General features: G+C 64.6%; 56 protein-coding genes and 3 pseudogenes (2 of these 59 cut by a window edge). 27 read left to right on the top strand and 32 right to left on the bottom strand.

The features are described 5' to 3' along the window. Both AB0L58_RS29405 and AB0L58_RS29400 read right to left on the bottom strand, forming a co-directional pair. Positions 1-456, bottom strand: the 5' portion of a protein-coding gene (locus AB0L58_RS29405) for a flavin reductase family protein (protein WP_364391432.1). Its footprint begins 87 nt before the window's first position; only the first 456 of its 543 coding nucleotides appear in the window; it begins with the start codon at positions 454-456; its stop codon lies off the left edge, out of view. Beyond that, positions 437-1,894: an aldehyde dehydrogenase family protein gene (locus AB0L58_RS29400; RefSeq protein ID WP_364391430.1), complete on the bottom strand. Its 1,458-nt coding sequence runs from the start codon at positions 1,892-1,894 to the stop codon at positions 437-439. The genes AB0L58_RS29405 and AB0L58_RS29400 overlap by 20 nt, the downstream gene beginning before the upstream one ends. Before the next feature lie 110 nt (positions 1,895-2,004). Here AB0L58_RS29400 and hmgA (AB0L58_RS29395) point away from each other — a divergent pair, with 110 nt between their 5' ends. The 7 genes from hmgA (AB0L58_RS29395) to AB0L58_RS29365 all read left to right on the top strand — a co-directional run bounded on the left by hmgA (AB0L58_RS29395) (position 2,005) and on the right by AB0L58_RS29365 (position 6,722). Further along, positions 2,005-3,345, top strand: coding sequence for a homogentisate 1,2-dioxygenase (gene hmgA, locus AB0L58_RS29395; protein WP_364391428.1), 1,341 nt, complete (start codon positions 2,005-2,007; stop codon positions 3,343-3,345). A 90-nt stretch (positions 3,346-3,435) separates the two neighbouring features. After that, positions 3,436-3,906: a hypothetical protein gene (locus AB0L58_RS29390; protein ID WP_364391426.1), complete on the top strand. Its 471-nt coding sequence runs from the start codon at positions 3,436-3,438 to the stop codon at positions 3,904-3,906. 22 nt (positions 3,907-3,928) lie between these two features. Beyond that, a complete protein-coding gene (locus tag AB0L58_RS29385; protein WP_364391424.1) occupies positions 3,929-4,315 on the top strand; it encodes a putative quinol monooxygenase in 387 nt (128 codons plus the stop codon). Positions 4,316-4,318: 3 nt separating this feature from the next. Continuing rightward, positions 4,319-4,966, top strand: a complete 648-nt coding sequence (locus tag AB0L58_RS29380; protein WP_364391422.1) for an NAD(P)H-binding protein — start codon at positions 4,319-4,321, stop codon at positions 4,964-4,966. 28 nt (positions 4,967-4,994) lie between these two features. Beyond that, positions 4,995-5,273: a DUF2218 domain-containing protein gene (locus tag AB0L58_RS29375; protein ID WP_364391420.1), complete on the top strand. Its 279-nt coding sequence runs from the start codon at positions 4,995-4,997 to the stop codon at positions 5,271-5,273. A 10-nt stretch (positions 5,274-5,283) separates the two neighbouring features. Beyond that, positions 5,284-6,051: a CoA transferase subunit A gene (locus tag AB0L58_RS29370; RefSeq protein WP_364391417.1), complete on the top strand. Its 768-nt coding sequence runs from the start codon at positions 5,284-5,286 to the stop codon at positions 6,049-6,051. After that, positions 6,048-6,722 (top strand): 3-oxoacid CoA-transferase subunit B, encoded by a 675-nt coding sequence (locus AB0L58_RS29365; RefSeq protein ID WP_364391415.1) that lies wholly within the window; start codon positions 6,048-6,050, stop codon positions 6,720-6,722. The genes AB0L58_RS29370 and AB0L58_RS29365 overlap by 4 nt, the downstream gene beginning before the upstream one ends. A gap of 221 nt (positions 6,723-6,943) precedes the next feature. Here AB0L58_RS29365 and AB0L58_RS29360 read toward each other — a convergent pair whose 3' ends face one another. From AB0L58_RS29360 to AB0L58_RS29330, 7 genes are all read right to left on the bottom strand, one after another. After that, complete coding sequence (locus AB0L58_RS29360; protein WP_364391413.1) at positions 6,944-7,504, bottom strand: PEP/pyruvate-binding domain-containing protein; 561 nt, start codon at positions 7,502-7,504, stop codon at positions 6,944-6,946. 486 nt (positions 7,505-7,990) lie between these two features. Then, positions 7,991-9,208 (bottom strand): CoA transferase, encoded by a 1,218-nt coding sequence (locus AB0L58_RS29355; RefSeq protein ID WP_364391411.1) that lies wholly within the window; start codon positions 9,206-9,208, stop codon positions 7,991-7,993. Positions 9,209-9,289: 81 nt separating this feature from the next. After that, the gene (locus AB0L58_RS29350) at positions 9,290-10,765 is read right to left on the bottom strand and encodes an aldehyde dehydrogenase family protein (protein WP_364391409.1); all 1,476 of its coding nucleotides are present in this window, start codon (positions 10,763-10,765) and stop codon (positions 9,290-9,292) included. A gap of 49 nt (positions 10,766-10,814) precedes the next feature. After that, positions 10,815-12,164, bottom strand: a complete 1,350-nt coding sequence (gene hmgA, locus AB0L58_RS29345) for a homogentisate 1,2-dioxygenase (RefSeq protein WP_364391407.1) — start codon at positions 12,162-12,164, stop codon at positions 10,815-10,817. Between the two features lie 58 nt (positions 12,165-12,222). Beyond that, the gene (locus AB0L58_RS29340) at positions 12,223-13,287 is read right to left on the bottom strand and encodes a lipocalin-like domain-containing protein (protein ID WP_364391405.1); all 1,065 of its coding nucleotides are present in this window, start codon (positions 13,285-13,287) and stop codon (positions 12,223-12,225) included. A 112-nt stretch (positions 13,288-13,399) separates the two neighbouring features. Further along, positions 13,400-14,695, bottom strand: coding sequence for an oxygenase MpaB family protein (locus AB0L58_RS29335; RefSeq protein ID WP_364391403.1), 1,296 nt, complete (start codon positions 14,693-14,695; stop codon positions 13,400-13,402). A gap of 53 nt (positions 14,696-14,748) precedes the next feature. Further along, complete coding sequence (locus AB0L58_RS29330) at positions 14,749-15,900, bottom strand: alpha/beta hydrolase (RefSeq protein WP_364391400.1); 1,152 nt, start codon at positions 15,898-15,900, stop codon at positions 14,749-14,751. Between the two features lie 110 nt (positions 15,901-16,010). Here AB0L58_RS29330 and AB0L58_RS29325 point away from each other — a divergent pair, with 110 nt between their 5' ends. After that, on the top strand, positions 16,011-16,604 hold the full coding sequence (locus AB0L58_RS29325) for a hypothetical protein (protein ID WP_364391398.1): 594 nt from the start codon (positions 16,011-16,013) through the stop codon (positions 16,602-16,604). After that, complete coding sequence (locus AB0L58_RS29320; protein WP_364391395.1) at positions 16,601-17,239, top strand: hypothetical protein; 639 nt, start codon at positions 16,601-16,603, stop codon at positions 17,237-17,239. Before AB0L58_RS29325 ends, AB0L58_RS29320 begins: the two co-directional genes overlap by 4 nt. A gap of 57 nt (positions 17,240-17,296) precedes the next feature. Here AB0L58_RS29320 and AB0L58_RS29315 read toward each other — a convergent pair whose 3' ends face one another. The 10 genes and pseudogenes from AB0L58_RS29315 to AB0L58_RS29270 all read right to left on the bottom strand — a co-directional run bounded on the left by AB0L58_RS29315 (position 17,297) and on the right by AB0L58_RS29270 (position 28,774). Next, positions 17,297-18,703: an MlaD family protein gene (locus AB0L58_RS29315; RefSeq protein ID WP_364391393.1), complete on the bottom strand. Its 1,407-nt coding sequence runs from the start codon at positions 18,701-18,703 to the stop codon at positions 17,297-17,299. After that, positions 18,700-19,860 (bottom strand): MCE family protein, encoded by a 1,161-nt coding sequence (locus AB0L58_RS29310; protein ID WP_364391390.1) that lies wholly within the window; start codon positions 19,858-19,860, stop codon positions 18,700-18,702. Before AB0L58_RS29310 ends, AB0L58_RS29315 begins: the two co-directional genes overlap by 4 nt. Then, positions 19,857-21,128, bottom strand: a complete 1,272-nt coding sequence (locus tag AB0L58_RS29305) for an MCE family protein (RefSeq protein ID WP_364391388.1) — start codon at positions 21,126-21,128, stop codon at positions 19,857-19,859. The genes AB0L58_RS29310 and AB0L58_RS29305 overlap by 4 nt, the downstream gene beginning before the upstream one ends. After that, on the bottom strand, positions 21,125-22,153 hold the full coding sequence (locus AB0L58_RS29300) for an MCE family protein (protein WP_364391386.1): 1,029 nt from the start codon (positions 22,151-22,153) through the stop codon (positions 21,125-21,127). The genes AB0L58_RS29305 and AB0L58_RS29300 overlap by 4 nt, the downstream gene beginning before the upstream one ends. Beyond that, positions 22,150-23,172 carry an MlaD family protein gene (locus AB0L58_RS29295; protein WP_364391384.1) on the bottom strand — a complete coding sequence of 341 codons (1,023 nt, stop codon included), beginning with the start codon at positions 23,170-23,172 and terminating at the stop codon, positions 22,150-22,152. The genes AB0L58_RS29300 and AB0L58_RS29295 overlap by 4 nt, the downstream gene beginning before the upstream one ends. Next, positions 23,169-24,332, bottom strand: a complete 1,164-nt coding sequence (locus AB0L58_RS29290; protein WP_364391382.1) for an MCE family protein — start codon at positions 24,330-24,332, stop codon at positions 23,169-23,171. The genes AB0L58_RS29295 and AB0L58_RS29290 overlap by 4 nt, the downstream gene beginning before the upstream one ends. Positions 24,333-24,347: 15 nt before the next feature. Next, positions 24,348-25,196: an ABC transporter permease gene (locus AB0L58_RS29285; RefSeq protein ID WP_364391380.1), complete on the bottom strand. Its 849-nt coding sequence runs from the start codon at positions 25,194-25,196 to the stop codon at positions 24,348-24,350. Further along, positions 25,196-26,023, bottom strand: a complete 828-nt coding sequence (locus tag AB0L58_RS29280; protein WP_364391378.1) for an ABC transporter permease — start codon at positions 26,021-26,023, stop codon at positions 25,196-25,198. The genes AB0L58_RS29285 and AB0L58_RS29280 overlap by 1 nt, the downstream gene beginning before the upstream one ends. Next, positions 26,020-26,945: pseudogene (locus tag AB0L58_RS29275) on the bottom strand (hydroxymethylglutaryl-CoA lyase). The gene AB0L58_RS29280 and the pseudogene AB0L58_RS29275 overlap by 4 nt, the downstream one beginning before the upstream one ends. A 2-nt stretch (positions 26,946-26,947) precedes the next feature. Further along, complete coding sequence (locus AB0L58_RS29270; protein ID WP_364391530.1) at positions 26,948-28,774, bottom strand: multicopper oxidase domain-containing protein; 1,827 nt, start codon at positions 28,772-28,774, stop codon at positions 26,948-26,950. Positions 28,775-28,927: 153 nt separating this feature from the next. On the opposite strand from AB0L58_RS29270, the gene AB0L58_RS29265 reads away from it, so the two are divergent. Beyond that, positions 28,928-29,800, top strand: coding sequence for a lipase (locus AB0L58_RS29265; protein ID WP_364391376.1), 873 nt, complete (start codon positions 28,928-28,930; stop codon positions 29,798-29,800). Next, positions 29,797-30,453: a TetR/AcrR family transcriptional regulator gene (locus AB0L58_RS29260; RefSeq protein WP_364391374.1), complete on the top strand. Its 657-nt coding sequence runs from the start codon at positions 29,797-29,799 to the stop codon at positions 30,451-30,453. Before AB0L58_RS29265 ends, AB0L58_RS29260 begins: the two co-directional genes overlap by 4 nt. Positions 30,454-31,485: 1,032 nt before the next feature. On the opposite strand, the gene AB0L58_RS29255 is transcribed toward AB0L58_RS29260, so the two are convergent. The 3 genes from AB0L58_RS29255 to AB0L58_RS29245 form a co-directional block, all read right to left on the bottom strand. After that, positions 31,486-32,949: a wax ester/triacylglycerol synthase family O-acyltransferase gene (locus AB0L58_RS29255; protein WP_364391372.1), complete on the bottom strand. Its 1,464-nt coding sequence runs from the start codon at positions 32,947-32,949 to the stop codon at positions 31,486-31,488. Between the two features lie 24 nt (positions 32,950-32,973). Next, a complete protein-coding gene (locus AB0L58_RS29250; protein ID WP_364391370.1) occupies positions 32,974-33,348 on the bottom strand; it encodes a hypothetical protein in 375 nt (124 codons plus the stop codon). Between the two features lie 344 nt (positions 33,349-33,692). Continuing rightward, positions 33,693-33,974, bottom strand: a complete 282-nt coding sequence (locus tag AB0L58_RS29245) for a DUF4342 domain-containing protein (protein WP_364391368.1) — start codon at positions 33,972-33,974, stop codon at positions 33,693-33,695. A gap of 666 nt (positions 33,975-34,640) precedes the next feature. Between AB0L58_RS29245 and AB0L58_RS29240 the strand changes: the two genes are divergently transcribed. Both AB0L58_RS29240 and AB0L58_RS29235 read left to right on the top strand, forming a co-directional pair. Then, entirely contained in the window at positions 34,641-36,206 is a 1,566-nt protein-coding gene (locus tag AB0L58_RS29240) for a multicopper oxidase family protein (RefSeq protein WP_364391366.1), read from the top strand. Between the two features lie 123 nt (positions 36,207-36,329). Next, complete coding sequence (locus tag AB0L58_RS29235; protein WP_364391528.1) at positions 36,330-36,680, top strand: DoxX family protein; 351 nt, start codon at positions 36,330-36,332, stop codon at positions 36,678-36,680. A gap of 151 nt (positions 36,681-36,831) precedes the next feature. Here AB0L58_RS29235 and AB0L58_RS29230 read toward each other — a convergent pair whose 3' ends face one another. Further along, the gene (locus tag AB0L58_RS29230; protein ID WP_364391364.1) at positions 36,832-37,191 is read right to left on the bottom strand and encodes an Rv2640c family ArsR-like transcriptional regulator; all 360 of its coding nucleotides are present in this window, start codon (positions 37,189-37,191) and stop codon (positions 36,832-36,834) included. A 96-nt stretch (positions 37,192-37,287) separates the two neighbouring features. Between AB0L58_RS29230 and AB0L58_RS29225 the strand changes: the two genes are divergently transcribed. The 6 genes and pseudogenes from AB0L58_RS29225 (at position 37,288) to AB0L58_RS29200 (ending at position 40,232) form a co-directional block, all read left to right on the top strand. After that, positions 37,288-37,800: an ArsI/CadI family heavy metal resistance metalloenzyme gene (locus AB0L58_RS29225; RefSeq protein ID WP_364391362.1), complete on the top strand. Its 513-nt coding sequence runs from the start codon at positions 37,288-37,290 to the stop codon at positions 37,798-37,800. 75 nt (positions 37,801-37,875) lie between these two features. Continuing rightward, positions 37,876-38,256 carry a metalloregulator ArsR/SmtB family transcription factor gene (locus AB0L58_RS29220; protein ID WP_364391360.1) on the top strand — a complete coding sequence of 127 codons (381 nt, stop codon included), beginning with the start codon at positions 37,876-37,878 and terminating at the stop codon, positions 38,254-38,256. Further along, positions 38,253-38,960 (top strand): annotated as a pseudogene (locus tag AB0L58_RS29215) (aquaporin); the annotation flags it as partial. The gene AB0L58_RS29220 and the pseudogene AB0L58_RS29215, both read left to right, overlap by 4 nt. A 30-nt stretch (positions 38,961-38,990) precedes the next feature. Then, positions 38,991-39,413: an arsenate reductase ArsC gene (locus AB0L58_RS29210; RefSeq protein WP_364391526.1), complete on the top strand. Its 423-nt coding sequence runs from the start codon at positions 38,991-38,993 to the stop codon at positions 39,411-39,413. After that, complete coding sequence (locus AB0L58_RS29205; protein WP_364391358.1) at positions 39,410-39,913, top strand: N-acetyltransferase family protein; 504 nt, start codon at positions 39,410-39,412, stop codon at positions 39,911-39,913. Before AB0L58_RS29210 ends, AB0L58_RS29205 begins: the two co-directional genes overlap by 4 nt. A 13-nt stretch (positions 39,914-39,926) precedes the next feature. Then, entirely contained in the window at positions 39,927-40,232 is a 306-nt protein-coding gene (locus AB0L58_RS29200) for a hypothetical protein (RefSeq protein ID WP_364391355.1), read from the top strand. Here the strand turns inward: AB0L58_RS29200 and AB0L58_RS29195 are convergent. The 3 genes from AB0L58_RS29195 to AB0L58_RS29185 form a co-directional block, all read right to left on the bottom strand. Further along, positions 40,197-41,930 carry an aminotransferase class V-fold PLP-dependent enzyme gene (locus AB0L58_RS29195; protein ID WP_364391353.1) on the bottom strand — a complete coding sequence of 578 codons (1,734 nt, stop codon included), beginning with the start codon at positions 41,928-41,930 and terminating at the stop codon, positions 40,197-40,199. The genes AB0L58_RS29200 and AB0L58_RS29195 overlap by 36 nt on opposite strands. A gap of 324 nt (positions 41,931-42,254) precedes the next feature. Further along, positions 42,255-42,347 carry a hypothetical protein gene (locus AB0L58_RS29190; RefSeq protein WP_364391351.1) on the bottom strand — a complete coding sequence of 31 codons (93 nt, stop codon included), beginning with the start codon at positions 42,345-42,347 and terminating at the stop codon, positions 42,255-42,257. A gap of 390 nt (positions 42,348-42,737) precedes the next feature. Next, entirely contained in the window at positions 42,738-43,382 is a 645-nt protein-coding gene (locus AB0L58_RS29185; protein ID WP_364391349.1) for a DUF2231 domain-containing protein, read from the bottom strand. Positions 43,383-43,974: 592 nt separating this feature from the next. Between AB0L58_RS29185 and AB0L58_RS29180 the strand changes: the two genes are divergently transcribed. The 5 genes from AB0L58_RS29180 to AB0L58_RS29160 all read left to right on the top strand — a co-directional run bounded on the left by AB0L58_RS29180 (position 43,975) and on the right by AB0L58_RS29160 (position 46,812). After that, entirely contained in the window at positions 43,975-44,250 is a 276-nt protein-coding gene (locus tag AB0L58_RS29180; RefSeq protein ID WP_364391347.1) for a hypothetical protein, read from the top strand. A gap of 174 nt (positions 44,251-44,424) precedes the next feature. Continuing rightward, entirely contained in the window at positions 44,425-44,748 is a 324-nt protein-coding gene (locus AB0L58_RS29175; protein WP_364391344.1) for a hypothetical protein, read from the top strand. Positions 44,749-44,771: 23 nt separating this feature from the next. Then, on the top strand, positions 44,772-45,806 hold the full coding sequence (locus AB0L58_RS29170) for a hypothetical protein (protein WP_364391341.1): 1,035 nt from the start codon (positions 44,772-44,774) through the stop codon (positions 45,804-45,806). Beyond that, on the top strand, positions 45,807-46,151 hold the full coding sequence (locus AB0L58_RS29165) for a hypothetical protein (protein WP_364391339.1): 345 nt from the start codon (positions 45,807-45,809) through the stop codon (positions 46,149-46,151). Positions 46,152-46,242: 91 nt separating this feature from the next. Further along, positions 46,243-46,812 carry a hypothetical protein gene (locus AB0L58_RS29160; RefSeq protein ID WP_364391337.1) on the top strand — a complete coding sequence of 190 codons (570 nt, stop codon included), beginning with the start codon at positions 46,243-46,245 and terminating at the stop codon, positions 46,810-46,812. On the opposite strand, the gene AB0L58_RS29155 is transcribed toward AB0L58_RS29160, so the two are convergent. Next, positions 46,731-47,093 (bottom strand): NUDIX domain-containing protein, encoded by a 363-nt coding sequence (locus tag AB0L58_RS29155; protein WP_364391335.1) that lies wholly within the window; start codon positions 47,091-47,093, stop codon positions 46,731-46,733. The genes AB0L58_RS29160 and AB0L58_RS29155 overlap by 82 nt on opposite strands. A gap of 1,242 nt (positions 47,094-48,335) precedes the next feature. Here AB0L58_RS29155 and AB0L58_RS29150 point away from each other — a divergent pair. Together AB0L58_RS29150 and AB0L58_RS29145 are read left to right on the top strand one after the other, a co-directional pair. Further along, complete coding sequence (locus AB0L58_RS29150; RefSeq protein ID WP_364391333.1) at positions 48,336-49,586, top strand: cytochrome P450; 1,251 nt, start codon at positions 48,336-48,338, stop codon at positions 49,584-49,586. A 239-nt stretch (positions 49,587-49,825) separates the two neighbouring features. Further along, positions 49,826-50,144: pseudogene (locus AB0L58_RS29145) on the top strand (integrase core domain-containing protein); the annotation flags it as partial. Here AB0L58_RS29145 and AB0L58_RS29140 read toward each other — a convergent pair. After that, positions 50,115-50,492 (bottom strand): recombinase family protein, encoded by a 378-nt coding sequence (locus AB0L58_RS29140; protein WP_364391524.1) that lies wholly within the window; start codon positions 50,490-50,492, stop codon positions 50,115-50,117. The pseudogene AB0L58_RS29145 and the gene AB0L58_RS29140 overlap by 30 nt on opposite strands. 668 nt (positions 50,493-51,160) lie before the next feature. Between AB0L58_RS29140 and AB0L58_RS29135 the strand changes: the two genes are divergently transcribed. Next, positions 51,161-52,405, top strand: coding sequence for a cytochrome P450 (locus AB0L58_RS29135; RefSeq protein WP_364391331.1), 1,245 nt, complete (start codon positions 51,161-51,163; stop codon positions 52,403-52,405). A 137-nt stretch (positions 52,406-52,542) separates the two neighbouring features. Here the strand turns inward: AB0L58_RS29135 and AB0L58_RS29130 are convergent, their stop codons facing one another. From AB0L58_RS29130 to AB0L58_RS29115, 4 genes are all read right to left on the bottom strand, one after another. Next, the gene (locus AB0L58_RS29130) at positions 52,543-52,833 is read right to left on the bottom strand and encodes a wax ester/triacylglycerol synthase domain-containing protein (RefSeq protein ID WP_364391329.1); all 291 of its coding nucleotides are present in this window, start codon (positions 52,831-52,833) and stop codon (positions 52,543-52,545) included. Positions 52,834-52,974: 141 nt separating this feature from the next. Continuing rightward, positions 52,975-53,421, bottom strand: coding sequence for an ATP-binding cassette domain-containing protein (locus AB0L58_RS29125; protein ID WP_364391326.1), 447 nt, complete (start codon positions 53,419-53,421; stop codon positions 52,975-52,977). A gap of 209 nt (positions 53,422-53,630) precedes the next feature. After that, entirely contained in the window at positions 53,631-54,101 is a 471-nt protein-coding gene (locus tag AB0L58_RS29120) for a nitroreductase family deazaflavin-dependent oxidoreductase (RefSeq protein ID WP_364391324.1), read from the bottom strand. Between the two features lie 100 nt (positions 54,102-54,201). Next, positions 54,202-55,786 carry the 3' portion of a cation-transporting P-type ATPase gene (locus AB0L58_RS29115; RefSeq protein ID WP_364391321.1) on the bottom strand. 983 nt of this gene lie beyond the right edge of the window, so only the last 1,585 of its 2,568 coding nucleotides appear in the window; the start codon falls outside the window, past its right edge; the stop codon is at positions 54,202-54,204.

The following is a 55,786-nucleotide window of genomic DNA, read 5'->3' as shown; positions in this document are numbered from 1 at the left end:
CTTCTCACTCGTGTGCGCCTCGAGGATCCGTCCGACGAATATCGAGTGGGTGTGGGCGGGAATGCGGGATTCGATGCGCAATTCGAAGGACGCGGCGACACCCTCGAGCAGCGGCGCTCCATGCTCACCCAACTTCCATGCAACCGAAGTGAACTTGTCGGGGTTGGAGCGGCCGAAGGTCTGCGCGACTTCTGCCTGGTCGTGGGCGAGGATGTTGACCGCCATCCGGTCCTGTTGGAACAGGCCCGGGTACGAGGCCGCGGTGGCGGCCACACACACCAGGACCATGGGCGGATCCAACGAGAGGCTGGAAAAGGCGTTGACCGCCAGTCCGAAGGGGCGACCGTCGATCGCGGAGGTCACGATCGTGACCCCGGTCGGGTAGTAGCGGTGGACACTCCTGACGCGATCGGCGAGATCGGCCGAGGTGCGGGGATCAGTAGACGATGTTGACAACTCGTTCCTCCGTATTGGCGTGTAGACCCGATAGGCCCAGTTCGCGGCCGATGCCGCTGGTCTTCGTGCCGCCCCAAGGCAGGCGGGGATCGGGTGCGCCCCAGGCGTTCACCCACACCGCGCCGACTCGCAGGCGGCGAGTGAGCGACAGCACCGTGGGTATGTCGTGAGACCAGACGACCGCGGCGAGCCCGTATCGGGTGTCGTTCGCCAGGCGTATGGCGTCGTCGACATCGTCGAAGGGAATGATCGTGCCGACCGGCCCGAAGATTTCCTCCCGCGCGATCGTCAGATCGTTTGTGCCCACGAAAACGGTCGGCTCGACGAAGAAACCGGGGCCCTCACGATGTTTACCGCCGGTGACCAGGGTCGCCCCCTGCTCGATGCCCGCCGCGACGTAGTCCATGACGCGATCACGCTGGCGGGCGTTGATGAGACTTCCCATGGTGGTGCGGGCATCGAAGGGATCACCGAGCCGCTGTGCGGCGGCCTGCTCGCGCAGCGCCTCGGCGACTTCGGAGACCAGGCTCCGGTGCACGAGTACGCGGGTGCCGGCCGCGCAGGTCTGCCCGCTGTTGGCGAACAACGAGGCTGCGGCCACCGGGGCAAGCTCGGCGACGTCGGCCCCGGGAAGCACGATCTGCGGCGACTTCCCGCCCAACTCCAGCGTCACCTGCTTGAAGCTTTCCGACGCTGCGCGGGCGATGATCCGGCCGACATCGGGACTGCCGGTGAAGGAGATCTTGTCGATGCCGGGGTGTTCGGTCAGCGCCGCCCCGGCGACGGCACCGAGCCCGGGGATGACATTCAACACGCCAGGCGGAAAGCCGGCCTCCGCGACGAGTTCGGCGAGCAGCAGCGAGGTCAGCGGAGCGTCCTCCGCGGGCTTGAGCACGACCGTGCAGCCCGCCGCCAGCGCGGAGGCAAGCTTCCAGCTGGTAATCATGGTCGGCGCGTTCCATGGGGTAATCGCAGCGACCACACCGACAGGGACCCGCTCGGTGTAGGAGAACCGCAGCTTGCCCATGAAATCGGGAACAGGAACCGTCGCGCCGGTGATCTTGTCGGCCCAGCCCGCGAAGTACCGGAAGGTTTCGATCGCCAGCGGCACATCGACTGCAAGGGTGTCAGCGTAGGGCTTGCCCACCTCCCTGGCCTCGAGAGCGGCGAAGTGTTCGGCATTGGCCTCGACCAGCTCCGCCAGCCGGATCAGCAGCCGCGCCCGTTCCGCACCCGACATACGCGACCACTCACCGCCGTCGAACTGGTGCCGCGCCGCGGTGACGGCGCGATCGACGTCGGTCGGCGCCGCCGCTGCCACTTCACAGATTTGGGTCTCGGTACTCGGGTCGATGACCGAAAAGGTCTCGCCCCCTTGGGAATCAGCCCACTCCCCTGCAATGAACAGCTGGGTACGGGGCAGGTCGGGGTAGCCCATTCCAGACTCCAAACTCTTGACGCCATCGTTTAAATACGCTTGTATGAAAACACAGTGCGATCGAGCTGACAAGCACCGTCACGAAACGATGAGAACAGGAGGGCCGAGAAGTGACCGGAATCCGTGAGCGTCTCGACGTCGAGGCGATCTCGGCGCAGCCACAAGCGGCCAGGCACTATCTGCCGGGGTTCGGAAACCACCACGTCACCGAGGCGGTGGCCGGGGCGCTGCCCGAAGGTCGAAACAGCCCCCAGCGCGCTCCGTTGGGCCTGTATGCCGAACAACTCAGCGGGACCGCCTTCACTGCGCCGCGCCACGACAACCGACGCACGTGGGTGTACCGGATACGCCCTTCGGCCGCACATCCGCCTTTCCGCCGGATCGATTCGGGCATGATCCTGGCCAGCCCGATCACCTCCGCCGCGCCGGAACCGAATCGGTTGCGCTGGGATCCGCGGCCTTTCCCCGACGGCCGGGTCACCTTTGTGGAAAGCCTGTTCACCCTCGGCGGCACCGGAGATGTCCGCAGCCACGACGGAGTGGCGATCCATCTCTACTGCGCAACGGCCTCCATGCGCGACGAATACTTCGTCGACAGCGACGGCGAACTGCTGATCGTGCCACAGGAGGGCGCGCTGATCCTGCACACCGAACTCGGTGTGCTCGACGTCGGACCGGGCGATATCGTAGTCATCCCTCGCGGCATCCGGTTCCGCGTCGTTCTCGGCGACCAGCGCGCGCGTGGCTACATTCTCGAGAACTACGGGCGCATGCTGGCCCTACCCGAACTCGGTCCGATCGGCGCCAACGGCTTGGCCAACCACCGCGACTTCTTGCATCCCACCGCGGCCTACGAGAACCGCGAAGAACCGGTCACCGTCATCCAGAAATATCTCGGAAACCTGTGGGCCGCAGACTACGACCACTCCCCTCTCGACGTGGTCGGCTGGCACGGGAACTACGCCCCGTACAAATACGACCTGTCCCGATTCATGGTGATCGGCACCATCAGCTTCGATCACCCGGACCCGTCGATCTACACGGTATTGACCTCACAAAGCGGCGTACCCGGCACCGCGAACGCCGACTTCGTCATCTTCCCGCCGCGCTGGCTGGTCGGAGAGACCACCTTCCGGCCGCCGTGGTACCACCGCAACATCATGAGCGAATTCATGGGGTTGGTTCACGGCGTCTACGACGCCAAAGCCGACGGATTCGTCCCCGGCGGCGCCAGCCTGCACAACTGCTTCACCTCACACGGGGCCGACGCGGCGACCTATGACAAGGCATCCACGACCGAACTGGTCCCGCAGAAGGTCGACAACACGCTGGCCTTCATGTTCGAAACCCGGCTCCCGCTCATCGTTTCCGAACAGGCGATGGCGGCCGCCTACCGCCAGAGCGACTACGACGACGTGTGGGCCGGCATCGGCCGTACCTTCACCCTCTGACAGCGAGCCGCCGCACCCTATGAGCGGGGTCCGGCGGCCCCATCCGGCTGCATGCCCGCACTCACGAACGAGCTGAACTCAATGGACACCATGAGCGACAACATGTACCGAACCGCCTTGGGACGGTGCTACATACACGTTGCCGCGGCGGCGCGCTACCTAGCCGTCGCCACCGAAGGCGCACCCGCGGTCCGATCCCGGCTGTGCTTGCTTCTCGAACTTGCCGAATCGGCGCAGAGCCTGATCGAAGCCCTGGTCGATGTCTCGACTCTGCCGCAGCGCGAACGGATTCTGTTCGAAGCCGAGCGGGCCGGCGCTGCCGATCCCTCGCTCGACGAGATAGCAACCCGATGGGCAATCGAGTGCGGAACCTTCACGTCCTCGCTGCGCGAGTTGACGACCGCAGCGCCCGAGAGCGATCGCCGCCTGCTCGAAGCCGTCCACCGGCACGCCGAGTACTTCTTCGCGCTCTGCCAAGCCGACTCCGCCGAGCGTTACACCTGCGCTATCGCGGACTTCTTGGCCCGCCAGGAACTGCATCTACCCGTTCACATTCGATGACCGCGACCAGGGGCAAATCGCCATGACCGCCACCGAGCCGGCTTCCGATAACCTTCGCCACCCGAGTCGGGCCCACACCGTCCTCGTCACCGTCGACGTCAAGCCGGACAAGATCGAGAAGTTCATCACCGGCATCGCCGCCAACGCCCAGTCTTCCCTACACGGCGACTACGGATGTCTGGCATTCCACGTACATCAGGATCAACAGGTGCCCACCCGATTCTATCTCCACGAAATCTATTCCAGCCGCGAAGCTTTCGAGATTCGACACCGCAGCACTGGTCACTACTGGGACTGGCGGGCGGTGGCGGCCGAGTGCATCACCGACGGAGGCCTGCAGATCACGGCCGCCGACCATATCGACACCTGGCGAATCGCCGGTATCGGTCCCGAGAACGGGGAGAACTGAACCATGGCCACTATCGCGGTATTCGGCGCCGCAGGCGCCGGGGGGCGGCGCATCGCCACCGAGGCGACCTCACGAGGACACGATGTCTTGTCGATCGTGCGCAACATCGAACGTGCTCAGGCGGATTCGCGCACCAAGGTGATGCGCGGCGACGGAACCGACGTCGAGTTCATCACCGGCCTCGCCGCAAACGTCGATGCCATCGTCGTCGCGGTGGGCAACCCTTCCCGCAGCCCCGTTCTCGACGTCGCCCAGACGATGGTCGAGGCGATAACCTCCCTGGACTCACTACGCCCACGTCTTCTGCACATGGGTGGGGGCGGCAGCCTGCTCACCCCCGAAGGCACCCGAATCCTGGACGCACCGAACTTTCCGCCGGCCTTCCTCCAGTCCGCGCGTACCCAGGCTGCGGCGCTCGACTTCTACCGCCTCCACGCCGCCGACTGCGGCGTGACCTGGACGTTCGTTTCGCCGCCACCCGTGCATTTCGAACCGGGTGAACGGCGTGGCACCTACCGCACCGCACTGGACACCCCCGTAGTGGGCAAGGACGGGAAAGCCGTCCTGTCCTACGAGGATCTCGCCGTAGCGATGGTCGACGAGATCGAGAACGCCCGCTTCCTGAACACCCGGTTCACCGCAGGGTACTGAGCCGATGTATCGGACGAGAAGTTTGATCGTGGCGACCGAACGAGCGGCCCGCTATGTCAAGCAGTTCGTCGGGCATTGGGGCGAGCACACCGAGCGGATCGAAGACGGCGAATCGATAGTCATGTACTTCGACGCTGACGACCGATACGGCGCGTACACCGTGCACTTCGAAGCCGACGAACACGCCCTCACGATCCGGGTTCGGTCGCAGACTCGCGCGACCACCGACGCGATCGCCGAGGTTGTTGCCGACCATCTCGGTCGTTTCGCCCGGCGCGAGAACCTCAACATCACCTGGACACAGTGAAAGGAATCGAGTGAGTACCAAGGTCTTCCCCGACGCCGCCACCGCCGTTGCCGACATCGGCACCGGCGTGGCACTCGCAGTCGGCGGATTCGGTCTGTGCGGGATCCCGGACGCGCTCATCTGCGCGCTTGCCGAGACCGACGTACACGACCTGGAAGTGGTCTCCAACAACTGCGGCGTCGACGACCACGGGCTGGGAATACTGTTGTCTGCCAGGCGTATTCGCCGGGTCGTAGCTTCCTACGTCGGGGAGAACAAAGAGTTCGCTCGACAGTATCTGGCCGGTGAACTGGAAGTCGAGCTGACCCCGCAGGGAACCCTCGCCGAACGTCTACGCGCCGGCGGCACCGGCATCCCCGCCTTCTATACCCCGGCAGGCGTGGGAACACCGATTGCCGAAGGCGGACTGCCATGGCGCTACGCGGCCGACGGCTCGGTCGCGGTTGCCTCCCCACCGAAGGAAACCCGAGTCTTCGGCGACACCACATACGTTCTCGAACACAGCATCACCAGCGATTTCGCCTTGGTGCACGCCGTCCTCGGGGACACCGCAGGAAACCTCGTCTTCGAGAAATCGGCGCTCAACTTCAATCCGCTCGCCGCCATGGCGGGCCGGATCACCATTGCCCAAGTCGAACGATTGGTGCCCGCCGGAGATATCGAACCCGCCCGCGTCCATCTGCCCGGAGTTTTCGTCCAGCGGGTCGTCCACACCGGCCCTCAGCCCAAACGCATCGAAAAACGCACCGTCACAATGGAAGAGGTCTCCGACCGATGACCACCACAGGATGGACCAGAGACGCCATGGCTGCGCGCGCCGCCACCGAACTGACCGACGGCCAGTACGTCAACCTCGGCATCGGGCTCCCCACCGCCATACCGGCACACTTGGGCAACGACGTCAAGGTCACCTTGCACTCCGAGAACGGCATCCTCGGCACCGGCGCCTACCCCCACGAGGACCAAGTCGACGCCGACCTCATCAACGCCGGCAAGGAGACCGTCACCGTCCAGCCAGGCGCCGCCTTCTTCGACTCCGCCCTGTCGTTCGGAATGATCCGCGGTGGCCACCTCGACATCGCAGTCCTCGGCGGCATGCAGGTATCACGCCACGGCGACCTCGCCAACTGGATGGTGCCCGGAAAAATGGTCAAGGGCATGGGGGGAGCGATGGACCTCGTTCACGGCGCCGCCCGGGTCATCGTGCTCATGGAACACACCGACAGGGACGGCAATCCGAAGATCGTCGACACCTGCACCCTGCCACTGACCGGACGCCGCGTAGTCGACCGGATCATCACCAACCTCGCCGTCATCGACGTCGTCGGCGACGGCGCACTGGCACTGCGTGAGCTAGCGCCCGACGTGACCACCGCACAGGTCACCGCTCTCACCGGGGCACCGATCGACCTCACCGAATTCCGCTCAGAAAACGAAGTACCCGCCTGAACGATTCCTCTCCGGCAACTCGCGCAAGTCACGAATGTGCTGGTACCGCGTCCAGGCGAACAACATTGTCCGCCAGTGCTGATCGCGACCGAATCAAAAGCCGCCGAGCAGGAGTCCGGGCCCCATCCCACCACACGAGCAGCGCGCGCAAATGTTCGATGTCGGTAACACGTCGTGCTGAATTCGCGGGGCCCCGCGATTAGAATCTTGGCTCAGCGTATTTACTCCCCGTAGATGGCGGCCGACCTCGGCCGGGCTCCTATAAACTGGGTGGCCCGAACGGCCATCGCCTGGATCGTGACGGCGGCGCCGCCGTCCTTCGGAATTCCACGATCGCGCCGGTATGCCACGGCGCGGCGCGACTGCCACGAGTCGAGCACGGCGATGACTGCCAGGCGTAGTTGTTCCCACGGGTTGGTGGGCGGCGCAGTGCCGATGACGCGTTCGAACTGTTCCTCGAAGCGCCGGCGGGTGTCGGCGGCGTAGTCCGGGTCGCCGCTCCGGTCGGCCAGTGCTTGTTCCACCTGATCGGTCATGCCGAGGTTGAGAACGGTGTCCATCATTCCCGGCATGCTCATCGGCGCACCGGAACGTACCGACACCAGCAGTGGATGGTTTCCACCACCGAAGGTACGGCCAGTGGACTGTTCCAGCACGGACATCGCAGAGGGAATCTGGGCCCACGCCGCTGCCGGAAGTTGCTGACCGTCCGCGTAGTAGGCGCGGCATACATCCGCGGTCAGCACGAAGGCAGAGGGCAGCGGAATGCCGAGCTGACGCATACATTCGATACTGAATGCATTGCCGCCCAGCAACTCTCGGCTCAGTCCAGTGGCCCCGTCGAGTATACGGACCGGGGCTGAGGTCGTCGCTGTCATCCCGCCCGGCCCGCTGTCGCTTCGGCCTGCCGAGTGAGCCCGCACAGTCCGATGAGGTCCTCATGCAGTTCGAACCAGACAGTGTGGTAGCTGTCGGCCAGCGGATTCGCCAGCCAACGATGATCACCAGCGACAGTCGCGTCGAGCGCAAAGACGAAGCGCTGGGGACGGCAGCAGACGAGGTGGGATCACAGCCATCCGCTGCAGCAGCGGAAGGAATCGCGCATGTAGGTCGGCCAGCCGCCACACGATTTCACCGTGGCGCATCGCTGAGGCGAATGCGGCGAGCGTCATCGCTGTGGCGAGCACAGCTGTCGAGACGACGTAGGCAAGGAACATGGCGGATTCAGCTCCTTTGCCGGGCGAATGGTCGAGTGGACTTGCACCTGCTCAGATGACACCTGCGTCATGCAGCTCGCGGCATTCGACGTCGCCGAGTCCGAGCAGGGTGCGGTAGACGTAATCGTTGTCGGATCCAGGTTCGGGGGGCCCTGCGTTGCGGACACTGCCGGGTGTGGCACTGAGTTTCGGGACGATGCCAGGGCCTCGAACGGTCCGTCCGACGCGTTGGTCATAGTGGTCGACGATCATCTGTCGTGCCCGCATCTGTGGGTCGGCGACGACCTCGGCGATGGTGTTCACGCGCCCGGCGGGCACACCGGCCGCGGCCAACAGTGTGGTGAGTTTGTCGGCGGTCCGCGCGCTGGCCCACGTGGCGATTATGTCGTCGAGTTCGTCCTGGTTGCGGCCGCGGGCGCGGTGGTCGCTGAAGCGGGGGTCCGCTGCCAGGTCCGGTTGGCCCATAACCCGGCACAGGCGCCCGAACACGCTGTCTTGGTTGGCGGCGATCACCAACCACACGCCGTCGTGGGTGCGGTAGAGGTTCGATGGCGCGATCCCCTCGAGACGGGTGCCAGAGGGTCCGCGGGTGATGCCGCCGATGTCGTAGTCGGCGATCGCCGATTCCTGGATTGCCAAGCACGCTTCGGTGAGCGCGACATCGACCACTTGTCCCTGCCCGGTCCGGCTGCGGTGATACAGAGCCGCCAGCACACCGTGGGCGGCGAACATGCCCGCCAGGCTGTCGCCCAGCGACAGCGCCAGCCGGGGCGGGGCTTGGCCGGGGTAGCCATTGAGGTGACGGAGCCCGCTCACAGCTTCAGCGACCGAGGCGTAGCCGGGCAGCTGCGCTGATGGTCCGGTCTGCCCGTACCCGGATACTCGGGCCAGTACGAGCCCTGGATTGCGTTCGTGGAGAACGTCGTAGCCCAAGCCCCAGCGTTCCAAGGTGCCCGGCCGGAAGTTCTCTACGACGACGTCGCTGTGTGCGACCAGTTCCAGCAGCAACTCCCGTCCACGGGCCGCACGCAGGTTCAAGGTGATGGATTGTTTGTTGCGGGCCAGGGTCGTCCAATGGAAGTGGTGCCCGTCGAGCTCGGCTTGGCCCCAGGTGCGCAGCGGGTCACCGGCAATCGGGGATTCGATCTTGATGATCTGCGCACCCAGGTCGCCGAGCAGCCGAGCCGCGAAAGGCCCGGCGATCAGCGAGCCGAGTTCGAGTACTCGGATACCGTCCAAAGGTCCGGTGATCTGTTGTTGTGCGTCCATCGAACTCCTGTATCGCAATTGCGGCGGTGCATGCCTGCACGCAGTCCCCGGCTCAGGTCGCGGCGTCGAAGGCTGTCGGGTCTATATCCCGATGTGAACTGTTTTTTCCTCGGTGTCGGCTTCGATGCCGCTGCGGCCGAGTTCTCGGCCGATGCCTGAGCCCGCGCGACCACCCCATGGCAATGCTGGATCCGGCACTCCCCACCCGTTGACCCACACCGTCCCGACCCGTAACCGCTCGGTGACGGCGAGCGCTCGCGACAGGTCGCTGGTGTAAACCATGGCGTTGAGCCCGTATTTGGTGGCATTGGCCAAGTGGATCGCTTCGTCGATGTCTTCGAAACTGATCACGGTGGCCACCGGTCCGAAGATTTCCTCGCGCGCGATAGTCAGATCGTTGCTGCCGCGGAACACCGTAGGTTCTACGAAGTAACCACTGCGAGCGACACGTCCTCCTCCGGCGAGTAGTTCGGCGCCCTCCGCACGTCCGATGTCGATATAGCGCAGAATCTGGTCCAGCTGGCGGCCGTTGACGATGGCGCCCATCGTGCTGGCGGACGCGAACGGGTCTCCGATCTGTGCGTTTTCAGCGGCGTCGATAAGGCCTTCGATGACCTTGTCGACGATTGATTCGTGGGCCAGCACCCTGGTTCCGGCGGCACAGACCTGGCCTTGGTGATAAAAGTTGCCCATCGCGATCCACGGCATCGCTTGGTCGAGGTCGGCGTCGTCGAAGACCAGCTGCGGTGCCTTTCCGCCGAGTTCCAGGGTTACTTTGCGGAAGGTATCTCCGGCGAGGCTTTGAATCTGTTTGCCGACACGGAGGCTTCCGGTGAAGGAGATCTTGTCGATGCCGCCGTGACCGGCCAGCGCGGCTCCGGCCACCGTTCCCAGGCCCGGCACGATGTTGAGCACGCCGTCGGGCAGTCCGGCGTCGGCGAGCAGCTCGCCCAGGCGCAGGGTGGACAACGACGCGTCCTCGGCGGGTTTGATCACGGCCGTGCATCCAGCCGCCAACGCCGGCGCCAGCTTCCAAGCGGCGATCAGTACCGGGTTGTTCCAGGGGGTGATCGCTCCCAGCACTCCCAGCGGTTGTCGGATGGTGTAGCCGAATCGTCGCTGGGGCCCGAAGTCGGGCAGCTGGACCGTGGTGCCGGTTACTTTGTCCGCCCAACCGGCGAAGTGCCGAAACGCTTCGGCAGCCGCAGGGATGTCACCGCGGACCGAGTCGTGGAACAGCTTGCCCATCTCCACCGCTTCCAATGCGGCCAGGTTGTGTGCGTCCTCCTCGATCAGCTGGGCGGCGCGTGTGAGAATTCGTCCGCGTTCGGAGCCGCTCATCCGCGACCATGGTCCGCCCTCCAGTTGCGCGCGGGCTGCCGCGACCGCGGTGTCGACATCCTCGGGTTGTGCCGCGGCGACGGTGGTGACCAGTTCTTCGGTGGACGGGTTGAACGACTCGTAGGTCTGCCCGGCATGCGCGCCGATATGTCGGCCGTTGATGCGTAACGTCGGCTCGGGCAGATCGAAGGCGGGGGTGATTGCTTCGGAGGTCATGGGGGTCTCCACAGGGGATTTACGGGGGTCGAGCGGTGAGCGAGGCAGGTCAGCTCGGTGGGGTGAACAGCCGCTGCAAATCTGCCCACGATGTGTCGTAGTGCGGTTGGCGGTGGGGTGCGGCGTGGGCGAAGTCGGTGATCACCAACGGCCAGCGGGTTTCGAACATGAACGCCAGTGATCCCTCGATCTTCTGCGGTGTCAGTTCCGCGGCGCTGGCTTTGCCGAATGTCTCTTGGTCCGGACCGTGGGCGGACCACATGTTGTGCAAGCTGGCTCCGCCGGGCAGAAAGCCCTCGGCTTTGGAGTCGTGAACGCCCTGCACCAATCCCATGAACTCGGTCATCACATTGCGGTGGAAATGCGGAGGCCGGAAAGTGTGCTCGGCGACATTCCAGCGTGGGGGAAATGCCAAGAAGTCGACGTTGGCTTGGCCGGGGGTGTCCGACAGTGAGGTCAGCACCGCGAAAATCGAGGGGTCCGGGTGATCGAAGCCGATCATGCCGACGGCGTTGAAATCGTTGAGATCGAAGACGTAGGCGGCGTGTGATCCGTGCCAGGCCACGACATCCAGTGGTGAATGGCCGTAGTCGGCGGCCCACAAGTGCCCCCCGAACTTTTGGACGACTTGCACCGGTCCGGTGTTGTCCTCGTAGGCGGCGACGGGGTAGTGGAAATGGCGGGCATGAGCCAGTCCGTTGGCACCGATCGGCCCCAGTTCGGGCAGCGTGAACGGCGCCCCGTAGTTCTCGCACACGTAGCCCACGGCGAGAGGATCGAGCAGTTCGACCCGGAATCGGATGCCGCGTCCGATGACCGCGAATTGGGTAGGCGCTACCGCCAGCTTGCCGAACTCGGTGTGTATCAGCAGCTGGCCCTGCTGAGGCACAACCAGCAGCTCACCGTCACTGTTGCCGAAGTAGCGCGACTGCATCGATCGCGTCGCCCGGTAGAGATGGATCGCGACTCCCTGCCGTTGCAGTACATTTCCGTTGGCGGCCAGGGTGTAGATGCTGTCGAGGAAGTCGGCCTCCGGCCACGTTTCGGGCAAGGGGTTCCATCGCAGCCGGTTCGGGTCGGCAACCCCGTTGAGCACCGGTGCGCTGCGAAACGTGCGGTCATCTGCACGCGTGAACGGCGGATGCTTGGCCGAGGGGGTGATGCGGTAAACCCAGCTGCGTCGATTGACCACCCGTGGCTCGGTGAACGCTGTCGCCGAGAGTTGCTCGGCGTACAAACCGAACGGGGCTTTCTGCGGCGAGTTCTGATGTACCGGCAACGCGCCCGGTACTGCTTCGCTGCAATGTTCGTTGCCGAAGCCGCTCAAATACTTCAGACCCGCGACCGTATCCCGGGCGGGATTCGGCTCGGGAGGTGCAGCAACTCTGGTGATCGTCATTGTGGGTGACTCTCCGGATCGCGACGAGAATGGGCCCCGGCGGCGGGCGCTGTGATACTCATGTCAGAGCGACGAGTTCGTGCAGGGTGGTGCCGGTATATTGTTGGGGACCGCTATCGGTGTGAACAGTCAATTCAACGGCGGACTCGAAGCGGAAATACGCCGGGTGTCCGATCGCGAAATGCATCAAAGGCTTGATCAGCCGGGACCGCACGATGGGGAAATCGTCGATGAGGTCGTGGGCGTGAATGACCGACTGAACGGTCAGCCGCAGATCGATCCGGCCAGGAACCTGCAGCTCGATCCATTCCGGATATTCCCGGTCAGCGATCGGGTTGTATCGACCAGGGCCTTCGGTCAAGACCATTTCGCCGGTCGACAAGACGATGTCGGCGTCTTTTGCCAACATCAGCGGGGCGATGTCGTGGGAACCGTGCTGTTTCTGGGTGCGAACGTTCGCATACAGCAGCGTGTATTCCTGGACATACAGCCGTCCCCAGTGCCAACGGTCGATGACTTTCTTCATGTCACCGACACCCCAGTTGTGGTCGGCATACCCCTGCCCGGTGACCGTGAGGACTTTCCCGTCGATTTGGACGGTCCCGGTCACTCGGGCGCGCGGTGCGCCGACGACCCAACCGAAGCTATCGGTCGCACCGAAGCGGGTCTCACCTTGTCCTGGCATCCAACTGGGCGTCTCGTTGTGGAATTGCAAGTCGAATACCAGGTCGTCTTCCACGAAATGAACATGGTGGATCGGCAGACCGGCTGCGGGGAACTCGGTGCGAGCGGTGTTGGACCCGATGCGGACATCACAACTCGATGTGGAGAACGACGCCGCTGCCCGCGGATATCGCTTGGCCACCTGACGTCGTGAACCGTCCGGGTTATAGACGATCATTTCGACCCATGGACGGGCGTTGGGCAGATCCTCGGGTCGACGTTTCGTGAGAAACCCGATCACAGTGTGCCCACTGTCGAGATGGGCATCGAAGTACCAATGCTCGAAGGCGAGTTTATTCGACGAGGGATGCAAGCCGTTGTGGCGCGCCTGCACAGTGGTCAATGTTCCGTCCAGACGGCCGGGACCGTTCCATGCTTCGATGATTTCGGTGGGGGTCATATGTCTTTCCAGTCGTCGGCCACGTCATCCCTATCGATCACGGCCAGGAGAGTAGGTGGGGAGGCTGCCATCCCCGCCGCGCAACTGCACGCGGCGAAGGACGCGGCACCGATCAGCGCCGCAGCGCCCCGCTGGCGTCGAATTGGGCTTGCCGGCCTTGCATTTGGGCGCGGTACCAGTTCTCGCGGTGCCAGAGCATGAGCTTTTCGTGGATTCGCGCAAACGGCGGAAACAGCCGACGTGCCAGCTCCACCACGGTGATCAGCGGGAATCGTGCGATCGGAATCAGGATCCACGGAAAAGCCGGCGGCATGCGGTAGCGGCGCCGGGTCCGCGGGGCCATATACATCGCCGAATAGACGGAATTGATACGGAAGTTGTAGATCTCGCGTAAACGGGTCAATCCGCGGTGGCCGTCGCGCGGCGCGAACGCCATCGGGTAGGACTCGATGAGTTCGGCACCGTGGTGTCCGGCATCGTAGGAACGCGACGCGATAGTCATCGCCAACACCCGCAAGGAGTCGACCACTGATTCCGGATACCACCGCAGCCGAACCCCCAGCACATAGCCCATGTACTTCTGGAAATGCAGCAGGGCGCGGATCTCGGATGCAGTGGTTTGGTATCCCAGCAACCACAACCCCAGCCCTGGAGTAACGCTGCCGCCGAGAAGGGTGAGCAGTTGATAAGTCTGGCTGATGGGCAGCCCCCATTTGTCGATATCCCATTCCGGATGACCGGCGACCCTGGCGCGGACCGAAACATGCATGACCCGAACCTTCAATGCGGTTGCCCGCCCGTTCGAACCCGGTGTGAGCAGAGCTCCGGGTTGCGAGACGTCCATCCAGAAGCGGCTGGTCTCGAGGAATCGACGCAGTGCACTGTCGCCTGCATAGCCCCCGGCCAGCGACAACGGGGTCGCCACCGCTGATTCGGTGTACATTTCCAAGGTTTCGGCACCGGCGAAACTGAACAGCATGGTTCCCCACCGCCGCCAAATCGCGGCCCCCTGTTCGACGAGCTCGGGCTGGACCCAGTCGGGTACGGTCTCGAACTCCGCGAACAGCGCTTTCATCGACTCCGGAGCCTCCGGCACCGAGTCGATGCCACCTGACAATGCGGCATCGAGCATCTGCCGTCCGCGCTGAGGCCCGATCTCGCCGTGCATGACCTCCGCGACGAACCTCTCAGCGACCGGGTCACCGGCGAACAGGTCTTCACACAACGCAGCGGCCTGGCTCTCAGTGGGAAAAAGCGCACCGCCGGTGATGGTTTTAACCAGTCGTTGCAGGCGTTGAACTTTCGGCGAGCGCAGCGATTCCCAATAGCGGAATGCGCTCGGACATTTCACTGGAGGTTCGCCGCCGCCGACCTGGCCGCGGGCCGTCGACGATGCTTGCACTGACATGGTGGCTTCTCCTTGTCCACGATATGCCGAGACCGGCTGTCCGGCATCGACATTCAGTCGGTGAGGCCGCGCGCACGCAGCCAGGTCAGCAACTCGGCGATGATCTGGCTGAGGCCTTCGGGTTTATCGACGAGATAGTGGTCGAGTTCGGCGATCTCGATAATTTCGGCAGACGGGTCAGCGCTGGCCGCGTGCATCTGCCGTGATTCACTGACGAACGCGGCCTGGTCCCCGCGTAGAGCCATCACAACCGTGGGCACCTTGACACTGGTCAAATCGCTCAGCGCGTCGGCGCGGGAATGGCTGATACTCCAGGTACTCAGCCAGCTACGGGCGGTAACGAACCGCGCCAACCCACCCGCGCTCCAGTTGGCTGCGGCCGAATCGCCGTACATGCTGCCGGGTTTGCGGTCGCTGGGATCCAAGCTCACATCGACGAAGCGGGGATCGGCGACGGTGCGGTGCACCACAAATGCCCGATCCGAGCCTGCATGGATGTCGGTCTGCTCGAGTTGCTCGAGCACCCAGGCATCGATGCGGTCGATACGCCGACGCTGCGCAGCGCGATAGCGGGTGACCCATCCCGCTGACAGTGGAAGCCCACGCTCAGGCGCGTACAGGTCCAATTCGGGGTCGCTGCGATAGGGGTCGTCCTCTCGCACGACCGAGGGATCGATCCAGTTCGCCAAGACCCGCGCGCGACCAGGGTGCGCGCCGACAAGCATGATGCCATCGGCTGGCACCAGGTCCTCGAACGACACTGCGTCGCCACTGGGAGTTGCGGTGACCGTTGGGTTCTCGGCCTGGCCCTGATAGAACGACGCCAATGAGCCGCCGCCGCTGAAGCCAAGTAGCACCACCCGTTGGAAGCCGAGTTCTTCGCGCAGCCACCGGACGCCCGCGCCCAGATCCTGGGCTGCACGCTCCATCAGCAACGCGGCCTCATTGCAGGCGTAACGGGTGTTCAGCCCCATGATCGGGATGCCGGCCTCGGCGAACCCGTTCAGCAAGAAATGAGACAGGAAATTGGACGAGGGATGCGCCATCACCACCGCCAGGTCGCGCGAAAACCGTGGAGGCGTCACCAGATTGCCGTGCAACGTCGGGTAGTGGCGGCTGAGTCCGGAGTGGATTTCCACTTTCCCGTCAGCCGCTGGGCTATAGGGAATGCGCTGGAAATGCTCTTCGACGGCGCCAGACGACATCGGCCCTCCTGATCTTCTCGCTCGGCATGGATGCGATCCGCATCACACTGCCGAACCATACTATACAGTACACAAGACGGTACTCAATCGTATGGAAGTAGGCGAAGCGTATGGCCGACAACGACGCCGAGTCGATATCGCCGCCGGATCAAGCGAAGCCACCGGGGCGGTGCCCTGGTGCTGCCCGAATCGGTCTCAGCCGTCTACGCGGGGGCGGGCAGCTGACGGCACGCTCGGGATATCGCCTGGCCGCGGCGGCATTGATCGCAGCACTGGCGGCGAGCACGGTCGTGCTGGCCGTCCAGCATCGAGACGACAACCGGATACGCGCCGACCGTGCTGCTTTCTTGCAAGCCGCTCGCCAGACGGTGCTCAACTTGACTACGATCTCCGCCGACAGTGCCGATGCCGATATCGCACGAATCCTCGATGGTGCCACCGGCGGGTTCCGCGACGACTTCGCCGCGCGCTCTGTGGGGTTCACCTCGGTTGTCAAACAGGCTCATGTCTCGACCGTCGGCACCATCACCGAAGCCGGAGTGGAGTCTCTCGACGGCGATCGAGCCAAAATTCTGGTCGCGGCATCGTCCAAGGTGAGCAATTCCGCAGGCGCACAGGAGGAACCGCGCATATGGCGGCTACGACTCGTGATGCAGCGCACCGAAGGCCGTATCCTCGTCTCGAACGTGGATTTCGTCCCATGAGGCCCGATATCAACGACACCACCGCCGACCCGGACATCGAATCTTCCGCTCCGCACAGCAGCACGCCCGCCGACATCGGCGCTGTTGAGACCGTCGCAGCCATCGATCGCGCAAGCGAGCCCACTACTGACATTCCCTTGCCGCCGCCCTGGCGTAGCCCCGCCCGGCGATGGCAGGTTGCGGTGGGCACTTTGCTGGTCGGGCTGGCTGTATCGACAAGTTGGCTCGGGGTGATCTGTCGTAACGATCGCGCCCAAGCCGATGCTCGCGCCGGGGTAGCCCTAGCGGCCGCAGACGCCGCTACTGCGGTGCTGACCTACCACCCCGACACTGTCACCGACGATCTCGCCCGCGCACGGACGCATCTGTCCGGTGACTTCGCCACCTACTTCGGCAAGCTCGGCACCGATGTGGTGGTCCCGGCCGCTCGGCAGCGGCAAATGTCCTCAACCGCGACGGTCACCGCGACATCGGTGGTCTCTGCCGATACCGCTCATGCGGTGGCTCTGGTGTTCGTCAATCAGGTCACCACCGCTACCGATCAGCAACAGCCGACGGCCACATCGAGCAGTCTGCGCCTTCAACTGGACTGGATCGACGGCCGATGGCTGGTCACCAAATTGGACACCGTCTGACTGCGCCGTATTCAACCGGCCGCCCGCGTTGTGACGATGGTCGGCCAAAGAACCTTGTCATGACGGTGGTGGTGCCAGCAGCACCGACAGATCGACGGGTTTGCCCCGCCGCGACCCGGCTAATCCGGGCTCGGTATACAGCCGACCGTCGCCGCCGAGATAGCTGCCGTCGAGGGTGTCGTAGGTGGTGACGCTGGCAGCGGGGTGAGTGAGCGCGCCCGGTGCCAGCGATGCTCCTGCGGCGGGCGGCGCAGCGGCGGGAGCTGTGGCGGTCGATGGTGTCGTGTCACCGGAAGGATCGCGGCACAGTTGCACCGTGGCCGCGCGTCGGCCCGGAAATTCGATGCACGGCAGGTTACGGGCGCCGCGGACAGCGCGCGGATCATCTGGTGCCACCTTGCAATACAGGTTGGCCGGCGTCACGGGGACGTCGAGATCGGTCGGTGAGCGTCGCTGCTCGGGCGGCAGGAACCCTTCGATGCACGGCGGTGGATCGTTGAGCTGGTTGGCGAAGAAGGTGTTCTGGGCGGGATCATCGGCGTTGGGCAGCCCCGCTGACTGGGTAGCAGCCATCAGCGGCGGATACAGCACCAGGATCTGTTCGAGCGACGGATTGTAGACCGCGGCGACCTGCTCCACGGTGACCATGTTCGACAGCAGCAGCGGAAGGGTCGGACGCAGATCCTGGAACAGCGCCGAGATCTCCTGTGCGGTCGGCGCTGCTTTGTCGAGCACTCCGCGCAGATGAGGGTCGCTGTCACGCAGTTGCGCGGTCAGCGCGGCCATCGACTCCGCCCATGAGCGGATCGCGTCGCCGGTGACGGTCTGGGTGTCCAGCAACGGGCCGAGTTGATCGATCAAAGTACCGGTAGGGCCGCTGACCTCGGAGGCCGCGCGGGCGAGCTGGTGCAGTGCGTCGAGCAGTCGGCGTACCTGGGGAGCGACTCCGTTGACGGCGATGAATGCCTCATCGAGAACGGTGCGCAGATTTTCCGGACCGATCGCGGTCAATGCTGCCTGAATCTGGTCGAGTATCGGGCCCACTTCGATCGGTGTGGACCCTCGCGCGGCCACGATGACCGATCCCTCCGACAGGTATGGTCCGCCCGAACTGCGCGGTGCCAGATCGACATACTGTTCACCGACCGCGGACATGCTACGCACTGCGGCGTCCAGGTCGGCGGGAATCTTCGTCGAGGAGTCCAATGTGAGGCCGGCTCTGGCACCTGTCGCGGTATCGGTCAACGTGCTCACTCGCCCGATCGTGACGCCGCGATAGCTGACATCAGCATTGGCATAGAGACCGCCGCCCTCATGAAGATCCAGGTACACCGTGTATCGGCCGAGTCCGGCGCGTTGCGGAATCTGGGCGAACTCGACCCCAGCGATGGTAAGAGCGACCACCGCGATGACCGCGAAGATCCATAGTCTGCGAGGGAAGGGGCGTGTGGGCTTCCACCTCATCGTGGGCTCCCCGGTGTGGAAGTGGCGGGCGGGTTCAGCAACTCCGGCAGCGGCAGGGGTGCGTTCTGATGGGAGCCGGGAGCGGTATGGCCGATGATGGCTTCCAATCCGCTGAGTATCCCTTGCAGTGGGGTTCCCAGCAGCAGCGCGTTGTCCAGGGTCGACAAGGTCAGATCCAGGGTGACCTCGCCGTTGGCGTAGTCGCCGCGGACGGCGTTGGCGTAGGTGTCGATGGGGAACGGGTAGGTCAGCAGGTAGCGGGTGGATTCGGTGAGCGCCGATCCAGCGTCGGCCAGCCCGGCCAGCACCGGTTGCAGACTGCGCAGCTCAGCGCTGATGTCGGAGCTGGTGCTGGTGACGATCGTGGTGGCGGTAGCGCCCAAGGCGCCGAGGCTGGTCAAGGCATGGGTCAGGTCGGCACGGCGATCGCGGAGCAGGGTCAACGCGGGTTCCAGGCGAGCCAACGCGTCACCGATCTCGTCATGGTGGGCGGCCAACCGTGCGCTGAGCACGTCCAGCCCGGCGATGGCGGCCACGATGTCATTTCGTTGTTCATCGAGACCGTCGAGCACGGTGTGCAATTGATTCAGCAGCTGGCGTGTCGCGTCTTCGCGGCCGGACAGTGCTGCGTCGAGTTCACCGCTGATGTCGCGGATCTGGGCCAGCCCTCCCCCGCTGAGTACCAACGACACCGACGACAGTGTCTGTTCAGTGGTGGGGAAAGCACCCGCGCGAGCCAGCGGTATCTGGGACCCATCGTGCAGGGTGCCCTGCGCGGGTTCGGTAATCGGCGCAGCCAATTCGATATGGGTGCTGCCGAGCAAACTGGTCTGGCCGACCTTGGCGGTGGCGTTCTCCGGCAACCGGACACCGCCGTCGAGCGTGACGGTCACCAGAGCGTGCTGGTTGTGCAGGCTGATCGCGGCGACCGAGCCGACGGTCACGTCGTCGACCACCACCGGAGAGTTGCGGTCGATGGTAGAGACATCGGGCATTTCTATGCGCACCGAATACGACCCGGGCCCATGCCCGACTGTGCCCGGCAAGGGCAGCGAGTTGAGGCCACGCCATTGACAGCCACTGGTGGTGGCGACGACGGCGAAACCGACCAGCATCGTGCGTGCCGCTCGTCTGCCGGTCAACTGGCGCGGGCTCATCGGGGAACCTCCGGGACCAGCAGCTGTTGGAACGTCGGCGCCGCGGGCTGGGGTGTGCTGGCCCGGGCCAGGCCCGGTTCGCTGTAGACCAGTTGCCCCGGTAGCGCCCCGACCCCTCGGGATGGGTTCAGTTGCACCGGTACGGTGTTGGTGATCAACAGATTCAGCAGGGGCCCGAGGTATTGGACGCAGTGCTGTGCACCAATGTGAGCGTCAGTTTGCTCGGCCGCGGCGATCGCCGAGCAAATGAAGTTGACAGGGTTGGCGAAGTTGCTCAATGCCAGCGCCGAGACCACCGTGTTGTGAGCGGGTTGATAGATGTTTTGCAAGTTCGCCAACGCGGTGGGTGCCACGTGCAGGATCTGAGCGATCCCATCGCGTTGCTGGGCGAGGTTGGCAACGACCTGTGACAGCGTGGTTGCGGTGACCGAGAGTTTGTCGCGGTTGGCGGCGACGAAGTCGGCGACTTGTCCGAGGGCGGCGTCGAGTCGGGTGAGTGCGGTATCGAGGTCGTTGCGGTTGTCGGCCAGCAGTGCCCCGACCGACGCGAGCCGGTTGTTGATCGCCACCATCTGTTGCCCGCTCTGGGACAACGCGGTCACGAATACCTGCAGATTGGACACGATCGAGACCAGGTCACCGCGCCCCTCGGACAGGGTTTTCATCGCTGTCGACAGGCTGGCCAGCGTGTCGTGCAGACTCGCGCCCTGCCCGCGCAGGTTGGCCGCGGCCGCGTCGACAACCTGCCCGAGGGGACCCTGGGGGTCGGTGTCGGTCGGGCCCAATGCGGTTGCCAGCCGCTGGAGTTGGGCCTTGATCTGTTCCCATTCCACCGGTATCGCCGTGCGCGAAATCGGAATCGTCGCTCCGCGCGCTAAGCGGTCGCCCCCGCTGTAGGCGGGAGCGAGCTGAACGAACCGCGACGACACCAGGTTCGGCGACATGATGACCGCCTTGGCGTCGGCGGGTATCGGTCGGCCCGAGTCCAAGTGCATCCGCACGCGCACCTTGTCACCGACCGGTTCGATCGCCTCGATCCTGCCGACAGTCACGCCCATCACGCGCACGTCGTCACCGCGATAGATTCCGGTCGCAGCAGCGAATTCGGCGGTCACGGTGTAACTCGTGACGCGCGGAGCCACGGTGTAGGAAACGACGGCGAGCACGCCAAGGGCGACCAATATGGCCAGCCACCGGGTGCGCCTGCGTGATCGCGGACCGGTGTCGGTCCCAGCGGTGACTGTTCGCTGGATCGGATCGGTGTTCATCGGCCTTCCTGGGGAGCTGCCGGGGGGTTCACGAGTTGACCGAGTGCGGCTCGCACAAACGGCTCGATGAGCTGTCCGGGGATCAAATTTTGGATGTAGGAGTTGAAGAACGGCCCGCTGGCGACGGCTTCGCCGAGTTCGGTGACATAGGGCCCGAGACGTTGGATCGCGGCGGCGATGTTGTCGTTGTTGCGCTGCAACAACGACAACACATCGTTGACGTGATCCAACGTCGGGCCGAGTTGGGCTCGGTTGTCGTGGACGAGCCCGCTCAACTGGGTGGCCAACTCGGTGACATCGGCGAACAAGGTGTTCACCGCTGCCCGGCGAGCTTCGAGCTCACCCAGAACAGCGTTGGCGTCGTTGATCAAGGTGTTGAGTTGGTCGCTGCGCTGTGACAGCACGGCAGTGATGCTCGCTGCGTGTTCCAGCAGCTCACGCAATGATTGGTCGCGTTCGGCGATCGTGGCCGAGAGCCTTCCGACCCCGTCGACGGCGGCGCGTAGATCATCGGGAGTTTGCTGCAGGGTCTGTGCCAGAACCTGCATCGATCGGCTCAGCTGCGCGGTGTCGATGGCCCCGGTGGTGTCGGTGAGGTCGGTGAGAGCGTCGGTGAGGTTGTAGGGCGAATGCGTGCGGTCCAATCCGATGGTGTCCCCAGGGGACAGCGCGTTTGCACCGGCCGGCCGCAGCCGCAGATGCTTGGTGCCCAGCACTGTCGCGGTCGCGATCTGGGCGGTTGTTTCGCTGCCCAGTCGCAGTCCGGCATCGACGCTGAATTCGACCACAACCGCGGCACCGTCGATGTCGATGCTGCGTATCCGGCCGCAGTCGATGCCGGCGACCTCGACGACGTCACCGGGTTCGAGTCCGCCGCTGTCGGTGAACAGTGCACGGTAGGTACTGCGGCTGGCCACGATCGGCAGGTTGTCGATGTTGAGGCTGGTCAGCACTATGAGCGCGATCAGCACGGTGCCGAGTACGCCTGCGCGCACATAATTGCGGCCGTGGTGATGGATGGTCATTTCGGTGCACACCTTCCCGTGGTTTGCCCGAAGAGGGGGGTGGTGAAGGCGGCGCCGTCGGGACCGTTGAGTTTGATCCGGAGACCGCATAGGTAGTAGTTGAAGAAGTTGCCGTATGCGCCGAGGCGGCTCAGCGCCGCATAGGTGTCGGGCAACCGGCCGAGCACGCTGTCGAGAGTGCCGCTGCCGGCGTCGAGTTGGGTGGCCGTGCGGTCGAGTTCACCGATCGTGCCGGCCAACGCCGCACGGTCTTGTGCCAGCAGCGCGGCCACGGTCGCGGCCGAGGTGTCGATCTGTTCGAGTGCCTGTCCCCATCTGGTGCTGTCCTGGGCCAGTCCGGTGGCGATCTGTTGGATCGTGTCCAGAGCGGAGGAGAATTCGCCGTTGTGTCTGTCGATGCCGCCCAGCACGGTGTTGAGGTTGGTGATGACCGTGCCGATGAGCTGGTCGCGATCGGCGAGAGTGCTGGTCAGCGACGCGGCGTGCGCGAGCAGTGACTGCACAGTACTTCCTTGACCTTGCAGGACCGCGATCAACTCGGCAGAAAGATGGTTGATCTGGTCGGGCTCGAGCCCGCGGAACAGCGGCTGGAAGCTGCCGATGAGCAGGTCCATGTCCAGTGCCGGAGAGGTGTGGTCGAGACCGATGGTGTAGCCCGCCGGTACCGGTGCCGGATCCCCGACGCCTTCGCGCAGTTCCAGATAGCGATCGCCGACCAGATTCTGGTATCGGATGACCGCCCGTGTGGCGCGGGTGGGGCGGTAATTGTCGTCGAGATCCAGTTCCACCTGCGCTTGGTAGCCCTGCCCGATTTTCACCGCGCCGACACGGCCTACCTCGACTCCGGCGACTCGCACGAAGTCACCGGCTTCGAGTCCGGAGGCGTCGGTGAACACCGCGTGATAGCTGGTGCGGTCATCGAAGCGGAACTGACCGAACACCACCACCAATCCGGCCAACACCAGCAGCATGCACACGGTGAATACGCCGGTTTTGACGGCCACTGCCCTGGATTTCATCGCGGTGCCCTCGGTGAGGTGGACAACAACAGGTCCAGCAGCGAGCCCGGCACCAGGCGTGGCGCGCCGGTGTCATTGCTGAAGGGATTGGCTCCGATGTCGGCCACCACATAGGGGGTGGGAACCTCGGACATGGTGACTTTCGGCAACGATCCGCAGCGCGGGCCGCCGGTGGCAGCGACTACCGGCAGGCTGGCGGGATAGTCGTAGGGATCCACTCCGAAAAGCAGGCTCGAGCGCAACTTCATAGTCGCGCCGTCGCCACCGGAGACCGGTTCGGCGAGTTTGCGGGCCTCGTCGGCCCCTTGCAGGAAGCAGGTGAGCATCGGTGAGTACTCGCCGAGCAGATCGGTCGTCGGCCGTAGCAACGTCAGCGCCGAGATCAACGGCTCGCTACTGGTGGCGAGTACATCGTTGCCGGTATCGGCCATCCCGATGATCGAAAGCAGGGTGTGGTCGAGTCGGTCGCCTTCGGCGACCAGAGTTGCGGCCGGGGTGGCGGCGTTGGTGAGTGTGGCAACCAGGTCATCGGCGGCGTCGGCATAGATGGTGGTGGCGTCCGCGGTCGCGCGCAGGTCGTGATTGATCTGGGGCAGGCGCGGATTGATCTGTGCCAGTACGGTATTGGCGTCATCGATCGCTCGCCCCAGGTCAGCACCATTTCCGCGCAGAGCTGTGGCAATCGCGGATAGGGTGGTGTCGAGTTTCTCCGGTGTGACTGCGGCCAGTACCGCAGTGAGCGATTCGAATACCGAGTTGATTTCCGTCGTCACCGATGCCGCCCGAATCACGGTTCCGGCGGAGATGGCCCCGCTGGTCGTGACCGCCGGATCGGTCAGGGTGATGTACTTCTCGCCGAAAATAGTGGTCGATCTGATGTCGGCGCCCGTCGCGGCCGGAATGGAGCCGGTTTTATCGCGATCCAAGCGCACGGTGACAACCGCGCCACGATCTGGGTCCTGATGGATGGCGCTGACGCGACCGACCTCCATGCCGTGATGTTTGACCAAAGCTCCGGTGCGCAACGCCAGACCAGCGCGACCGGATTCGATGGTGATCAGATCGCCGGGCCGGAACGCGCCTCGATACGAGTGGTACGTCACGGCGACCGCCGCCGCCAGAGTCGCGACCAGCGCCAGGGCTGCGAGCTTGTTTTTCATGTTGGTCATCTCGTATCAGCCCGCCAAGTGCAGTTGGCGGGCACTTCCGTACAGTGCCAGCGAAATCATCAGGGTCACCGTGACCACGCTGATCAGCGACAGTCGCACCGCGCGTCCGGTGGCGACGCCGACTCCGGCGGGGCCGCCACTGGTGTGGAATCCGTAGTAGGTGTGGATCAGCATCACCGCCGCCGCCATCGCGATGGCTTGGGCGAACGACCACAGCACATCGTCGGGGTTGAGGAAGGTGGTGAAGTAGTGGTCATAGACGCCGGCGGATTGGCCGAGGATCACCACCGTGGTGATGCGGCTGGCGAAGAACGCGGCCACGACACCGAGGGCATACAGTGGCACCACCACGATCGCCCCGGCCAGCAGGCGGGTGCCGACCAGGTACGGCACCGCGGGGATGGCCATCGCGTCGAGCGCATCGATCTCTTCACTGATCCGCATGGCCCCCAGCTCGGCAGTCGTGCCTGCTCCGATGGTGGCCGCCAAACCGACCCCGGCGGTCACCGGTGCGACCACACGGATGTTGACGTAGGCGGACAGGAATCCGGTGAAGGCTTCTACCCCGATTCCGCCGAGTGCGTCGTAGCCCTGAATGGCCACCGTCGCACCGGCGAAAAAGGTCAGAAATCCCATGATCACCACGCTGCCGCCCACCAGCGCGAGAACACCGGAACCCAGACTGATCTCCGAGATCAGGCGCAGCGTTTCCTCGTGGTACGAGCGCGCGGCTTTGCCCACCGATCCCAGCGCCCGCAGATAGAAGACCACCTGGGCGCCGACCGCATCGACTCCCCTGCTCAATGCGGCCAGTCGCCTGCGGACCGCCCGCCCCCCATCGGTTCCCGATATCATCAGTGCCCCCCAAGGGCGAGCCCAATCGAGGTCAACACCGTATTGGCGACGAACAGCGCCACCGCGGTGAACACCACTGTCTCGTTCACCGCGTTGCCGACACTTTTGGCGCCCCCGGTGACCGACAACCCACGATGGCACGCCACCAATCCGGCGATCATGCCCGACACGGCGGCCTTGAACTCCGAGAGCGCCAGCTCCCCCAACCCGACCAGTAGCGTGACACTGGAGGCATACGAGCCGGGCGAGACGTCTTGCAGATAGACCGAGAAGAAAAAGCCTCCGATCAATCCGATTGTGCACACGGCACCGTTGAGCAGGATCGCGACCACTGTCGAGGCCAGAACCCGTGGCAGCACCAGCCGGTGTATCGGGTCGATGCCGAGTACCTCGATCGCCGCGACTTCCTCCCGGATCACGCGCGACCCGATATCGGCGGCAATGGCCGTGGCCCCGGCTCCGGCCACCACCAACACCGTCACCAACGGCCCGATCTGGGTGACCGCTCCCAGCCCCGCACCCGCACCGGCCAGATCACTGGCACCGATCTCGCCCAACAGCGAATTGAGGGTGAACACGACCAGCACCGTGAACGGGATCGACATCATCACCGTCGGTAACAGTGACACGCGCGCCAGGAACCATAATTGTTCGATGAACTCCGACCAGGGAAAGCGTCTGCGAGCCAACGCACGCGCGGTATCCACGGCCAGCAGATAGAACTGTCCGACCGAACTGATCGCGGTACTCGCCGCGGTGGTTAGCTTTGCGACACCGGTGTGCACGGTGTCCGGTACGGCGCGGAGAGGACCGCGAGCGGTGGTCATCGGCTTTCCACCTGTTGCCGTGCGCGGTCTCGGCGGCCACGTTCGGCGTCGAGCAGGTTGCTGGTGCCGGTTCTGTTGACGGCGCGTTGAGCCAGCTCGGCCGCGGTCAGCACCGCGGGCAAGTTCACCCCGGAGGCGACGCCGCATCCGTCGAGCAGGTAGAGCAGTTCCTCGGTGGCGATATTGCCGCTGGCTCCCGGCGCGAACGGGCACCCGCCCAGTCCACCCACCGATGCGTCCAGCCGAGTCACACCGGCGAGCAATGCCGCGTACGCGCAGGCCAGTCCGGTGCCCGAGGTGTTGTGGAAGTGGGCACCGAGCGCGATGGGGCCGATCACCGCCCGGACCTGATCGACGAGATCCAGCACCCGTGCCGGAGTGGCGGTTCCGATGGTGTCGGCCAGGGAAATAGCGTCGGCGCCGGTATCGACCGCGCGGTCGGCGAACTCGACCACCCGCTGCGGTGCGACCGGTCCGTCGAACGGGCAATCCCACGCGGTGGCGATGATGACTTCCAGCCGACCTCCGGCACTGTGCACCACTTGGGCGATATCGCTGATGCGGGCGGCGGCTTCGGCGCTCGATCGACCGACATTGGCGTGGCTGTGCCCATCGGCGGCCGAGACCACGTACTCCTCTCCAGGCCCGCGGCCACCGCGCGGCGAGCCCCGGTGAGACTGGCGACCAAGGCCGAGAAGGTGAGTTTCGGCCAGCGATACAGTTGGGCGGCCAGTTGTTCGGCGTCGGCGTGCGCGGGCACCCGCGACGCCGATACGAACGCGGTCACCTCGACCTCGCGTACACCGGTCATCGAGATGGCTTGCAGCAACCGCAGTTTGGCTTCCAGCGGTATCGGCGATTCGTTCTGCAGTCCGTCGCGCATCGCGACTTCCCTGATCTCCACCCGCTGGGGCACCGGCATTCTCATCCTCGCACCATCCGATATCGCAGCATCATGTCGTGGTCTTCGTGATCGAGCAGGTGGCAGTGCCATACATAGCCCTGCAGGTCGGTCCCCGGCGGCGAACCATGCGCGGGATGCACCACCGGGTCCGGGTTCACAGATTGGTGCGACACGGGAGCGTGGGGGTGTGGTGTAAGGCGAGGGAAGGGCGCGTCCGGATCGAACCCGAGCTCCTCGCCGGTCGGGAAGCGGACGATGATGCGGGTCACGGTGCCGCCGTCGACGCGCACGATGTCCTTCCAGCCGGACTCCCATGGTGCCGGTGGTTGCTCCGGGCCGGCGAGAAAGTCCTCGGCCGACGGCGTCCATTTCACACCGACCGGTGGCTGCGGATGGGCCAGTTGGAAGTCCACCGTGCGCAACGGGGTGCGGCCCAGGATCCGAAAGGTCACCAGGTGCAGGTGAATCGGGTGGGGATCGGGGGTGATGTTGATGATGTTCCACTGCTCGACGGTGCCCTGGCGTGGCATCTCGATTTCCGGACTGGCGTAGGTGATGTTGTTCAGCGACATGATCGCCGGAGGATCGCGCAACTCATACGGTTGACTGACCGTCACGTTACGAATCACGGTCGGTGTCTCCAGCGGCGGCAGCACCGAGGGCTGGCGCGGCGCTCCACGTAATCGCTCGGGAATCGGTCCGGTGAAGCCATCGGCGTCGAGCACACGAAATCGGCAGAACACCGGCATCGCTACCTCACCGAGGATGGCCGCCTGGAAAACCGGCTGCTCGTCGTTGCACAGCTCGACGGATTCATCCGGGGCGAGGACGGCGAAATCGACCAGCAGATCGACCCGTTCCCCTGGCGCCAACCGCAGATTCTGTACGGCTACCGGCGCGTTCAACAGTCCGTGCTCGGTTCCGATCACCCAGAACCGCATCCCGTTGCTGAAGTACAGATTCCAGGTACTGAACGAGGCGGCGTTCAGTGTCCGGAACCGATAGAGCCCACGTTTGACCGGCATCTGCGGCCAGATCTTGCCGTTGACAACACCGATGTCGCCGACCGCCCCGCCCTCCCAGCCGCCTTGCGGCACGATCAGCGTGGACCGGATGCTCTGGTGTCCGTCGGAGGTGAACAACTTCTCCTGCAGCACCAGCGGAATCTCGAACTCAGCGGCGGGCAGCCCGGCGGGATTATCGGGTTCACCGGTATCGAAGGCGTCGCGCAGCAACAGCATCCCGGCCAAGCCCGCATAGACGTTCGCGCGGGTGATGCCCATCGCGTGATCGTGATACCACAGGTGGCCGGCGTCCTGCCGCAGTGGGAACCGATGAACAATTCTCTGTCCGGGAAACACCAATTGCTCGGGATGACCGTCACTCTCGGGTGGAGTCACACCGCCGTGCAGATGCAATGAGCTCGGGGGCGTGCTCCGGTATTTCTCCTCGACACCGTGCAACGTCGTGTCGATGTCGGCGGCGAACGGATGTGTGCCGAGGCGATTGACGAAGGTCGCGGTCAACGGCTGACCGGCCCGATGCTCGATCACCGGTCCGAGGTAGGACATGCCGTTGTATCCGAATGCGGGCGATTCGGGTAGATCGCGATGGAAACGGTGAATGGTGGTCGAGGCGGTCAGTTCGATTTCACTGCCATGCAGGATCGGCAGCCGGGGCAATTCGTCGACGAACCGTTCGACCTTTGGGGAGTGGAACAACAACGGACTGTCCTCCCCCGGCGGCAGCGGATCGGCGGCAACGAGCGGAGTCCGCGACAACGTCGCGCCCAGCACACCAGCGGTAGCTCCGTGTAGGAGGTGCCGTCGTCGAATCGGTCGGTCCATCCTCATGCCCTTCTCCGGTGGCCTCATCGCACACCCATGGCGGGACCATACCATCTAGTACAGTGAACGGTACTGAAAAGTAATGGTTGATCCGCGGTTCGTGGTCCGGGAGTGCATGTCGCGTCGGCCAGCCGCCCACCAGGAAGGAAACCGGTGACACCTCGACCGCGAATCAAGGCCCCGGCGGCGGTGGCGATGATCGCGCTGGTTTGTCTGGCAACCTCGCAACCCAGCGCGAGCGCCCAAGCCCCCGCGACAACGCCGTGCCAGCGCCCTGTCGTTCTGGTGCACGACATCGGACGCGATCAGAGCGAGTTCGACAATCTGTCGGCGGCACTACACGAAAACGGCTGGTGCCCCTTCACCTTCAGCTATGGCGCCACGGCGACGACAGCGCTGCTCAGCACCGCGGCGGGCCTGGTCGCCCTCGAAGAGGCAGCGGCGGAACTCGACCGATTCGTGGCCTCGCTGCCCGACTCCGCGAGCACGCCACCAGCATTCGTCGCTCATGGCTCCGGTTCCCTTGTGACGCAGTACTTCACGCAGCATTTTCCGCGGGGCCGAGCTCTGCAACAGCTCGTCACGATCGGACCGATGTGGAACGGGACCAACATCGCCGAACTCGGCACCCTCGAGCAGCTCAGTCGCAACGCGGGGACCTACGATGCCGTACTCGCGCTCGAGTCGCCGGTGCTGGACCCCTTCTGCGCAGGATGCCGGCAGCTCATTGCCGGTTCCACGTTCCTGAGGACGCTGCATCGCGACGGGGTACCGACACCTGGGGTCTCTTACACCAACATCATTTCGATGTCCGACGCACTGGTATCACCGCCGCTCTCAGCAGAGGTCCCGGGAATGCGTTCGGTAGTCCTGCAGGAGTTCGAACCGAGCAATAAAAGCGATCACTTTCACCTACCTGACGACCCCGCCGTACAACAGCTCACCCGCGCCGCACTCGGCGCACCCGACCCGCTGACCTACCATCAGAAGGTGAGTACCGCCGACGACACACCTACGGGCCGATGACAACCGACCTACCTCCCAACGGTGCCCCCCAGCCCGTCAGCGGTGATCAACACCATGGTCACGTCCAGCAGCGGTCGAAGAAGGCACAAAGTCAACGCCGCGCCAGCGGGCGCACGCCGCGGCTCTCATACGACGACTGGGTCGATGGCGCATTGGCCTTACTTGCCCGCGAAGGCGTCAACGCGATACGGATCCCGCGACTGTGCGAGGAACTCAGCGTCACCAAAGGTAGTTTCTACTGGCATTTCAACGACATCGAACAACTCCGCGAAGCGATGGCCGACCGCTGGACCACCGTACAGAGCGAAACCATTCGTGCCCTCGGCACCATTGATTCGATTCCCGTCGAACAACGAATCGAAAATATGACCGCCATCCTCGTCGACGCAAAAACCTGGGTCGTCGAAACAACCGTCCGCGAATGGGCCCGCAGCGATCCCCAAGTGGCGGCCGCGGTCACCGCCCTCGAGCAGCGGATCTTCGAAATCGTGAACAAAACCATGATCGACCTCGGCTTCGACAAGACACAGGCGCGTATTCGCGCCGGTGCGATGGTCTACCTCGGCATCGGTCTGATCCACGGTCGCGAAAACCTGCCCACCCCGACACCCGCAGAGGCCAAAGCCGTGATCGAACTCCTCACCAGGCCATGACCTGACGCGTTGCCGAGTCATGTGGGAACTGCGACAGCGACGGTTGCCCGAATTCATAGCGACACGCTGATTGTCCGCGCCGGACCGAGCGGCAGAGATTCATCACCTCGAGCACCGCGCGGGCCCAAATCCATTTCCAGCCTCGGTGGGCCTAGCACGAATCTGCGTCACCCGGAGTGTCCCCGGTTTCGTTCGATACGGGGTCATGCCGGTGGCCGACGCTGCGCGAGGGCCATGTCCACCGCATCGGTGACCAGCCCGGCATGCATGTGGTCGGACCGCCCACCCCACCACCCCACGATCGAACAGGTCGATGACGGTGGCTCGGATCATCCCAGCGGATGCCGTGGAGAACGGAGTGCACGAATCGATATCGGTCCGTCACCGGAGCCGCCAGCCGAGCAGCGCCTGCCCTCGAGCTCGGGCACGACGAAGCAAACGCCCATCCCGCAGCAAACCGATCGGTGCCTGAAAGGCTCGCCCCGTCAAGTTGCGAACTTTCCGGCAACTCCGTAGCTCGAAGGGCCCGGCATGCACGGCTCGCACAGGGTCGAAGTGGGTGACGAGTCAAGGGCGGGCTACTAGCACGGATGACCAACCTCGTGGTCGAGTCCGCCAGCCCTCAAACTAGCCCCATCGAAGCGTCGACATTGGTCTCAGGAGTGGATCTACGAGACCACCGACGGTCTACTCGGCCAGCGCCTGCTCTTCGGAAACCCGACATTGCTACCTGCGGCAACCAGACCGGAACCGTCACGCCACCGCTATTTGCCGATGACCAGCAGTTTTCGGTGTTGCAGGAGGTTGGCGTACTGGTCGATACCCTCTCCGGACACCAGTGCTAACCCCACGGGGGTGGCACCAATGATTGCGAGTTGTTGTTGGTGCTGGTAGCGGACTTCTAGATCCAGTGCCTGATACGGTCAGCACGGCGCGGATGTCACCGAGCGCGTCGATCAACTCTGAAGGGCGGCAACCGCGCGTGCCGCGCCGGCCCGAGGGCGAACATCAGCAAAGAGACGCCGAGATCGGTCACCGTGGTGACCGACGCGGCGTAGCCGGCGCGTCAGGCGACGGTACCGACTCCGTGGCGCCGGCCCGACCGCCTGTCTCAGACCCCAGGACCGATGGCGCGAGGTCGTCGAGGGCATTGCGCACTCCGCGGGCGAACACCTCCACGTCCGGGCAGCTGTCCTGGTCAGCGGCGGCAGTGAGGTTGAGCTGGCCGGCGTACGACAGGGCGGCGACGACGAGTGTCAGGTTGCCCATGGGCGGCAGTACTGGGAACACCTCCAGCAGCGGCGCGCCGGCGAGATACAGCCGCGTCGGCGGGCCCCGGACGTTGCTCACGACCAGGTTCACTGACCGCTGCCGCGGAAAAAGCCGGTACCAGATGCGCTGGCCGGCAACGAATCTGAAGATCCCGCTGCCCGCTTCGGGGCGGGCCTTGTCCTTCCGTGTGCTTGTCTCTGCGGCGATCAACGTGAGCCGGCGCAGCGGGTCCGGCTCACCGACCGGCAGCGGCACCATCATCCATCCGGGCGTGTTGCCCTGCGCTTCCCCGGGCCGCGCTTCGTGGTGGGAGATGGTCACCATAGCGCGCTGGACGAGCCCTTGGACATCCTCGCCGCGGCTTGCCAGCAGCTGGCGCAGGCCGCCGGCAACCGCGGTCAGCACCACGTCGTTGACCGTGGCGTGATGGCCATGGGCGAGGTGTTTGATGGGGTCGATGCGGCCGCGGACGATGGCCAGTCGGCGCTCTGGGCCTACGGGGTGGTTGAGACTGGTTCGTGGGGCAGGCTTTTCGGCGAGCACCTCCCGCCAGGCCGGCAACGTGCGGCGCGCCAGGCGCAGTGTTCTGCTCGGATGGACAAGGCCCGACCACCCGAGTCCTAATTCCTGTCGGCGGCGTCGCAGGTTGTCGCGGAGCAGTTCACCGGTGGACGGGGTGGGTGTCGGCGTCCACGGCGGTGCACCCTCGACGGGCGCGTCGGCGGTCCGGTCGAGCAGCGCCCCGAAGGCGGCCATCGCGGCGGGGCCGTCCGCGAGGACGTGATGCAGCTTCAAGAACGTGCCGACCCGTCGGTCCGGCAGGCCGGGCAGCAGCCACAGCTCCCACAACGGCCGGGCGGGATCGAACGGTCGCCGGGCCAGCTGCTGGCATGTCTGCAGCAACTGGTCCTGGTCGCCGGGCGCGGCAAGCGCTTGGACGTGGATGTGTGCAGCGAGGTCGAAGGAGGGCGCGTCGATCCACAGCGGCCAGCCCAGCCCGAGACGAGGCCGGTACAGCAGCTGTCTGAAGCGAGGCACCAATTGCATTCTCGGCTCGAGGTGTCGCCGGACCGCGTCGAGTCGGACGCTGCCGTTCTCGTCGAGCAGGCTTGTGCCGTCGAGGATGGCGAGCCCGCCGATGTCGGTGGACCAGCCGTAGTCGTCCCAGAGCAGCAGGAACAGGTCCGAAGCGGTCACCCGTTCCAGCAGACGGGTCTCGGCCATGACCTCACGTCCCTTCCTGGTGGCCTAGACAGCCGCCGCGGTTCCGAGGCCTTGGAGGAACGAGTAAACGGCGATTCCTCCGGCATGCTTGTATGCGAGTTCCCTCAGCTCCTGAGAGACCTCGCCGAAGGCGGTCATGCGGTGGTCATACGCGTACTTCTCGAAGAGAATCGCCCGCGCGTCCATGATGTGTGTGTTGTGCTCGATCAGCCCTTGTCCACCCGGGTACGCCTCGTGGACCTCGCACTCGGTTCCGTCCTCGCTGATGAACCAGTCGTAGCGAAGGGTCTGCGTGTCCTTCTCTCGCGTCAGCCGCATGATCTCGGCGGCTTGAGCCTTGAACCCTTCCAGTTGGCCTGGGCGGATCTTCAGGTGTGCGTGCAGTTCCAGATGTCCCATGACTCCTCCCGTCATTGACTTCGGGTGCGGTTGTTCTGACCACGGGTGGCGAGACCGTTGCCGTCCGTTCGAGTCCCCGCAGGAACGAAGAGACGGCCGGCGGTGCCCCATTCGCTCCTCGACGGGGTTGAGGAAGTTCTCCAAGATCTCACGGTCGAGGGTCGCGTGCTGGTCGGACGCGTAGTCGGGGTCGGCACTAGCCCAGTGTTGCCCGACAGCACGAGCAAGACCGGGTGTGTCCCAACAACACCCAATCATCGGCGAACGCCTCGTCCTCCTCGATGTAGCTGACCGGTGGGCGATATCCGAGAAGACGCCAGTGGCGCGTGGCACGCCCGCATTACCTACAACGGCACGGTCACGCCTGCGTCTGTCGATTCGGGAATCTCTCGCTCGACTTCGATCGAGTAGTCCGCGGCGAGCGCGGCGAGCGCTCCGATGGCGGCCACGGTGGGCGCGAGGAGGAAGCCGACCACGCCGACCGTCACGGGGACCTCCATCACAGTCTTGCCCTCGGAGTCCTCGATGACGATCCGACGAACGTTGCCTTCGTGGACAAGTTCCTTGACCCTCTCCACGAGGTGGGCGCCCTTCACGTCGATCTTCTCTGTCGCTTGCTGTGTCATTCCGTTCACCGCCTCCGCTGTGCTGTCGGGCAGACCACATCATCGCCGTCCCTGCGGCTCAGCCTCGATATCCGGCTCATGGCCGGCCCCCCTTTTCTTCACATCGTCGTCTTCGAGACCGCCTCGTGGCAGGGCCGAAGGTCCACCCCGCACCGGGCCGACCGGCCCGACTGCCGGGGTCGATTCGCCACCTGTTGATCGGTACCGCGCCGACCATCGACCTCTGGCACCACCATGAGCCGAGTGACCCGGACGCTCGGACGAGCCAACAGTGGTGGGCCATCGCCCGCGTCGCCGACCACGACTCAAACGAGGCCCGGCCCACCCGAATACGACGTGGCCCGCTTGGATATCGGGCGGCCACCTCGGTGCCCCTGCACTCTTCGACGCACTGGACCTACTGGAAGCGGACCTCGCCACTGTCGCAGTGGCCGTGCTCGACGTCGCCGATGATTCGTCTATTTTGAGTAACCCCAACCGGCGACGACAAACTCATCGGCAAGGGCGATCATGGCCCGCGATGTGCGCGAACCGTTATCGGGCGCCGAATGTGTCTACTATGACGGCTAGTGGATCGATTCGGTGGAGGAGTACCCGCCGTAGTCTCGCCGGTTCTGCTGCCGATCAGGCGGGTGCGGGTATCGAAAGCCAAGGGACAGGAGAACCATGTCGTCGAGGCAGTACCCCTTCTCCGCACCGATGAGTCGGCGCGGATTCCTCGCCGTTGGTACCGGTGCCGCCGCGGCCGTCGCGTTGGCGGCGTGCTCGAATACAACGAAGACTTCGCGCACGGCCGTGATGCCGGACTCCGAGGCTGTCGCCGCCGCCGAGAGCGAGCGCCGGGCTGTGAACGCGGCTGTTCGTGAGGTCGCGTTCAGCGTCGAGCCATCGACCGTCGATATCGGTGGGGTGCAGGTGCAGACCTGGACCTATGGCGGAAAGCTGCCCGGACGGGAGATCCGCTTGGCCCGCGGCGAGGTGCTGCGCGCCGATGTCACAAACGGACTGCCCGCACCATCGACGATCCACTGGCACGGGGTCGCGTTGCGCAACGATATGGATGGCGTACCCGATATCAACCAGCCCTCGATCGCGCCCGCGTCGACCTTCCGGTACGAATTCACCGTGCCCGATGCCGGGACCTACTGGTTCCATCCGCATGTAGGTGTTCAGCTGGACCGCGGACTGTACGCGCCGCTGATCATCGAGGATCCCGCCGACGGCAACGACTACGACGTGGAAGCCGTGATCGTGCTCGACGACTGGCTCGACGGCGTCGACGGCCGCGACCCCGACAAGCAACTCCAGCAGCTACGCGACGCGGGCATGTCCGGCATGAGCATGGGCGGCATGAACCAGAGCGGCATGAATGGCGGCATGAATATGGGTGGCTCGTCGACGATGTCGATGCCGACCGACCCGAACGCACCACTGGGCACCGATACCGGTGATGTGAAGTACCCGTACTACCTCATCAACGGGCGACTCGGCACCGACCCGGTCACCTTGGCCGGCAAACCAGGCCAGCGGATGCGTCTGCGCATCATCAACGCGGGAGCCGATACTCCGTTTCGGGTCGCCGTCGGCGGCCATCGGATGCGAGTCACCCACAGCGACGGATACCCCGTGCAGCCCGTCACCGCGAGCAGCCTGCTCATCGGCATGGGTGAGCGCTACGACGTCATCATTGATCTCGCCGACGGTGTCTTCCCGCTCATCGCCGCCGCCGAAGGCAAGACCGGACAGGGTTTCGCGCTGATCCGCACCGGCGGCGGCGCTCCCCCACCGCCCGACGTCCGCCCGGTCGAACTGGGCACCCCGCCGCTCACCGAAGATCGGCTCACCGCAATCGAATCCGTACGGCTGGCCAAACGCACCCCGGACCGCACACTCGATCTCGTCCTCGGTGCAGACAAGACCCGCTACATCTGGACCATCAACGGAAAGACCTTCGACGATCGCGAACCCTTGGACGTGACCGAAGGCCAGCGTGTACGACTGCGATTCGTCAACCAGACCATGATGTTCCACCCCATGCACCTACACGGCCACACCTTTGAAGTCGTCACCCTCGCAGGCACCGGCCCGCGCAAGGACACCTCGATCGTGGCGCCCATGCAAACCCTCGAGGTGAACGTCGACGCGAACAACCCCGGCCAGTGGATGGTGCACTGCCACAACGCGTACCACGGCGAAGCGGGCATGATGAACGTGTTCTCCTACGTGCACTGATCCAAGAATCATTGCGCGCCCCTGCCCATTCGGGAGCACCACAGCATCGCACACCGAAGATCTACGGTTCTGAGAAATAGATAACGATGCGCCGGCGCCCAAAAAGACGCGCCCAGCTCGACGCTGGCAACTCGAGACTGCTTTCCGACACAGACTCGACTGCTACCGGCACTCGGGTGTTACTCGAGGGGATCGACGTGCTCATTCCGCGTTCCCGATGGTTACCGACAGAGCACCGCACCTCATAGGTGCCGACGGTTCGACAAAGCAGGCATCCCCGCACCCGGATTCTTCGCACCGCTGGACGGAATCTTCGAAATCGGTCGCTGCGCCCTCATCCTCGCCGGACTCCCGACCCGGCTCTCAACCATTCCGATGATCATCGACATGATCGGTGCGCCGTTGATCACCAAACTGCCCACCCTGTGGAGCAACCCCCACTCTTTGCCAAAGACTCCGGGATTTCCTCCATGAATCCCGCACCGACCTCACCCAACTCTGTGGCAGTCTGTTCCTGCTCATCGTCGGCGCGGGCGCCTATTCGCTCGACGCCCGATTCTCACGCCTGCCCGTATCCGCCGTCGATGGGCCATCACCGGTTCGTGACCATGCACCGGCGCCCGTCTCAGGTGCAGCAGTTCGGATCCAGGACCAGGCACAGTGCGGCGAGTGCGTCGCGGCGTGCGCGGTGCAAGATGTTCATTCCTCGTCGTTCGGATTCGACCAGTCCGGCCTTACGGAGCTGACCAAGGTGATGGCTGACCGTGGATTCCGACAACCCGACACGGGTGGCGAGATCACCGCCGTTCTCTTCTCCATTGGGGCTGGTCAGCAGCAGTGACATCAGCTGCACGCGGACCGGGTCGGCGATGGCTTTGAGTCGCAACGCCACTTCGAGCGCGGCGGCCTGGTCGATAGGGGCGGCGGCGACGGGAGCGCAGCACACCGGTGCGGACATGTCGATCACGGGTAGCGCCTTGGGCATGGCTTCAACTCTACCGAGATTATTGACATATGTCGAAAAGGTGGCAGACTCGACATCGTCAGCTTTTCGACATATGTCTCACAACCGGAGGTAGTCATGTCCCGTGTCCAGCTCGCTCTAAACGTCGATGATCTCGACCAAGCAGTGCGGTTCTACTCGACCCTGTTCCAGGCCGAACCCGCCAAACTCGAGCCGGGTTATGCCAATTTCGCGATCGCCGAGCCGCCGTTGAAGCTGGTGTTGATCGAGAACCCTGGTCAGGGTGGCAGCGTGAATCACCTCGGTGTGGAGGTCGAGTCCTCTGACCGGGTGCGTGCCGAGATCGCCCGCCTGTCGGCCGCGGGCATGTTCACCGAGGAGCAGATCGCGACCACATGTTGTTTCGCCGCCCAGGACAAGGTGTGGGTGACCGGCCCGAACGCCGAGCGGTGGGAGGTGTACACCGTGCTTGCCGACAGCGAAACCTTCGGCACCGCACCCGAACTCGCCGACGCCGAGGCGGTCGAGGTGTGCTGCGGCACCGCCGAAGACGCCGCCGCCGAAGATGCGTGTTGCAGCGCGACGGCGAAGAAGGAAGCCGTCGCTTCGGGCGCCAGCTGCTGCGGCTGACCGAGTATTCCGATTGCGGGTTGTTCACCGGGTGTTCGTTTGCCTTCCGGATTAGATATACATCAATATCGATGCGTGTCTAATTCGGAGTTGCCGTTGACGAGCGTGACCTCGCCATCGTGTGAGGTCACACCCCTGGTGGGAAAGCCACTGCCGGCCGAGGTCGCCGTGGAGTTGGCCGCAGTGTTCAAGGCACTGTCGGATCCGGTGCGGTTGCGGTTGTTGAGCGCGGTGGCCAGTCACGCCGGTCAGGAAGCGTGCGTGTGTGACGTGTCCGAGGGGTTCGACGTCACCCAGCCCACCATCTCCCACCACTTGAAGGTGCTGCGCGAGGCCGGGCTCTTATCGAGTGAGCGGCGCGGTTCGTGGGTGTACTACCGGGTCGAACCCACAGTGTTGCAGCAGCTTTCGCAGCTACTCGATATCACGGCTCCGGCCGTTGTGGGCCCGCGGTGAGCACGCGGGCACGCCGGGTGATGGCCGAATTCGTCGGCACGGCGGCGTTGGTGTGTGTGGTGGTCGGCTCCGGTATCGCGGCACAGCAGTTGTCGGCCCACGATGTCGGTCTGCAGTTGCTGGAGAACTCGACGGCGACGGTGTTCGGTCTCGGGGTGTTGATCCTGGTGTTCGGGCCGGTCTCGGGTGCGCATTTCAACCCGGTGGTGTCGCTGGCGGATTGGTGGCTGGGCCGCCGCACCAGTCGCGGCACCTCCGGTATCGATCTCGCCGCATATGTCCTCGCGCAGGTAATCGGTGCCGGTGTGGGCGCGGTGCTGGCGAACGTCATGTTCGACCTGGACCCGATCCAGATCTCCGGTCATGACCGCATCACCACAGGGCATCTGGTCGGGGAGGTCGTCGCGACCGCCGGACTCGTCGCGGTCATCTTCGCCCTGGCCCGCAGCGGCCGCGCCGCATTGTCGGCGGCGGCGGTCGGTGCCTACATCGGGGCCGCCTACTGGTTCACCAGCTCCACCTCCTTCGCCAACCCGGCCGTCACCTTCGGCCGCATCTGGTCCGATACCTTCGCCGGAATCGCCCCGGCCTCGCTGCCCGGTTTCCTCGCCGCCCAACTCCTCGGCGGCGCACTCGGCCTGGCATTGATCGGCGTCCTCTACCCGGACCTGTCGGCCGTCGCCGACGACGTTGTCGTCCACCACGCCCAAGAACCTGAAAGGCCCGCACCACCTATGGTTTCCGAGGATGCCAAGCCCAGTGTGCTGTTCGTGTGTGTCCACAACGCGGGACGCTCCCAAATGGCCGCCGCCTACCTCACCCACCTCGCAGGCGACCGGGTCGAGGTCCGCTCCGCAGGCTCCCAGCCCGCCCAGCAGGTAAATCCCGTTGCGGTACAAGCGATGCGGGAAGTCGGCATCGACATCTCCACCGAAACACCGAAGGTTCTCACCGCCGGTGCCGTACAAGCATCCGACGTGGTGATCACCATGGGCTGTGGCGATGCCTGCCCGTTCTTCCCCGGGACCCGGTATCTGGACTGGAAACTCGACGACCCCGCCGGACAAGGCATCGACGCGGTCCGCCCCATCCGCGACCAGATCGAAACCCGCATCCGTGATCTACTCGACGAACTCGGCATACCGTCGGCCCCATGACCACCACGGGAGTACACATCACACTGATGCGACCCGAACACGCCGACCAAGTACTGGCCATCTACCAATTCGGCATCGACGAAGGCAACGCCACCTTCGAAACCACCGCACCCGCCTGGGAAGCGTTCGACAACAGCAAACTACCCGATCACCGACTCGTCGCTCTCGACACCAACGACCGTGTACTCGGCTGGGCCGCAGTGGTTCCCGTCTCCGACCGCTGCGCCTATGCCGGAGTCGTCGAACACTCCGTCTACGTCCACCCCGACGCCCGCAGCCGAGGCGTCGGCCTCGCGCTACTCACCGAACTCCTCACCTCCACCGAAGCCGCAGGTATCTGGACCGTCCAATCCGGCATCTTCCCCGAAAACACCGCCAGCCTCGCCCTCCACACCAAAGCCGGATTCCGCACCATCGGCACCCGCGAACGCATCGGCCGCCACCACGAACATTGGCGCGACGTCATCCTCATCGAACGCCGTAGCCCCACTATCCGATAACACCGGTGCGACAATGATCGTGCTGGCAAAAGCGATGGCCAGCACGTATCACCTCAAGGCACCCATGACCGCATCCAACATCGACCGCGCCGCACTATCCGCCGACCTCGATCGCGTCCGCCAGGACTTCCATCACCTGATGCACACCGTCGGCGACGACGAATGGGACAAGCCCACCACCGCAACCAGCTGGACCAACGAGCAATATGCCCGGCCTCGCATTCGTGTACCGGCCGGACATCGACGACGACCTCGACACGGTGCACGCTGCAGCCGTGCCACCTCATCGAGGATCGGGCGTCAGGCATTGCGGGGGTAGCGGGAACCAGCGCAGCGCTTCGAAGTGCGATGGCAGGCCGGTGGGACCATCGGGCACCTCCTCGGGGCGGGCCCCGACCAGGATGCGGGCCTCGTTCAGGTGTTCGGCCAACGCGGCCTCGTCGAGGGTCTCGTGGTCCGTCGAGTAGTGCAGAGTGCCGGCATTGTCGTAGAAGAGATCTGTCAGGCGTGACGGCGGCTGGTGAGCCCCCGCACGGTGGCGCCACAGGCCGGTGTCCGGACTGAAGATGTAGTCGGTGAGGAGACGGTGGCCGAATGAGGCCAGTAACTCCACGGCCGCGATCAGATAGTCGCGCACGGTGTCGGAAATGAAGTAGTTGAAGTTGATCCGTGTCCAGCCGGGTTTGATGCCCTCACAACCCAAAGCGATTTCGTCTCGGTAGGCGCGCGAATTCTGCGCATCGATGGCCAGGAGCCGATGCCCGTACGGGCCTGCGCAGGAGCAGCCGCCGCGAGCTTGGATGCCGAACAAGTCGTTGAGCAGGGCTACTACGTAGTTGTGGTGCAGATAACGATCGACGCCTGACCGGACACGGAAGGACACGATGGACAGTCGTCGGGCATAAGGGTGGCCGAGGATTTCGATGTTCGGGTGATCGCGCCACCGGGCAAAGGCATGACGCCACAGCCGCTGTTCTCGTTGCTCGATGAGGTCGGTACCGACGGCGTCTTTGAGCGCGAAGACGAGCCCAGCCCGGATCGACTCGATGATCGCCGGGGTTCCGCCCTCTTCCCGGGCAACTGGATCATCGAGGTATCGGTGACCGATCGGATCCACGAACGCCACCGTGCCCCCTCCCGGCACAGTGGGCACGGCGTTGCGCACCAACTCACGGCGCACCACGAGAACACCCGGCGTCTGGGGTCCGCCGACGAACTTGTGCGGAGAGAGAAAGATCGCATCCTTATGGTCGCCACGACCAGGAGCACTCTCGCGCACCCGGATCGGGACATAAGGACCGGCAGCAGCGAAGTCCCAGAAGGACAACGCGCCGTGTTCATGAAGCAGGGTGGCGATCCGATCGGTGTCCGATAAGACGCCGGTGACGTTGGAGGCGGCAGAGAAGCTACCGATGCGCAGAGGTCGGTCCGCGTACTGGATCAGCCGGTGCGCGAGTTGTCCCTGGTCGATGTGACCGCCTGCGTCTTCGTCGATCACCACCAGGTCGGCGATCGACTCCCGCCATGGCAACTCGTTGGAGTGGTGTTCGTAGGGGCCGATGAACACCACCGGTCGCTGCGAATCGGGGACCCGCCCACCCCACTGGTAGCGAGCGGCCGGCCCGGACGGTACGCGGAGCTCGAGAATGCCGACCAATTTGTTCACCGCCGCTGTTGCCCCGGACCCGCAGAAAATCACCAGATCGTTCTCGGTGCCGCCGACCGCGTCGTGGATGATCTGGCGTGCGTCCTGCCGCAGCAGTGAGGTCTGCAATCCGGTGCCGGAGCTTTCGGTGTGGGTGTTGGCGTATCGCGGTAACACTTGCCTGCGGATGAAGTCCTCGAGGAAATCTAGCGACCGCCCTGAAGCGGTGTAGTCGGCGTAGGTGATCCGGCGCCGACCATACGGTCCGTCCAAGACCTCGCCTTCCCCGATAACCCCTCGCCGAACCCGCTCGAGCAAGGGCGAAGTGGGAACTGGCGTCGCCCAGACATCCACGCTCGGCACCGTATCCATGCGGTCCCTCCTTCCACCGCGGGTAGCCAGCACCCCGGCTACAGCCAGCGTGCCCCTGTGCCATGCGCCGCGCCAGGGCCATAGGTCTTCTAGGACACGCGAACGGGGAAAGCGGCCCCAGCGCAGCAAAGCTCCCGACGGATTCGCTGGACCGTGCAGCCTGCCGCTGATCATCCTCGGTCTCGGCGTGCATTTATGGCTGGGCAGCACGATCGGACTCGATGTCGCGGGCTTCAGCCTTGCGGCTCACCTGATAGGTCGTCGGTGTCGGCGCCCGATGGATCCGCCGCCGATCCGAATATCCGCGCGACGACCAGCCATCCATTAACGCGGATCCACCGCCGTGGGCGCGGCATGCACGATAACGACTGGGCACGGATCATGTTGGGCGCATTGCTGGCTGGTCGATCCCAACATCAGATCGGTGAACCCGCCGCGGCCACCCGAGCCCGACGACCAGTATGGGAGGCATTGTCGCGCCGACGATCACATCTGCCCGGGGCACGGCCCGATCCTCGGCTTCGGCGGGGCGTTCGCTGATGTTGACCATGCCCGCAAACTTCGTTCTCCGGCTGCGGGTTTCGCTGGTGCTGCGGGGTTTACACAGCGTGCGCCCGGTGCGCCCGGTCGAAGGGCCAACGATTCGGATTATGCCGGTAAGCATCCGGCGGGTAAGGGGTCGCGCGCAGGGCGGCCCTAGCAGTCCAGCCGATCACGCGCTCAGCGGCTATAGGGACGTTTGGACGCTGGTCCGGCCGGAACGCCAACCGAGTGCACAGGTCACGGCAGCTCCGGATGTTTCGCAGCTTACTTCGGCGAGATGTCGCCCAAGTCCGCCTGCGTCCGTGCCGATCGTCCCGACACGTCGTGCCATACCGATCGGGAACCGGACTCGCCAATACGGTACACCTGCACCGTTGCCGCGACGCTCGCAGCGATCGTGAGGACCGCGACCATGCCGACAAGCAGCCGTGGCAACGCACGACTGCGGGCCTCGCGCACATGAACGACCGCCACCAGAGCCGCCACAATCAACAACCCGATGGCGAAATATATGAACGTATCGCCGAGGTGAGCATGCGTGTTCAGATCCGGATTCCGCCCGACACGCTTCTCGAGCCACTCACCCGCGTCGGTGGTAATCGGGGTCAAGATCACGACGACCGTAGCCAGTACGAGGCTGAGCCAGACCAGGCGGCGGCGCACAGCAGGCCATACCGCACACGCGGTCACCAGCACCGCGGTCAACGGCGCCAGGACCACGATGAAGTGAACAAGCAGGATATGGGCTGGAAGGCCGTTGAAGGTCGACATTGGGTACTTTCTTGTGGACAGGCGAACTCGCACAAGTGTTCTCAGCTTCGCTGAGAGAACGCTGAGTCTCAACAGTGAAAGTGCTCCGAGCCATCCGAAGGAAACTCGCACGATCGGCGACCAGCGCGACACAAACATCCGGGAATTGGCATGAGCGTGCGTCTACTCTCGCGACGTGGATCGCCCGCCCGGAGTGTGTCGAGTGTTGATGGCCGGGGATCCTTCAGACATAAACGACGCTCGCAGATGGCTGAACCTCCGCAAGGTGTTCGCGCAATACCACACAACAGCGAAGCCGTAGATCGATGACCTGCGGTTCTGTCAGCCGGTGGGCCTAACGTGCCACAACCCGAACACTTTGACGGTCGAAGGGCCCGCGATTCGGATCGTGCCGGTGGGTACCCGGCGGGTGTGAGTGGTCGTGAATCACGGGTGTAGTGCCTTCGAGACAACCGATCACCCGCCATCTCGAACAGCACGCCCCGTCTAACCGTAGCCAGACATCCCGAGCCTGCAGGTGCAGGGCACAGCCGGTCCGGTCGGTGATGGGTGGGATCAATGGTCTCCGCGTGCGGCGAGCCGGGCCACCGATCCCTCGGTTCGGTTCAGATCGAAACGAGCCAGAGCAGACGGTCCACCTTTACGCCAAGCTACGCCCGCGCTTTGGTGCCGAGACTGCCAGGAGCGAAACGAGTCCTGCCACTTGGTGTTTGCGTGAAGGATATGCTGCATGGAGTTGAGCACCGGGATCGACTGGCAGAACTTCACCGTGGACATCACGATGAACGGAACGATCGTCGCCAATGCCGAACCTGATCCCGGAGTCCTCTCGTGGTCGGGTTCGGCCTGGTACCACGTCAGTTCCGAGGACTACGCCGCCGAGGACTATCCCGACCCGAGGGCCTTCCTCGGTGGGAAGCGGCGGTCACGAAGGACTACCCGGATTTGGTGCGGGACCAGTACGACAATCGTGCGCGGTGGTGCGTGTCCGGATATCGCGATGTGATGACTATCACCGCCGAGGCAGGAACCGGTGGGGGTAGAAGTGCGTCGAACACCGGTGAGCATATTTCGCATCAGGAGGGTGTAGTGACACGGCACGCGAGAGCGCGGAGTAGGTTCCGCGTCCAAGCGTCCAGGCGCGGGTCATCGGTCGGCCCTCGGCGTCCGGGAATCTGAGATGGATTCCGCGCAGAACGGCGAGTTCCTGTTCGACTCGGGTTTGGTCGGTGACCTCGAACAGGCGCTGAACTCGGGCTTCCGGGAATTCCAGTCGATAATTCTCACCGGAATCGATCCGGCCGACGTGGTATCCGGCGCGCACGGCACCGGGGTGGCCGAGGCGTGTGTGGCCGCGAGTTCGGCGGTCGGTGACATGGTTCTCGGAATCGCCCTCGATCTCCTGACGATGAGCACCAATGTTCGCACCGTGATCGACACGGTGACCGCGCACGACAGCAAGCGCGCAAAGGACACGCAGCAACTGATGGGGGACCTCGGATGAATTCCGGTACGAATTCTTTCACGGTGTCGAGGGCGCGATCCCTCGATCTCGGCGTAATCGGATCGCAGGCCGACCTGTGGGAGTCGCAGTCGCAGGCCGTCGCCCGCACAATGCACGAGCAGAACAGTTCGGTCGAAGACTCGACAGGGTTCTGGCAGGGCGCGTCCGGCACCGGATTCCGATCCGCGTTCTTATCGTTGTACCAGGGCGGAACGGATCTGCACCAGGCTCTCGCGAACGGCTCGTCCGCCGCTCGCGCCGCCGTGAGTGCCCTGGAACAATCCCGGGCGGCGGTGAACACGGCGGTCGAGGCCGCGCGTTCCAGCGGCTACGACGTCGCCGACGACGGGACCTGCACGGTATCGGCGCAGTCCCGAAATACCTTGTTGACCAGTGTGTCGAATTCCGACCAAGCCGGAACCGGACTCGCGGCGCCGAAAGAGGACGCGGCCACCCATACCGCGACCGTGCAGCAGGCGCTCGCCCAGTTGAGCGCGGACGACGAATCCGCACGGAAATCCATCGAGAACGCCTTCGTCGGCATTCGCCAGGTCGATCAACGGCAGGACTATCCGGGGGCGGGCACCGGTGCGAACGAACGAAAGGCGTGCGCGGAACATCCCGTCGACTGCGCGAATACGAAACGCCGCGGCGCCCAGGATGTCCCATGGAGCGAATCCGAGAAGTACTTTCCGAGCAGTGAGGGATACAACGGCACCGACGACCGCCGCGATGCGTGCAGGCACTGTATCTGGATGGGGATGATGACCGCGTGGGGCACCGAGGGATTCGCCCGCGACATGGCCGATGCACACGAGACCGACTCGCCCGCCGCGCCCAACGATCCGCAATACAGCGAGGCGTCGAAGCGAATGGACCTCTACAACAACGAGACCGGCATCGCGGTCGGACTCCGCCACGACGACGATACCGAAGGCATTGTCAGCGAATGTGTTTCCATCGCGCGCAACGCCAGGAAGGTCCCGCAGGGCGCGGTCCCCGACGCGTCACAGAATTCCGGTAAGAACACCCTCATCTTCTTCAACGGCCCCGACTGAATGGACGACGATTCCACCGTGCCACCGCGCGACAGCCGATCCCCGATCGCCCGCACCGGCGAAACCGCAGTCCAGATCGTGCTTGGTTTCGCCGCGGGCGGACTCCTGTACTGGGCTGCTCTACTGATCGTCTTATGGGCCGAGACCAGCGTCTTCGACGCCGATCTCCCCTTCGGCATCGATGTCTGGTTCTTTCCCGTCTTCCCGATCCTGGCCCTGGGCGCCTACCTGCGCTACGCACTCCCTCGATTCGCGATCGCCTGGATCGCCCTCATCACGGGATGCCTGATAGTCGGCGCGGGATTCTCGGTACTACTCCTCACCTGGAGCACACCTCCGGACTGATCACCCACTCCCACGAAGCGCGGTCGTGGCGCGATTCCTCGTGAACCGCCGTCACCGGCGAGGGCGGCGGATCTTCCGACTGCGCGAGCACGTGCCGACAGACGTACTGGCCGCCACCGCGACCAGTAGCGAACGGCTGGGCTGGATCGACGAGTTCACCGTTGGGGAAGCGCTGCGCTCGTACTTCGATGCCGCTCACGCCGATCCGGACGTGCATACCGTGCTGCTGGACAACTTCCCCGGTTCAGCGAGCCAGGTCAACCAACTGCTCACCACCCTTTGGGCGTTGACACCACCCGGTCATATCGAGGCGATCGAAGTCGTAACCGACGCCAAGACGCTCGAGCAGCGGGCGAAGAACCGAAAGGTGTGCCACCAGTGCGAGCGTGATCCCATCCGCGATCCCCGACTTCCAGCCATACCCAGCCGGGATGACCCCTGGCAGTGCGCCCACTGCGGTGGCTTGTTGCATCCACGGCGCGGCGACTCACCCCGGCTGTTCAAGGCCAGGTTGCAGCGCTACCACCAGACGGCTGCCGGTATCCGAGCGGGCTTCACCGACTCCGGTATTGCCGTCACTCAGCTCGACACCACCAACACCATCGACGGGGCGGCGAATCTGCTTGCCCCGCTCCTTATTTCACGGAGTTCCACACGATGAATACCGTTCCATTGCCCATGCCCAGCCTCAAACCGAGCGGTGATGGGCGCGATGGCCACGCCGATTTCTTCCCTGGCTTCGCGGATCAGGGCGTCGACCACCGATTCGTCGGCTTCGAGATGACCGCTCGGCAGGTGCCAGGCTCCATCCTCGAAGCCGGTGTTCCGGCGCTGGCCGAACAGCACTTCAGACCCTCGGCGCAGCAGCAGGTGAACATCACCAGTCACCTTGTGCCGCTGCGGCTTTGCTACTTGGGCGAGTGCGGTCGTTGTGTCAGTCATCGTTTGGTTGTCTCCTCTCGTAGTGGTTGAACTGGTCGTTTGATGCATTGAGCCCTGAACGCACCGAGCCTAGATCTCCCGTCCTCCGTGCGATATACACCGAACGTATACCTATCGCCGCTGATCCCTTCCTTCTCCGCCATCGGGCTCGTCGGCGGCGATGCCTCCGGAATCGGTGCCGGTCTGCCGATGGCGACCATCGAGCAACCACCCGCACACACCGCGGTGTACAGCGTGCGGCCGGTCGCGGCGGGAACGAGATCACGCCGAACACCCATCTGCTCTACCAACCGGAGAGCTTCTGTGCCGACCGCCGACCGCAGCTGAGCAGGAGAATCAACCGTGCACCGCGACGCAGCCAGTGCGCTCGAACTCCTTGCATACCAGGGTTATCCCGCATCATGAGCGAGTGCCTGAGCGCCCCACCCCGTCCAGTTCGTCCTCCGACCACACCCATCGCTGATCCACCAACAAGGCCCCTCCACATGTTCGGTAGCCGTACATCTGCCGCCACGCATCAACCAACCATCGCGGAGGAGTCGATCCAGTAGCCGCGGATGTAGGCAAATACCGTCAGTACCAACCAGTTTCGTCACCCACGACAGTGGAAACGGTAGCCAGCGCCGAGAGATACTGCCTGCACTCACCCCCATGCCCGGAATGCAGACTCAGAACAAACGGTGCCCTTTGCCGATCCATGATGATGGGTTGAGTTCGGCGATCGTGGTTTCGATATCGTCCCGATTTCCATGTCGACCGACGCCTACCCTTTTGCCACCTGGCAACACTGCGGACGGAGCCGAGAAGTACTCGCGCCCAAGGCCAAGTCTGCGCGGGACGATCTGGGAAACAGCTCATCGGAGACGTCTGATCTACTGCTGGACAACATGATTCGGGCACAAGCCCAGCAATATTCGAGCACCGTTGACCGTTCGCTGCGATTGGAAATTGTTGCTAAGGTGCCCCCCGTCGGGTGCTCCGGCCGGGCGGATCCTCCTAGCGGGCGGGCGCATACTTTGCGAAATAGTCTGTTGCGTAAGCGTTTTCGAGGTTCATCTGGGCAGCGGCCGGTCCCCGAATGCAGATCCGGGTCGTCGGTACTGATGACCCGGTGGTCGGTGAAGTGAGGAGACACAAGGTGTCAAACAGTCCGAAACGGCGCGGAGCGCCACCTTCGACAGTGCTGGACGAGTTCGGATGCACCGAGGGTCAGGTGCCAGCGGAGGCCGTGGAGGCCTACCAGTGACACAGCCCGCACAACCCGCCCAGTCCCGCCCGGTGCGGCACGGTTCGCCGATCGACACCGACGGTCCGCGCGTCGCACTGTATTCCGAGGAGTTCGCGAGCGATCCGCACCGCGTGTATCGAGAGATGCGTGAGCGCTACGGTTCGATTGTGCCGGTAGAGTTGGCGCCCGGGATTGCGGCCACGCTGGTCGTCGATTATCGCACGGCGCTGCGGATTCTGCACGATCCGGAACACTTTCCCGCCGACTCGCGAGTCTGGCAGAAGGATATCGCGCCCGACTGCCCGGTGCTGCCGCTGCTGGAGTGGCGGCCGATCCCGACCCGCAACTCCGGCCCCCTGCACGAGCGCTACCGAAAGGCGATGGTCGCCGGTCTCGACGGGGTCGACCTGCTGGCGCTGCACACCACCGTGGGACAGATCGCCGGCCCGCTGATCAACTCGTTCTGCGAGGACGGTCACGCCGACATGGTCGGCCAGTACGCGTTCCCGTTGGCATTCGCGATGATCAATGCCATGCTCGGCTGCCCGCCGGAGATCGGTCAGCGAGCGGCGGCCGGGATGGCCGCGATGTTCGACGGTGTGAATGCCGCCGAGGGCGGTGCGATGGTCGCCGCCGCGATGTCGGATCTGGTGTCACTCAAACGGGCCGACCCCAGCGACGATGTCGTGACCCGGATCCTGCAGCATCCGGTCGGATTGGACGACGAGGAGATGCAGCAGCAGATACTGAGCGTCTTCGGCGCCGGCATTGAACCACTCTCGAATCTGATCGTCAATACATTGCGGCTGATGCTTACCGACGAGCGCTTCGCCGCCGGCGTCCTCGGCGGGAGCCTGTCGACCCGTGATGCCCTGGACGAGGTGTTGTTCGTCGACCCACCTCTAACGAACTACGGGGTCACTTTCCCGCGGCAACCGGTCCTGATCGACGACATCTGGCTGCCCGCACACCAGCCCGTCGTGATCAGCTTCGCGGCCTGTAACAGTGACCCGGCGATCAACACGGGCGAGTACACCGACAATCGCTCGCACTTGGCATTCAGCGCCGGACCGCACACGTGCCCGGCGCGGTCAGTGGCCTACCTGATCGCCCAGGACGCTGTCGACCAGCTGCTCGACGCGCTACCCGAGATCCAACTCGCCGTTGCCGGTGACGAGTTGACCTGGCGACCCGGACCGTTCAACCGGTCCCTGGAGTCGCTTCCGGTCGCCTTTCCCGAAACACCGCCGCTCCCCGTGTTCTGAGCGGCCACACCGGCCGGATAATTCGGTTGCCGGGTGTAGCGGCGGTGGCTGGTACGGGTGGCGACCGACATCAATGACCAGTGGCTGGGCGGCCTCGCTGGTGAGCGGGGTACAGCGCTGGCCGTCGAGCCAGTCCTGGTTTCCGTGGATGCAGCTCGGCCAGGCACCAGAGGCACCGTCCCTTCAGCGCAGAGGCAATCGAGGTGCGGCGTGGTGAGCCGAGTCGCCAACGGTACCGCCGAGTGTCCAACGACAACCCCTTTTCCGAGGCGCTGTTCAAGACTCTGAAATACGGTCCCGAGTTCCCTGAACGCTTCGGATCACTCACCGAGGCAAGACATTCATCGATTCCTTTGCCCACTGATACAACCATGAACATCGCCACACCGGCATCGGCCTGCATACACCGCCGATCTCCACTACGGGCTACCCGCCGACAGGGCAGTCGACCGGCAAGCGGTACTCGCCGCCGCTCGCGCGCGGCATCCCCATCGCTTCGCCGCCACGACACCGCCGAAGATCCTCGCGCTACCCGACACCGTTTGGATCAACCGACCTGCACAGGAGGCCGATACAGCAGCCATGAACACACTCGCAGGTCTCATTCAGCTTGAAAAATTCCGCGTGGGTCACCAGGCCCTTGAACGCATAGGGGTGAGTGTGACGGACTACCGCCCGGGGTGATCGCGGGCTTCGCGACGCGAATCGAGCCTGCACCTGCTCGAAGGTGTCTTTCGTGATGACCACGTCGTGTACGGGCTGATCGGAAAGGACCCAGTCGGGTTTCGCGTTCCATGCCAGCGGGTTTGATGGCCCTGGGCGACGTCGTCCACGTCGATGAGCGATTCCTGTTTGCGCTGCTTTGTTCCACACCTCGTGACCGGTGTAGCGGGGATCGGTGAGGATCGCCCGGATGGCACTCTTGGACCAGGCGGCACCCGACCGATGTGGGTTGCGTTTGCGGTCGTCGGCCGAGGGGCACAGGTCGCATCGGCTGTCAGGCGCTGCGCGACGGCGAAGATGCTTATCCCCGAGAGGAACTCGCTGTAGATGCGTCGGACGACCAGAGCGGTTCGAGGGTCGGCTTCGAGCCGGTGACGCCGTCTTTCCTCGGCGGCCTTGCCGGGGTTGGGATGAGGACCGGCGTCGGCGAGACGATAACCGTACGGTGGTCGTCCGCCGAGATAGCGTCCTTCGACCTGAGCCTGAGCCTGGGCCGCCATCGCCGCTCGGACTCGGATCTTGATCCGACTGCGTTCACCTTTGGACATGCCACCGAAGACCGACATGATCAGGTCGTGTGCCTCGGACTCGGGATCGATCGCCCCCCGACTTCGGGCACCCACAGTTCGACGCCGTAGTGGGTGAACACCGGGAAGGTCAATCCGAACTGGTTGCCGTAGAAGGCACGCTGCGGTTCTCCGATGACGACGGCGTCGAACCCTCGGTCGGGCTGCGCTGCCGAAATGCGCTGCTTGGGGGATCATGTGTCGAGGTTCTGCGGGTAATTGATCGGCCGTCGTTCGCCCGGAATCCCCCTGGCTCCGCAGCTCGATATGTAGGAAAGGTTCACTGTGACGGGTACTTTGGCGGCATCGGACTTTGATCCGCGCCTGGATGAGTTCGACCCGGCGCGACCGGAGGTGATCAGAGATCCCTACCCGTGGTTCGATCGGCTCCGTACGCTGGATCCGGCCCATCGCGGTATCAACGGTCTGCGATTTCTCACCAGGTTTGCTGACATCGATCAGTTGCTGCGTGACCACCGGACCTTCGTACGCGGCGACTTCGCCGAGGTATTGGCTCGCAATTTCGGACAGAACAGCCTGAACGATGTGATGGGCCGGTTCATGTTCGCGCTCGACCCGCCCGATCACACCCGGTTGCGGCGTCTGGTCGCGGGATCGTTCACGCGCGAGAAGGCTGAGCGGCTGCGGCCGAGGATGCGGGAGTTGGCGGCCGGACTCCTCGACGAGGCTGTGGCCGGGGGCGGTAACACCTTTGATGTCCTCTCGGAATTCGCCTACCCGCTGCCGTTGCAGGTGGTGTGCGAGATTCTCGGCGTGCCGCCGGAGGATCGGGAGATGCTGCGCTCGTGGACCAATGACATCACTCCGACCGTCGACTTCGTCATCTCGGACGAGGTTCGGGCGCGGGGTATCGAGGCGGCCGCGTTATTCAAAGGCTACTTCCTCGCCCTGATCTCGTTGCGACGCAAGCACCGAGGTGAGGATCTGCTCAGTGAACTGCTGGACGCGGAGGAGCAGGGTGAGCGGCTCAGCGAGCGCGAACTCATCAGCCTTGCGGTGACGCTGCTCATCGCGGGGCACGAGAATGTCACCAACCTCGTGGGCAATGGACTGCTTGCGTTGTTACGGCATCCCGGAGAACTCGATGCGGTGCGCCGGGAGTCGGGGCGGGTCGCCGAAGTCGTCACCGAGACGCTTCGGTACGACTCGCCGGTCACCTATGTTCCGCGACAGACCGCGAAGGCGACTCGGTTGGGCGACGTGGACCTGGCCGCAGGCGAGTCGCTGGTCGCACTATTCGGTGCTGCCAACCGCGACCCCGAGAAGTTTCCGGACCCCGGGGTGTTTCGGTTGGATCGACCGCGCAATGCCGAGCATCTCGACTTCGGCCGCGGCATCACCTACTGCCTCGGCGCACCGTTCGCCATCGTGGAGAGCGAGGTTGCGTTCGAAACGCTGCTTACACGACTGGGCGATTTCGGCCTGGCGATAGGAGAGGACGTACTGACCTGGCGGCCGACAATCTGGGCCCGAGGCCTCGAGCGGCTCCCGATCACCGTTACCGGTTGAGTCTGCGCTGGTCAGGGTGGTGACGCTGAGTGCAGCCAGGACTCACTCGTAACGCAAGCCCAGGACGACGGTGCCCCCTTTCACCAACGGCATGTTCTGATCCTGCGTCGACTTCTTCGACGTGAGATCAGCGCCTTTCACGTTGCGGTGCAACAACTTACCGGACATTGATGGGCAGGTGACTCCGACCGGAGATCGAAATTCGGATCGTCCTCCCACACCGGGGCGGTGAGATCCAGGACGGTCCGGCGTACCCGCTGGCGGAGCCGGGCATTGCGTACCAGGCTGCCGGCCACCGCGGCGGTGAACTCCTGGCGTGTCGGTGCCGGACCGGCAATGATCGCAACCGCTCCGATCGCGAGACTGATGTGCCGGTCGGTGTCTTCCAGCTCCATGAAACCCGAATCCAGCGGGCCCAGTTCGCTCATCGTGGCCGCCTATTCCGGCAGCCGCCGAGACCCCGGCCATCGGCTGGGAAACTGCCTACACCAGGTAATCCTCATACCGGGGCAGCCTCGGTGTGAGATGCCAAGGTAACCGGATCCGGTGACGTTGGCCCCGACCACGCCTCAGCCCATCGCGAGGTCGCGACGACGGAAAGCGAACAGCGCGGCACCGAAGGATCCCAGCCCGATCGCCGTGATCCACAGTGCGGGCGTGAGAGCGAAGTGCTGCATCGGCACTCTGGCCAGCGCATGGAACGGGCTCAGCTGCAGCGACCAGTTCGGCGCTTTCAGGGCGGTGCCGAGTGCGTCCAAGGTGGGCTCGCAGGCCACGTACGCACAATGCCGGTGCGCCGCGACCGGATCCGACCAGGCATCCAGGCCCGCGATCCGCACCGTGCCCGCGGCCGGCCGATGTAGGCCGAGTAGCACTCGAATCGTCGTGGTCTTGCCTGCCCCGTTCGGGCCGAGGAACCCGTAGATCTCGCCGCGTGGGATGTCGAGATCGAGCCGATCCAGCGCCAAGGTCCGGCCGTAGCACTTCGTCAGCGCGGTCGCCTCGATGACGCCCATCGTGCACCTCCACCCATCCGGATCACACACGTTCATTCTCGGCCCGGTTGCCGACTGCGGGCCAGGGCTGGCGAAGCACCACGAAGTGTTCGGTCCGTTCCTGATGCAGTTCGGAGACATGCCTCAGTCATCGCACACTGGTGCCGAGGTGGGTGGGGCGTCGAATCCTCGGTCATCACGATCGTTGTCAGCGGGCTTCGGCGCGCGGCCTATCGACCTGAGGCGATGCGGAATACCGGATAGTCCGGGGCGATGCGCTCGAACTCGGCGATCGGGGCGTCGCGTCGTACCGGGATGTGTGGTCGTGCACCCGGTGCCAGCTGAAGGTAGTGCCACAGAATCGGGGCACGGCTTTCGGGCTCGACCGGCACCAGCCGGACCGTTTCGCGGCGACCGTGCCGCAGGATGGCTCGGCCATCGGCGGCGGCCAGATTGCGCACCCAGTTGACCTTCTCACCAAGCATTGACACCACGTAGCGTCGCCCCTCGAATTCGGTCAGCACGATCGGAAACCAGATGAGGCGACCGCTGCGCCGACCCCGGATCCCCACTGCCGCAACCCGACTGGGCATGATCCCGGCCGCGAACGCACGGGCCGAAAGCCAATTCTGGACGCGCGCGAGCAGATTCGGACGGCCGGAGCGATAAAGCCATCGCAGATAGTCGCCGTACCACCGCATGACCCGCTCCTTCGCTACCCACAGCGTTCGCTACTCAAACCAGCGTGCGCGCAACTATGTCAAGTGCCCAGAGCCGAAAGACCCATGTTGTCGTTGCTTATCAGCGACCGGCACGCGAAAAACGCTTTTGGAGTGTGTCGGCGACCAAGACCACAGGAACGGCAAGCAGCGCGGCGAGGATTCCAGTCCCGGTCGGGCCGGCCTGGCCGAGCAGGTGGGCTACCGGCGGGATGTAAAGGAACGCGGCCAGCATGGCGAGTTCGGCAAGGATGGCCCATAGAAGAAGTCGATTGGTGCGCAACGACATTCGCCAGAACGGCCGGATCGTGCTACGGCAGGCGAACGCGTTCGCCACCTGTCCGAATACAACCGCGGTGAATGCGGCGCCGGAAGCCGCCGCCAGCGCGGACCCGGTCGGGAAGGCTGCCCCCGGTCGCCAGCCCACGGCCAGAAAAGACAGCACGAACGCGGCAAGCGCGACCGTCGCTTCGACCGGGCCGAGCACACCGAAGGCCCGCCCGAACAGTTTGCGATCGAGTAGATGCCCGCGGACGGGCGGCTGGTCGAGGACGTGGCGAGCCGGTGGCTCGGCGCCGAGCGCCAACGCGGGCAGGACATCGGTGCCGATATCGAGCGCGAGCACCTGCAGCACGCCGATCGCCAGCGGAAACACACCACCGGACAGCGCCCAGACGACGAACGGCGCAAGTTCGGCGACATTGTCGGTGAGGTGGTAGGTGAGGAACCTGCGGATGTTGGCAAATGTCGATCGTCCCTGTTCGACGGCGGCAACGATGGTGCCGAAGTCATCGTCGAGCAGTACCAGATCTGCCGCTTCGCGCGCCACATCGGTGCCCGACTTGCCCATGGCGACACCGATCGCGGCCTCCCGCAAGGCTGGCGCGTCGTTGACTCCGTCGCCGGTCATCGCGACGATGTGGCCGCGGGCCTGCAGGGCTTGTGCGATGCGCAGCTTGTCCTCCGGTGTCACCCTGGCCACGACTAGGCCGTCGCGATCGAGGGACTCCGCCAATACCGTCTGGTCACCGGACAACTCGTGCCCCGTGAGCACACCGATGTCAGGACCGCTCAATCCCACTTCGCGGGCGATCGCCCGAGCGGTCTCGGGATGGTCACCGGTGATCATCGCGACCTGGATACCAGCGCGGCGGCAGGCGGCGATCGCGGCGGCGGCGCCCTTTCGTGGTGGATCCTCCAGTGCGACCAGCCCCAGCAGGGTCAGGTCACGTTCCGCGTCCTCAGCCGAGGTGGGCAGGTCGGTTACCGGTCGGACCGCGACCGCGAGCACCCGCAGACCGCGACCGGCCAGACGATGCAGTGCCTGCGTTGCGTCCCGTGGTACGGCGCTGTGAGCGAAGATCGCGTCCGGTGCGCCCTTGACGAGCACCCGGTCACCGACGACAACCGACATTCGGCGCCGCCGCGCGTCGAACGGGAATCGGGCACGCTCGGAACGACTTTCGCTTGCGCCGACGACTTCGAGGCGATGGGCGAAGGCATCCAGCGCCGCCTCCATCGGGTCGCCCCGCGGCACCCACTCACCGTTGTCGAGCACTACCCGTCCCGAGGAACAGAGCCGGGCGACCCGAGCCAGATCCCGTACCGCCGCCAGGCAGGTCGGTGGCGTGCAGACCACCTCGCCGGTCGGCTGATAGCCGTCGCCG

The sequence above is a fragment of the Nocardia sp. NPDC052112 genome (assembly GCF_040680135.1).
Classification (GTDB): Bacteria; Actinomycetota; Actinomycetes; order Mycobacteriales; family Mycobacteriaceae; genus Nocardia.
This window is presented reverse-complemented; position numbering and strand designations above follow the sequence as displayed.

Excerpts from the sequence above, each read along its gene's own strand:
- AB0L58_RS29175 (WP_364391344.1), top strand. The coding sequence starts at position 44,425 with ATGGATTCCGCGCAGAACGGCGAGTTCCTGTTCGACTCGGGTTTGGTC.
- AB0L58_RS29155 (WP_364391335.1), bottom strand. The coding sequence starts at position 47,093 with ATGACTGACACAACGACCGCACTCGCCCAAGTAGCAAAGCCGCAGCGG.
- AB0L58_RS29400 (WP_364391430.1), bottom strand. The coding sequence starts at position 1,894 with ATGGGCTACCCCGACCTGCCCCGTACCCAGCTGTTCATTGCAGGGGAG.
- AB0L58_RS29270 (WP_364391530.1), bottom strand. The coding sequence starts at position 28,774 with ATGGACCGACCGATTCGACGACGGCACCTCCTACACGGAGCTACCGCT.
- AB0L58_RS29335 (WP_364391403.1), bottom strand. The coding sequence starts at position 14,695 with ATGTCAGTGCAAGCATCGTCGACGGCCCGCGGCCAGGTCGGCGGCGGC.
- AB0L58_RS29290 (WP_364391382.1), bottom strand. The coding sequence starts at position 24,332 with ATGAAAAACAAGCTCGCAGCCCTGGCGCTGGTCGCGACTCTGGCGGCG.
- AB0L58_RS29190 (WP_364391351.1), bottom strand. The coding sequence starts at position 42,347 with ATGTTGGGATCGACCAGCCAGCAATGCGCCCAACATGATCCGTGCCCA.
- AB0L58_RS29385 (WP_364391424.1), top strand. The coding sequence starts at position 3,929 with ATGACCGCCACCGAGCCGGCTTCCGATAACCTTCGCCACCCGAGTCGG.
- AB0L58_RS29390 (WP_364391426.1), top strand. The coding sequence starts at position 3,436 with ATGAGCGACAACATGTACCGAACCGCCTTGGGACGGTGCTACATACAC.
- AB0L58_RS29180 (WP_364391347.1), top strand. The coding sequence starts at position 43,975 with ATGGAGTTGAGCACCGGGATCGACTGGCAGAACTTCACCGTGGACATC.
- AB0L58_RS29325 (WP_364391398.1), top strand. The coding sequence starts at position 16,011 with ATGGCCGACAACGACGCCGAGTCGATATCGCCGCCGGATCAAGCGAAG.
- AB0L58_RS29240 (WP_364391366.1), top strand. The coding sequence starts at position 34,641 with ATGTCGTCGAGGCAGTACCCCTTCTCCGCACCGATGAGTCGGCGCGGA.
- AB0L58_RS29355 (WP_364391411.1), bottom strand. The coding sequence starts at position 9,208 with ATGGACGCACAACAACAGATCACCGGACCTTTGGACGGTATCCGAGTA.
- AB0L58_RS29130 (WP_364391329.1), bottom strand. The coding sequence starts at position 52,833 with ATGAGCGAACTGGGCCCGCTGGATTCGGGTTTCATGGAGCTGGAAGAC.
- AB0L58_RS29205 (WP_364391358.1), top strand. The coding sequence starts at position 39,410 with ATGACCACCACGGGAGTACACATCACACTGATGCGACCCGAACACGCC.
- AB0L58_RS29255 (WP_364391372.1), bottom strand. The coding sequence starts at position 32,949 with ATGGCCGAGACCCGTCTGCTGGAACGGGTGACCGCTTCGGACCTGTTC.
- AB0L58_RS29365 (WP_364391415.1), top strand. The coding sequence starts at position 6,048 with ATGACCACCACAGGATGGACCAGAGACGCCATGGCTGCGCGCGCCGCC.
- AB0L58_RS29200 (WP_364391355.1), top strand. The coding sequence starts at position 39,927 with ATGATCGTGCTGGCAAAAGCGATGGCCAGCACGTATCACCTCAAGGCA.
- AB0L58_RS29305 (WP_364391388.1), bottom strand. The coding sequence starts at position 21,128 with ATGAACACCGATCCGATCCAGCGAACAGTCACCGCTGGGACCGACACC.
- AB0L58_RS29285 (WP_364391380.1), bottom strand. The coding sequence starts at position 25,196 with ATGATATCGGGAACCGATGGGGGGCGGGCGGTCCGCAGGCGACTGGCC.
- AB0L58_RS29230 (WP_364391364.1), bottom strand. The coding sequence starts at position 37,191 with ATGCCCAAGGCGCTACCCGTGATCGACATGTCCGCACCGGTGTGCTGC.
- AB0L58_RS29295 (WP_364391384.1), bottom strand. The coding sequence starts at position 23,172 with ATGAAATCCAGGGCAGTGGCCGTCAAAACCGGCGTATTCACCGTGTGC.
- AB0L58_RS29165 (WP_364391339.1), top strand. The coding sequence starts at position 45,807 with ATGGACGACGATTCCACCGTGCCACCGCGCGACAGCCGATCCCCGATC.
- AB0L58_RS29185 (WP_364391349.1), bottom strand. The coding sequence starts at position 43,382 with ATGTTTGTGTCGCGCTGGTCGCCGATCGTGCGAGTTTCCTTCGGATGG.
- AB0L58_RS29300 (WP_364391386.1), bottom strand. The coding sequence starts at position 22,153 with ATGACCATCCATCACCACGGCCGCAATTATGTGCGCGCAGGCGTACTC.
- AB0L58_RS29280 (WP_364391378.1), bottom strand. The coding sequence starts at position 26,023 with ATGACCACCGCTCGCGGTCCTCTCCGCGCCGTACCGGACACCGTGCAC.
- AB0L58_RS29210 (WP_364391526.1), top strand. The coding sequence starts at position 38,991 with ATGGTTTCCGAGGATGCCAAGCCCAGTGTGCTGTTCGTGTGTGTCCAC.
- AB0L58_RS29310 (WP_364391390.1), bottom strand. The coding sequence starts at position 19,860 with ATGAGCCCGCGCCAGTTGACCGGCAGACGAGCGGCACGCACGATGCTG.
- AB0L58_RS29340 (WP_364391405.1), bottom strand. The coding sequence starts at position 13,287 with ATGACCCCCACCGAAATCATCGAAGCATGGAACGGTCCCGGCCGTCTG.
- AB0L58_RS29350 (WP_364391409.1), bottom strand. The coding sequence starts at position 10,765 with ATGACCTCCGAAGCAATCACCCCCGCCTTCGATCTGCCCGAGCCGACG.
- AB0L58_RS29250 (WP_364391370.1), bottom strand. The coding sequence starts at position 33,348 with ATGGGACATCTGGAACTGCACGCACACCTGAAGATCCGCCCAGGCCAA.
- AB0L58_RS29360 (WP_364391413.1), bottom strand. The coding sequence starts at position 7,504 with ATGCGTCAGCTCGGCATTCCGCTGCCCTCTGCCTTCGTGCTGACCGCG.
- AB0L58_RS29225 (WP_364391362.1), top strand. The coding sequence starts at position 37,288 with ATGTCCCGTGTCCAGCTCGCTCTAAACGTCGATGATCTCGACCAAGCA.
- AB0L58_RS29380 (WP_364391422.1), top strand. The coding sequence starts at position 4,319 with ATGGCCACTATCGCGGTATTCGGCGCCGCAGGCGCCGGGGGGCGGCGC.
- AB0L58_RS29320 (WP_364391395.1), top strand. The coding sequence starts at position 16,601 with ATGAGGCCCGATATCAACGACACCACCGCCGACCCGGACATCGAATCT.
- AB0L58_RS29260 (WP_364391374.1), top strand. The coding sequence starts at position 29,797 with ATGACAACCGACCTACCTCCCAACGGTGCCCCCCAGCCCGTCAGCGGT.
- AB0L58_RS29195 (WP_364391353.1), bottom strand. The coding sequence starts at position 41,930 with ATGGATACGGTGCCGAGCGTGGATGTCTGGGCGACGCCAGTTCCCACT.
- AB0L58_RS29125 (WP_364391326.1), bottom strand. The coding sequence starts at position 53,421 with ATGGGCGTCATCGAGGCGACCGCGCTGACGAAGTGCTACGGCCGGACC.
- AB0L58_RS29245 (WP_364391368.1), bottom strand. The coding sequence starts at position 33,974 with ATGACACAGCAAGCGACAGAGAAGATCGACGTGAAGGGCGCCCACCTC.
- AB0L58_RS29330 (WP_364391400.1), bottom strand. The coding sequence starts at position 15,900 with ATGTCGTCTGGCGCCGTCGAAGAGCATTTCCAGCGCATTCCCTATAGC.
- AB0L58_RS29120 (WP_364391324.1), bottom strand. The coding sequence starts at position 54,101 with ATGCGGTGGTACGGCGACTATCTGCGATGGCTTTATCGCTCCGGCCGT.
- AB0L58_RS29315 (WP_364391393.1), bottom strand. The coding sequence starts at position 18,703 with ATGAGGTGGAAGCCCACACGCCCCTTCCCTCGCAGACTATGGATCTTC.
- hmgA (WP_364391407.1), bottom strand. The coding sequence starts at position 12,164 with ATGACGATCACCAGAGTTGCTGCACCTCCCGAGCCGAATCCCGCCCGG.